Raw genomic sequence first — 57,671 nt, 5'->3', positions numbered from 1 at the left:
GAGCGGCTGCACCGCCAGCTCGCCGAGCCCGACCGGTCGGTCCTGATCGCGGTGTCGCCCAACCAGCGGCAGCTGGAGATCGTCACCGGCCGGCACGCCCGCAAGCGCATCCCCGACACCTACGCCCGGCTCGCCGCGCTGTCGATGGTGGCGGCGTTCGGCGGCGGCGACCTGGCCGGCGGCATCATCAACGGCCTCGACCAGCTCGCCAGCCACGCCGGCAAGGGCTGACCGACCCGAGCCCACCCGACGTCCAACGGTGAAGCCCGGTCCGCACCGCGGACCGGGCTTCACCGTGTCGGGCGTACGTCAGGCGCTGCGGGCGTCCCGCTCGCGGGCCCGCAGGGCGCGGACGACGCCGTCGCGGCCCTCGCCCACCAGCCGGCGCAGCGGGGCCGAGTGGCCGTCGCCGGCCAGCCACGCGTCGGTGGCCGCCACGGTCTCGTCGTCCACCAGGTACGCCGGGTACGCCAGCTGCGCGAACTCCTGCGCCGGCTCGCTGTCCCGGCTGCCCCAGACCTGGTCCACCGTGGCGAAGTACGCGTCGCGGTAGGGCACCGTCAGCTCGACCTGCGCCGGGTGGATGAGGCCCTGCAACAGCGCCCGGTTGCGCCAGTTCGGCAGCGACTCCGGGCCGGTCAGCTGAGCCCAGACGGCGGCCTTGTTCTCCGCCGTCGGCACCAGCGCGTGCGCGTACGCGGCCTCGCGCTCGCCACTGGCCGTGCGGTCCCCGGCCAGCTCGGCCTCGATCTCGGCGGGACCGGCCGCGCCGTTGGCGACCAGCGCGTCCAGCACGGCCCAGCGCAGCTCGGTGTCGATGGACAGGCCCGCCGGGACGTCGGTGCCGGCCAGCCAGCCCCGCAGGGTGGCCAGGTCCTCGGCCGAGCGGGCCGCCGTGGCGTACGCGCGGGCCCAGGTCAGCTGGAAGCCGCTGCCCGGTTCCGCCGCCGCCAGCGTCGTCCGCGCGGTGCGGGCCAGCTCCGCCCAGCCGGTCGGCGCCCAGGCCGGGTCGGCGTAGAAGGTGAGCGCCGTCTTGGCCTGGCGCAGGGCGGCGTTGACCAGGTTGATGTCGGTCTCGGCGGGCAGCCCCGCCAGCACCAGCGCCACATAGTCGCGGGCGGCCAACTCGGCGTCGCGGGTCATGTCCCAGGCGGCGGTCCAGCACAGCGCGCGGGCCAGCGACGACTCGAAGCCGGCGATGTGCTGCACCACGGTGGCCATCGACCGCTCGTCGAGGCGCAGCTTGGTGTAGGTGAGGTCGTCGTCGTTGAGCAGCAGCACGTCGGCGGCGGGCACGCCGCGCAGCGCGGTCAGCTCGGTCCGCTCGCCGGCGACGTCGATCTCTTGCCGCTCGCGGCGGACCAGCCGGCCGTCGGTCAGGTCGTAGAGGCCCACGCCGATCCGGTGGGTACGCAGCGTCGGGTGCGCGGTGGGCGCCTCCTGGAGCACGACGACCTGCTCGTAGGTGCCGTCCGCGCCGATCGTCAGCTCCGGCCGCAGGGTGTTGACCTGCGCCGTCTCCAGCCACTGGGCGGCGAACTTGCGCAGCTCCCGGCCGGAGGCCGTCTCCAGCTCGGAGAGCAGGTCGTCGAAGGTGGCGTTGCCCCAGGCGTGCTTGGCGAAGTAGGCCCGCAGGCCGGCCAGGAACGGCTCCTCACCGACGTACGCGACGAGCTGCTTGAGCACGCTCGCGCCCTTGGCGTAGGTGATGCCGTCGAAGTTGACCTCGACCGCCTCCAGGTCCGGCATCTCGCAGTAGACCGGGTGGGTGGAGGAGAGCTGGTCCTGCCGGTAGCCCCAGTTCTTCCGGATGGACAGGAACGTCGTCCATGCCTCGGTGAAGCGGGTGGCGTGGGTGTTGCACCAGTGGCTGGCCCACTCGGCGAACGACTCGTTGAGCCACAGGTCGTTCCACCAGCGCATGGTGACCAGGTCACCGAACCACATGTGCGCCAGCTCGTGCAGGATCGTGTTGGCCCGCTGCTCGTACTCGTAGTCGGTCACCTGCGAGCGGAAGAGGTAGTGCGACTCGGCGTGCGTGACGCAGCCGAAGTTCTCCATGGCGCCGGCGTTGAAGTCGGGCACCCACAGCTGGTCGTACTTGGGCAGCGGGTAGCGCACGCCGAACTGCTCGTGGAAGAAGTCGAAGCCCTGCTTGGTGACCAGGAAGAGGTCGTCCGAGTCGAGGTGCGGCGCCATCGAGGCCCGGCAGAACGCGCCCAGGTCGATGCCGTCGTGGCTGTCCCGCACCTCGTGGTACGGCCCGGCGCAGAGGGCGGTGATGTAGGTGCTCATCCGCACCGAGGTGGTGAGGTGGACCGTCTTCAGCCCCTCGCCCGCGGCCTCCTCCCGCTCCACCGGCATGTTCGAGACCACCTTCCAGTGGTCCGGGACGGTGGCGTGCCAGGTGTAGACGCTCTTCAGGTCGGGCTGGTCGAAGCAGGCGAAGACCCGCTGGGCGTCGGCCGTCTCGAACTGGCTGTAGAGGTAGGTCTCGCCGTCGACCGGGTCGACGGTGCGGTGCAGGCCCTGCCCGCTGTTCGAGTACGCGAAGTCCGCCTCGACGACGAGCGTGTTCTCGCTGTCCAGTCCCGACAGGGTCAGGCCCTTCTCGGCCGACCAGTCGCCCAGGTCCACCGGGGTCCCGTTCAGCGTCGCGGAGCGCACCGAGTCGGCGGCCAGCTCGATGAAGGTGCTCGCGCCGGGTTCCGCGCACCGGAACCGCACCTCGGTCCTCGAACGGAAGGTGCGAGCCTCGGCCGCCGCCCGTACGGCGGACGAGAGGTCCAGACTGATGTCGTATCCGGTCACGTCGAGCAGGCGGGCCCGCTCGGTGGCCTCGACCTGCGTCAGGTTGCGCACTCCCGGCACTTTTCGTCTCCATCCCGTTTCGCCGCACGCCTTGGTGGCGCCGTCATCGACCGCTCGTGACGGCCGGATTCGAGTCTTCCATGCACGAACACCCTGTGGTGGGCGAGGTCACGCTCTCATTCCGCTGTCGGTCGATACCCGCTGGGGTGAAGATCGCAGGAGGCGCCGGGAGGCCGGCGCACCCCGTTTTCGAAGGGACCAGCCGTGAGCGAGCGTGCCGCCGTAGACATGTTCTTCGACCCCCTCTGCCCGTGGGCGTGGATCACCTCCCGTTGGCTGCTGGAGGTGGAGCAGGTCCGGGACGTGGACGTCCGGTTCCGTGTGATGAGCCTCTCGGTGCTCAACGAGGGCCGGGACCTGCCGGAGCAGTACCAGGAGCTGATGCGGACCGGCTGGGGCCCGGTGCGGGTCTGCATCGCCGTCGAGCAGCGGTACGGCCAGGACGCCGTCCGGAAGCTCTACACCGCCCTCGGCACCCGGATCCACCTCGGGCAGGAGAAGCTCACGCGGGAGCTGTTCGTCGCCGCGCTGACCGACGTCGGGCTCGACCCGGCGCTGGCCGACGTCGCCGAGGGCACCGCCCACGACGAGGCGCTGCGGGCCAGCCACGAGGCCGGCATGCGTCCGGTCGGCACCGACGTCGGCACCCCGGTGATCCACGCGCCCGGCCCGGACGGCGGCACGGTCGCCTTCTTCGGCCCGGTGGTCACCCCGGCGCCGAAGGGGGAGGCCGCCGGCCGGCTCTGGGACGGCGTCCTGCTGGTCGCCGGCACCCCCGGCTTCTACGAGCTGAAGCGCTCCCGCGACCTCGACCCCATCTTCGACTGACTCCGCTCCTTCGCTTCGGCCCCACCGTGGGCACCTCCCGGACCGATCAGGGGGTTCGCGTCGTGAACCCCCTGATCGGCGGCGGGCGACGCGGGGCCCGGGGGAGGGCGGGGGCGTCACCGGGGTGGCGGCGGGATCGTTGGCCCGGGTGTCCGCCGCAGCGACCCGCAGGGCCGCACCCGCAGCTCGTGGAGGCAGTTCCGATGGCCAAGCACCGTGTGCCCGGTGACGACCCGTCGACCCGGGAGGGGGTGACCGAGCGCCCGGACGCGGCGTACTGGTCGGTCGACGACTCCCGCTGGCCGGCGGTCCGTCCCGACCTTCCCGCCCACATGGTGGACCTGCTCGCTCCGCCGATCGTGGTCGGCGTCGCCCGCGTGCCGGCCACCTCCCGGCTCACCCCGCCGACCGAGCACCGGCCGGTGCCGGCCGCGCCGGGCGGGACCCGGCGGATCGTGCCCGCCGGACCGGGCGTGCCGGGCCGGCGACCGGCGGGCGGCCCCACGCCGGGCGGCCGGCACCGCAGGACTGCGGGACAGTCCGACCGCACCGCCTGAATCCGGCGCCCCGCCCCGGTAGCTCTTTCATCTGGTGGACCCCGCGCGGGTCCCGCGCCGGCGGGACTCGCGTCGCCGGTAGCGTCTCCGCACATGACGGTCGTGCATCCGATCGCCCGGGCCTGGATCACCACTGGCGGCACCGGCGCGCAGAACTACGACGAGTTCGCCGACGACGCGGAGATCACCGCGATCATCGAGGCGAACCCGCACAGTGCCCTCGGCATCGAGATGCCGCACCGGGCCCCGGAGAGCCTGGGCAGGTCCTTCCTCGACGCCCTGCCGGACGCGGTGACCCGGCTCGCCGAGGCCAAGGCCGACGGCAGCTACACGCCGGCCGAGCAGGTCGTGGTTCTCTACCGGATCAGCGCGCCGGGGGAGGAGAACGCGTACGGGCTCTTCGCCATGGTGGACACCGACCAGATCTCCACCCGCGCCGACGAGCCCGGGCTGGTCATCCGCAACGAGGACGTCTTCATCGCGAAGGTGCGGGAGCGGGTGGCGCTCGCCGAGGCGCTGGGGCACCTGCTGTCGCCCGTACTCCTGCTCCAGACCGGGCGCGGCGACGAGCTGCACGCCGCCCTCGCGGCGGCGACCGACGCGGCCGGCGCGCCGGCGGCGACCGACACCGACCAGGCCGGGCGCACCCACGCCATCTGGCTGCTCGGGCCGGGCCCGCGCCAGGACGAGCTGACCGCCCTGGCAGGCGGCGGCGAGCTGGTCGTGGCCGACGGCAACCACCGCAGCCTGGCCGCGCAGACCGGCGGGCTGCCGCGCTTCCTGTCCGTGATCACGACGCCGGCCTCGGTGGCGATCCAGCCCTACAACCGGCTGGTCAGCGAGCTGACCACCAGCGCCGACGACCTGCTCGACCGGCTCCGCGCCGCCGGCGCGGAGGTCACCCCGATCGACGGCCCGGTCGAGGTCCCGGCGACCGGCGGCACCGTGCACCTCCGCCTCGCCGGCCAGGGGTACGCGGTCACCCTGCCGCACGTCGGCGAGAACCGGCTGGAGAACCTGGACCACGCCCTGGTCGAGCGGCTGCTCCTGCGCGACGCGCTCGGGCTCGACCCGGGCGACAAGCGGATCACCTACGTCGGCGGCGACTACCCGGCGAGCTGGCTGACCGGCGAGGTCGACGCGGGCCGGGCCGAGCTGGCGGTGCTGGTCGCCCCGGTGACGGTGGACGACTTCGTCGCGGTCAACCTGGCCCGGGAGAAGATGCCGCGCAAGAGCACCTGGTTCACCCCGAAGGCCCGCGGCGGCCTGGTGGTCGCCGAGCTGTCCCGCTGACCCTGTGACGAATCCGCCTCCGGGACGCCGCCCGCGCGTCGTCCCGGAGGCGCGCCTGACAGACTGCGCGGTATGCGCGTCTACCTGGGATCCGACCACGCCGGTTTCGAGTTGAAGGTGCACCTGGTCAACCACCTGACCAAGGAGGGGCACGACGTGGTCGACGTCGGCCCGCACGCCTTCGACCCGGACGACGACTACCCGGCCTTCTGCCTGCACACCGGTGACCGGGTGGTGGCTGACGAGGGCAGCCTCGGGGTGGTCATCGGCGGCTCGGGCAACGGCGAGCAGATCGCCGCGAACAAGGTGGCCGGCGTCCGGGCGGCCCTCGCCTGGAGCATCGACACCGCCCAGCTGGCCCGCGAGCACAACGACGCGAACATCGTCGCGGTCGGCGCCCGCCAGCACACGCTGGACGAGGCCACCGCCATCGTCGAGGCGTTCCTGACGACCCCGTTCTCGGGCAACGAGCGGCACGCCCGCCGGATTGCCCAGGTGGCCGACTACGAGAGCACCCGCCAGCTCCCCACGCTGCCCTGACCGCGTGACCGCGTGACCGCCTTCCCGCCAGGGCCGGGGGTCAGCGGCGGGGGAGGTCCTCGCGGGGCGTCCAGTTGCGGCGGATGATCACCACGCGTTCCTCGGCCGCGGCCAGGTCCTCGTCCGTGGGGCGGGAGGCGTCGCGGGCCCGCATCGCGGCGGTCACGCTCACCTGGGAGGAGCCGGGGCCGACGAGACCCCGCAGGCCGCGGTCGCCCTCGTCACCCGGGCCGCCCCGGCGGGCACGCGGCGGCTCGGGGCCGTCGTGCACCCCGGCGGTCGTCGCGTTGGGGCCCCCGGTCGCGCCCGCGTCACCGCTCGGGTGCCGTACCCGGCGCCGGCGTCGCTCCGTGTCACCCATCAGCCGACCGTACCGCCCCGACCCGATCGGCGCTGGCTCGCGGACCCGGCGCTGGCTCGCGGGTTCGGTGCCGATTTGCGGGTCCGTGTCGGCTCGCGGGTCCGGCGCGTGGTGCGGGGAGTGGTCGGTGACCTCGGTCACGACGACCCGGCCGTCTGCGCACGTCGGGTCGGCCGGCCCCGCTGTGGCCAGCGGATCGGGGCCCGCGCCCGGGTGCGGCCTCGGCGACCGGTTTGCGGGCTGGCTACCCTCGGAACGGACGGCGGCCGGTGGTCGCCGTCGTCCAGGGGAGGGACGAGATGGTCGACCAGACGCAGCCGTGGGCCGAGCGGACCGTCGAGGTGCCGCCGCAGCCCGGTGCCGGGGTGCCGCCGCAGCGCGACGCGTACCAGCGGGGGGTGGCCTCGGTCGGGCAGTCCCGTACGACGCGTACCGAGCCGTTCCCCGTCGTCGAGCACGAGCCGACGGGCACCGGGTGGCCCGACGCGCCGGCCCCGCGCCGCCCGCTGAGCTGGCACGTCGAGCAGTTGAAGCGCGGCGGCGAGTGGAGTGCGGCCGGCGCGCTCTTCGCCTTCGTCTGCTGGGGGATCTGGGCCATCTCGGGCGGCGGGAACCTGGGCGGCCCGTTCCTGATCTTCCTGCTGAGCCTGCTGGTGGCCGTCGGCCTCTTCGCGTTGGCCCGGCTGCTCGGCCGGGTGGTGCTGGAGCGGCAGCTGGGTCGGGTGCGGCGCAGCGCGCGCGGGGCGCACCTGGTGACGGCGGTCTTCCTGGCCGGTCTCGGGATCGCCTACCTCCAGCAGACCGAGTGGGTCGTGTCGGCCTGGAACTGGATCAGCAACAACTGACCGTACGCCCGGGCGGGCCGGCCTGCGCCGCCCGCCCGCGCGCCCGGTCGCGGCGTCTCGCGACCTCCGGTCGTTCCACCAGGTCGCCGGCCGCTTACCCGGCCGGCCGCGGTTCATCCGCGCCCGGCCGGAGCTGATCCGCAGCTCAGTGCTTCCCGCCGTGACCCTCCGCGTCGGCCTTCGGCGAGGCCACCCGGGCCGCCGGGTCCTCGACGCCGGGCTCCCCGCCGTCCGGCGCCACCATTCCATCGTAGTTGTAGACCGTGCCGTCCTCGCCGTGCTGCTTCGTGGTCCGGATGTAGCGGTGCATCATGCCGTCGATCTCCACCTCGAGCAGGGCGTCGCCGCCCGTGTCGATGGTGCTGCCGTCCCGGGGTCCGCCAACGAGGTGTGCCTTCGTGTTCGTGTCCATGTCCAGGCCGTACCCGGGCGGTCCCGGCGCAAAACGGGCGATGCGCGTCCCGCGCGCCGAATCCTGGTCGGCTGCGGTATGACCGACGCGGGATGTGTCAGGGCATTGCTATCCATCGATAGATATCCATAGGCTCCCGCCATCGGTTTCCGGCGCGCCGCCTCGGCCCGCCGCGAGGGTTCGGGAGGCTCCCATGGTCCGTTGGCGCACACTCGTCGGTCGGTTGGCCGCCGCGTTGGTGGCGGTCACCGCCGGCTCGTTCGTCCTGGCTGTTCCGGCCTCCGCCAAGCCCGGGCCCGAGGTGACCCCGTACGTCGTGGGCGGCACGCTGGCCGCGCAGGGCGAGTTCCCCTTCATGGTCCGGCTCTCCATGGGCTGCGGCGGTTCCCTCTACAGCCCGCGCCTGGTGCTGACGGCCGCGCACTGCGTCGGCGGGACCGGTACGAACACCAGCATCACCGCCACCCTCGGCGTCGTGGACCTCCAGTCGTCGAGCCGGATCCAGGTGCGCTCGAACTACGTCTACCGGGCGCCTGGCTACAACGGCAACGGCAAGGACTGGGCCCTGATCCGGCTGGCCACGCCGGTCACCACGCTCCCGACGCTGAAGATCGCCACCAGCACCGCGTACGACAACGGCACCTTCACGGTCGCCGGCTGGGGCGCCACCCGCGAGGGCGGCGCGCAGCAGCGCTACCTGCGCAAGGCCAGCGTGCCGTTCGTCAGCGACGCGACCTGCAACTCCTACTACGGCGGGCAGATCATCGCGAACGAGGAGATCTGCGCCGGCTACGCCAGCGGCGGCATCGACACCTGCCAGGGGGACTCGGGCGGCCCGATGTTCCGGCGCGACGCGAGCAACGCCTGGATCCAGGTCGGCATCGTGAGCTGGGGCAACGGCTGCGCCCGGCCCTCCTACCCCGGCGTCTACACCCAGGTGAGCACCTTCGCCCCGGCGATCGCCTCGGCGGCGGCGAGCCTCGGCGGCTGACCCGGAACCAACCCTGGGGGCCCGGCCGGCTCGTCCGGCCGGGCCCCCGCGCGTGCTCCGGCTGGCCTTGCCTGGCGTCGGCCCCGCGCGTGCTCCGGCTGGCCCTGACCGTGCGCCCGCCCGACGGTTCCGCGCGGCGGGCCGCTCGGGTCGCGGCCTCGACTTCGAGCGACAGAAAGTGAGGTGGCGGAAAGGTGCCTGCTCCCCATCTCCGATCGGTCCTCTGATGTTCGCGGCCGGCGATGGGGGCATGGATGGGCGCCGATAGGCGTAGGTCGCTTTGTCGTATGTCGATCCCGCCTGTCGATCGCCGTCTTGCGGGTGGTGAGGGGTGCGGGTAGGGGTTACCGCCCTCAGCCCCTGTTCGTAATGATCGGACTGTCGTGTTTCGGGGCGTACGGGGAGGTAGTTCGTGGCACGCATGGGCGGGAATGGTCACTGCCGTTCGTTCAATGGGAACGGGAGGCTGGACATCATGGCCCGTGACGACGACACGGGTGAACTGCTGGTCTTTCCGCACAGCGGCAGCTTCCGTGGCGGCGAGACATTCGACGAGCCCGTGCTGATCAGCACCGGCTTCCACCCGTATCGCCACCACGGGATGGTCCGTCCCATCGACGTCAACGGCAACGGCTACGCCGACGTGATCGGCGTGAGCATGACGCACATGAACGAAACGCACGGGATCTTCCTCTATCCGAACAGGGGCGGGCTGAACGGTCTCGACACCCTCGGCGAGCCGATCCGGATCTCCGGCGCGCGCGACGACAAGAAGTGGGAGACCCTCGGCATCGCCGACGTGGACCTGGACGGCTGTGACGACATGTTCGGCCGCGAGCAGGACGCGGGCCACGTCGACGCGTTCTTCAACAAGCGCCAGGTCACGCAGAACGAGACGTACGACCGCACCGCGCACCGCCTGGTGACGGTCGACGTCGAGGACTTTCCGCTCGCGATGGCAGACGTCACCGGCACCGGCCGCCCCGACCTGCTGGTCCGCCGCGCCAACGGCGACCTCGACCTGTACGAGTTCGCGCACGACACCTCCGGCGAGGGCCCCTGGTGGCGGGGCGAGGGCCAGTGGTTCACGCTCGGCAAGGGCTGGCAGGAGTTCGCGCACATCACGGTGACCGACATCGACCTCGACGGCCGGCCGGACCTGCTGGCCGTACGCGCCGACGGCACGCTCGTCGTGCACCTGCACAACGGCAAGTTCGATGCGGAGCGGCCCTCGGCCACGTTCTCCGCGCCCGAGGTGCTCGCGACGGGTTGGCAGAAGTACTCGGTGGTGAGCTGACGTAGGCCGGCCGCTGGAGGCCGGACGGCCCGGTGACGCCGGCTTCTGCCCGGTGGAGGCCATCTCGGTGTCCGACGCGCGGACGGGGGCACAGGCCGCCCCGACGAGGTGACGGCGGCCGGGTCCCGCGCCCGGCTGCCGGCCACACGGCGACACCACCGTTCCGGCCCGGGCGACATCCCGCACGCGCGGACGACCGGCTGAAGCACCGGTGACCGCAGGACATCTCGAAACCGCTGCCGCGCCTTCGCATGAAAGCGCCCGACCGCCCCGCCGCTCGCGCGCGAGCGCCCCGGCCGCCGCGCTTTCGCGTGGAGAGCGCCCTGCCGCCGCGCCTTTGTGTGCGGCCGCCCCGCCGCTCGCGTGCGGCCGCCCAGGTGATCAGGACGGCGTCCTGATCGCCATTGGCTGGGGCGTCGTCAACACGGCGTTCCCGGAATGCGTCAGTCACCAGCCGCACAATTCGGGCGGGTGCCGCGGTGCCTCGTCAGCCGTGGGGCGCAGCGCCAACCAGCCCGCCGCGCGTAGTGCGTTGAGCGCCGAGCCACGTCCCGCCGGAAGCGGCTGCGTTCCGGTGGTGGTCACCCTCGTACTCGATCGGCCCGCCAGCCCCGGGTACCCCCGGGGCCGGTGGGCCTTTCCCGGTCCGGACGGGCTGCTTCTGGTCCGGGCGGATGCGGCCCCGGCGGGTGTCTCGTGCGTCCCGTGACGGACCAGCCCCCCACCCCGTCGTGCGTCGGGGTGGGGGGCGGTCGTGGCTCGCCCGGGGTCAGGCGTTGTCCAGCTCGCTGTCCAGGATGTCGAACAGGTCGTCCGCCGTGACCGAGGCGAGGTCCGTGGCCTCGGCGGGGCTGGACTTGTCGCGCCACCTGGTCAGCAGCCGTTGCAGGGCCGCGGCGATGTCCGTCTCCGCCGTCTGCGTCGCGTCCACCAACTCCAGCGTCGCCTCGACCCTGGCGATGCTGTCGACGAGGGTGCGCAGGTTGAGCTGCGCCTGGTTGCCGCCCAGCTCCCCGATCAGGTGCTCCACGAGCGCCGCGGGCGTGGGGTGGTCGAACGTCAGCGTCGCCGGCATCCGCAGGCCGGTGGCCTGGTTGAGCCGGTTGCGCAACTCCACCGCCGTCAGCGAGTCGAAGCCCAACTGCTTGAACGCCTGGTCCGCCGCGATGGTCTCCACCGAGTCGTGGGCCAGCACGGCGGCCACGTTCGTGCGTACCAGGGTCAGCAGCACCTCGCGCTGCTCCGGCTCGGCGAGGCCGGCCAGCCGGCTGGACAGCGACGCCGCGCTGCCGGCCGAGGAGGCGCGCCGGGGGCGGGTGAAGGAGCGCAGCGGTGCCGGCGCGGACGTGCTCGTGCGCAGGACACCCACGTCCAACCTGATCGGGACCAGGCACGGCTCGTCGGTCCGGCAGGCCGCGTCGAACAGCGCGAGCCCCTCCTCGACGGTGTGCGCCCGCACGCCGGTGCGTCCGATGCGGGCGAGGTCGGCCTCGGTGAGCCCACCGGTCATCGCGCCACCGCTGCGCCACAGGCCCCAGGCCAGCGACGTCGCCGTGCGGCCGGACGCCCGACGCCGCGCGGCGAGCGCGTCCAGGAAGGCGTTCGCCGCCGCGTAGTTCGCCTGGCCGGCCGTGCCCAGCACCCCGGTCGCCGAGGAGAACAGCACGAACATCTCGACGTCGCCGGCCAGCTCGTGCAGGTTCAACGCCGCGTCGACCTTTGCCCGCAGCACCGCGTCCACCCGTTCCGGCGTGAGCGACTCGACCGTACCGTCGTCCAGCACGCCCGCGGCGTGCACGACGCCGACCAGGTCGGGCAGGGACGCCAGGAGTTCCGCCAGCGCGGTCCGGTCGGCGGCGTCGCAGGCGGCGACCGTGATCCTGGCGCCCAGCGACTCCAGCTCGGCCGTCAGCTCCGCGGCGCCCGGCGCGGCCGGGCCACGGCGGGAGGTCAGCACGAGGTGCCGCGCACCGTGCGCGGTGACCAGGTGGTGGGCCAGTTCCGCGCCCAGGGCTCCGGTGCCGCCGGTGACGAGCACGGCGCCCGCCGGGTCGAACAGGCGGCGGTCCGAGGTGGCCGCGAAGGTTGCGAGGCGCGGCACGGTCGGCATCCCGTCGCGTACGGCGACCTGCGGCTCGCCGGTCGCGACGGCCGCGCCGACGAGAGCCGGGTCGTCGGTGTCGACGAGGACGAAACGATCGGGATGCTCGGTCTGCGCCGAGCGGACCAGGCCCCAGACCGCCGCGCCCGCCGGGTTCGTGCCGTCGGTCGCACCCTGCGACACGAACACCAGCGGGGAGCGGTCGCCGGGCAGCCACTCCTGGACCGCCGCGAGCGCGTCGTGCACGGCGGCCCGTACCGCCTCGGCGTCCGTGCCGGTCCCGACCTGGAACACGTCGAAGGCGCCGGCGGGGGCCACGGGCGTGGGGACGGGCTGCCACTCCAACCGGTGCAGCCCGTCCGGACCGGCGCTGGAGCGCAGCTGCTCGATGGTCACCGGGCGCGCGACCAGGGACTCGACCGTGGCCACCGGCATGCCGGTGGCGTCGGCGAGCGCCAGGGCGTACGCGTCGCCGGCGGTGGGCGTGATCCGCACCCGCAGGGCCGTCGCCCCGGTGTTCAGCACCCGTACGCCGTGCCAGCTGAACGGCAGGCGCAGCGGACCGTCGGCCCCGGTGGCCAGGGAGATCGGGTGCAGGGCCGCGTCCAGCAGCGCCGGATGCAGTCCGAAGCGGCTCGCCGGCGCGTCGACGGGGAGCGCGACCTCCGCGAGCAGTTCGTCGCCGCGCCGCCAGGCCGCCACCAGTCCCCGGAACGCGGGGCCGTAGTCGACGCCGAGGTCGGCGATGCGGTCGTACAGCTCCTCGACCGGGGCCGGCACGGCGTCGGCGGGGGGCCACTCACCGGCCCAGCCGGCCTCGGGCTCCGCGGCGGTGTCGAGCAGGCCGCTCGCGTGCTGCGTCCACGGCTCGTCGTCGAGGGCGTCCTCGCGCCGGGAGTGCACCCGCAGCGGCCGGCGCCCGGCCTCGTCGGGCTCCCCGACCTCCACCTGCACCCGTACCGCGCCGTCGGCCGGCAGCACCAGCGGCGCGTGCAGGGTCAGCTCCTCGACGCGGTCGAGGTCGACGTGCTCGGCGGCCCGCCGCGCGAGTTCGACGAACGCGGCACCCGGCAGCAGGACCGTGCCCAGGACGGCGTGGTCGGCGAGCCAGGGCTGTTCGCGCAGGGAGAGCCGGCCGGTGAGCACGCTCCGCTGGGAGTCGGCGAGCGCCAGCACCGCGCCGAGCAGCGGATGGTCCGCCGCCCCGAGCCCGAGCCCGGCGGCGTCCGCCGGCCCCTCGTCGGGGACCAGCCAGTACCGCTGGTGCTGGAACGGGTACGTCGGCAGCTCCACCTCGCGGGCGCCCGCCCGGTACGCGCCGGCGTCGGGGCCGGCCCCGGCGGTGAAGAGTCGCCCGACGGCCCTGCCGAGGGTCGCGGTCTCGGGTTGTCCCCGGCGGGTGGTGGCGATGGTGGTGGCGTCGCCGGTGGCGGCGGCCGTGGCGAGGACGGTGTCGGGGCCGATCTCGAGGAAGGTGCCGACGTGGTGCGTGCCGGCGAGAGCCTCGACGGCCTCGTGGAAGCGGACGGTGTGGCGCAGTTGGGTGACCCAGTGGTCGGGGGTGGAGCGCAGCGGTCGGCCGTCGACGGTGGAGATGACGGGAACGGTGGGCTCCCGGTGGGTGATGGAGTCGGCGACGGCGCGGTACTCGTCGAGGACGGGGTCCATCAGGTGGGAGTGGAAGGCGTGGGAGACGGTGAGCCGCTTCGTCCGGTGGCCCTGCGCGGCGAGTGCCTCGGCGGCCGCGAGGGTGGCGGCCTCGTCGCCGGAGAGGACGAGGTCGGTGCCGGTGTTGACGGCGGCGACGCCGACGGAGTCGGTGAGGTACGGGGTGACCTGTTCCTCGGTGGCCTGCACGGCGACCATGGCGCCCCCGGTGGGGAGGGCCTGCATGAGCGTGGCGCGGGCGGCGACGAGCTTCGCGGCGTCGGCGAGGTCCCAGACGCCGGCGACGTGGGCGGCGGCGAGTTCGCCGATGGAGTGTCCGGCGAGGTGGTCGGGGCGGACGCCCCAGGATTCGAGGAGCCGGTAGAGGGCGACCTCGAAGGCGAACAGGGCGGGTTGGGTGTAGCCGGTCTGGTGCACCTCGTCGGTGTCGATGACCTTGCGCAGCGGTTGGTCGAGGTGCGCGTCGAGGGCGGCGCAGACCTTGTCGAAGGCGGCGGCGAAGACGGGGTACGCGGCGGCGAGTTCGCTGCCCATGCCCAGCCGCTGGGCGCCCTGCCCGGTGAACAGGAACGCCAACCTGCCGGCCCCGGGGGTGCCGGTGACCAGGTTGGCGGCCTCCTGGCCGGCGGCCAGCGCGGCGAGGCCGTCGAGGAGTTCCCGCCTGTCGGTCCCGACGACGGCGGCCCGCTGCGTGAACCGGACCCGGGCGGCCAGGGAGCGCGCGACGTCGGCGTCCGGCAGTTCGGGGCGGGCCGCGAGGTGGTCGTGCAGGCGGCGGGCCTGCTCCCGCAGGGCCTGCTCCGAGCGGGCGGACAGCAGCCACGGCAGGGCCTGCGGTGGCGTGCCGGCGTCGGCGCTGTCGGCCTCGGCGGGGGGCTCCTCGATGATCACGTGCGCGTTCGTGCCGCTGACGCCGAACGAGGACACCCCGGCGCGGCGCGGGTGGCCGTTGCGCTGCCACTCGGCCGGCTCGGTCAGCAGCGCGACCGAGCCCGCCGACCAGTCGACCTTCGGCGACGGCTCGTCGACGTGCAGGGTGCGCGGCAGCAGCCCGTGCCGCAGGGCGAGGACCATCTTGATGACCCCGCCGACGCCGGCGGCGGCCTGGGCGTGGCCGATGTTGGACTTGAGCGAGCCCAGCCAGAGCGGGCGTTCGCGGTCCTGGCCGTAGGTGGCGAGGATGGCCTGGGCCTCGATGGGGTCGCCCAGGGACGTGCCGGTGCCGTGCGCCTCGATGGCGTCCACCTGGTCGGCCGACAGCCCGGCGTTGGCCAGCGCCGACCGGATGACCCGCTGCTGCGAGGGGCCGTTGGGGGCGGTGAGGCCGTTGGAGGCGCCGTCCTGGTTCACTGCCGAGCCGCGGACGACCGCCAGGACGCGGTGGCCGTTGCGGCGGGCGTCGGAGAGCCGCTCGACGACCAGTACGCCGACGCCCTCCGCCCAGCCGGTGCCGTCCGCGGCGGCCGCGAACGACTTGCACCGGCCGTCGCGGGCGAGACCCCGCTGCTTGGAGAACTCGACGTACAGGCTGGGCGTGGACATGACTGTCACGCCGCCGGTCAGCGCGAGGGAGCACTCGCCGGAGCGCAGCGCCTGCACGGCGAGGTGCAGGGCGACCAGCGACGACGAGCAGGCGGTGTCGACGGTGACCGCCGGCCCCTCCAGCCCGAACGTGTACGCCACCCGGCCCGAGGCGACGCTGCCCGCGGTTCCGGTGCCCAGGAACCCCTCGACACCGTCGGGTACGGCGCTCGCCCCGGCGGCGTAGTCGTGCGTCATGAGGCCGGTGAACACGCCGGTGGGTGAGCCGCGCAGCGCGTCCGGCCGGAGGCCGGCGTTCTCCAGCGCCGCCGAGCAGGTCTCCAGGAAGATCCGCTGCTGCGGGTCCATCGCCAGCGCCTCGCGGGGGCTGATGCCGAAGAACTCCGCGTCGAACCCGGCCGCGTCGAGGAGGAATCCGCCCCGGTCGACGTAGCTGGTGCCGGGGGTGTCCGGGTCGGGGTCGAACAGCGTGTCCAGCGACCAGCCGCGGTCGGTCGGGAAGCCGCTGATGCCTTCGCGGCCGTCGAGCAGCAGCTGCCACAGCTCGTCGGGTGAGCCGACGCCGCCGGGGTAGCGGCAGGCCATGCCGACGATCGCGATGGGCTCATCGGTGGGGCGGGCGGCGACCGCCGCCACGACGGGGCGCGGTTCGTCCTCCCGGTCGCCCAGCTCGCCCCGCAGGTACTCGACGAGGGCCTCCGGGGTGGGGTAGTCGAAGGTCAACGTCGCGGGCAGGCGCAGCCCCGTCGCGGTGTTGAGCCGGTTGCGCAGCTCGACGGCCATCAGCGAGTCGAAGCCGAGCTGGCGGAACGGTTCGGTCACGGAGACGGCGTCCGCGTCCGGCTGGGCGAGCACGGTCGCGACCTGCGTACGCACGATGTCGAGCAGCAGCCCGCGCTGCTCCTCCTCGCTGCGCCCGGCCAGCTCGCGGGCCAGCGCGGTGGCGCCCGGCCGGGTCGCGGCCTGCCGCCGGCGCGGCACCCTGGCCAGGCCGTGCAGCGGCGGCGCGGCGTTCGTGGCGGCGCGTACCGCGGCGACGTCGATGGTGACGGGCACCAGGTGCGCCAGGTCCGAGCGGCACGCGGCGTCGAACAGCGCGAGCCCTTCCTCGACGCTGTGCGGGAGGAGACCGCCGCGCGCGATGCGGGCCAGGTCGGTCTCGCCGAGCTGGCTGGTCATCGCGCTGGCCTCGGCCCACAGGCCCCAGGACAGCGAGGTGGCGGCCCGGCCCTCGGCCCGGCGCTGTGCGGCCAGGGCGTCGAGGAACGCGTTCGCCGCCGCGTAGTTCGCCTGTCCCGCAGTGCCGATGACGCTCGCGACGGAGGAGTAGAGCACGAACAGGTCGACGTCGCCGGCCAGCTCGTGCAGGTTGAGCGCGGCGTCGAGCTTGGGTCGCAGGACGGCGTCGAGGCGGTCGGGCGTGAGCGACTCCAGGATGCCGTCGTCGAGCACGCCCGCGGTGTGCACCACGCCCACCAGCGGCCGGGCGAGCCCGTCGAGCAGCGCCGACAGGGCCTCGCGGTCGGCGGTGTCGCACGCGACGACGTCGACCGTGGTGGCGCCGAGGGCGGTCAGCTCCTCGGCCAACGCGGCGGCGCCCGGCGCGTCCAGGCCCCGGCGGGAGGCGAGGACCAGGTGTTCCGCGCCGTGCCGGGTGACCAGGTGGCGGGCGAGCGCGGCGCCGAGCGTGCCGGTGCCACCGGTGATCAGGACGGACCCCGTCGCGTCGAACAGTGCGCCGTCCGGGGTGGCGGCGGAGTGCCGGGCGAGCCGCGGCACGGTCAGCGCCCCGTCGCGGACGGCGAGCTGCGGCTCCCCGGTGGCGAGCGCGGCGGCGAGGGCGCGCTCCGACTTGTCGGTGCCGTCGGTCTCGACGAGGACGAAGCGGTCCGGGTGCTCGGTCTGGGCGGAGCGGACCATGCCCCACGCAGCCGCGCCCGCGAGGTCGCCGCCGCGGGTGACCACGGCCAGCCGCGCGGTGCCGGCCGCGGCCCGCTGAAGCGTCGCCAGCGTCTCGTGGAGGGACTGTCGTACGGCGTCGGCGGTGTCGCCCGCCTCGACCCGGAACACCTCGACGTCGGGCGTGCCGGTGCCGGTCGGGGCGGCCACGGGCACCCAGTCCGTGCGGTACAGCGCGGCGGTGGGGCCGCTCGCGCCGGCCAGGCCGTCCGTCGTGACCGGCCGGACCGCTACCGCGTCGGCGCTCAGCACCGGGTTGCCGTCGTCGTCGGTGGTGCTCACCCGCAGGGTGTTCTCGCCGGCCGGGGTCAGCCGGACCCGCAGCGTCGAGGCCCCCCGGCGGTGCAGCCGCACCCCCCGCCAGGAGAAGGGCAGCCAGGCCCGGCCGCCCGGGTTCCCGCCGCCGTCGAGGTGCAGCACGAGCGGGTGCATGGCGGCGTCGAGCAGCGCCGGGTGTACGCCGTAGCGCACGGCGGCCGGCTCGTCCTCGGTGCGCAGGGTGGCCCGGGCGAACAGCTCGTCGCCGCGCCGCCACACCTCCTGGACGCCTTGGAAGGCGGGCCCGTAGCAGAATCCGCGCGCCAGCAGCCAGCCGTAGAAGTCGCCGACCTCGACGGGCTCCGCGCCGGGTGGCGGCCACTCCTCCAGCACCGGGGCCGGCGCGGGTGCGTCGGCCAGCGTGCCCGAGGCGTGGCACGTCCACTCCGCGCCCGGCGGCTGCCCGGCCGGCTGGGAGTACACGCCGAACTCGCGGCGGCCCTGCTCGTCGGGTCGGCCGACCCACACCTGGAGGTTGACCCGCTGCTCCTCGGTCAGGGTCAGCGGGGCCTGGAGGGTGAGTTCCTCGATCGTGCCGCTGCCGGTGTGCTCGGCGGCGTGCGCGGCCAGTTCGAGGAACGCGGTGCCGGGCAGCAGGACCGTGTCGAGGACGGCGTGGTCGACCAGCCACGGCTGCTCGCGCAGGGAGAGCCGCCCGGTGAGCACGAGCCGGTCGGTGTCGACGACGCCCAGCACCGCGCCGAGCAGCGGGTGGCGCGCCGCGGTGAGGCCGGCCGCGCCCACGTCGCTCCCGGTCGTGGGCCGCAGCCAGTACGACCTCCGCTGGAACGGGTACGTCGGCAGCGGCACCTCGCGGGCGCCGGGGAAGTAGGCGTCGGCGTCCGGGCTCGTCCCGACGGTGAAGAGGTGGCCGACGGCCCGGGCGAGGCTGTGCGTCTCCGGCTGCCCCCGGCGCATGGTGGCGATGCCGGTGGCGTCGCCGGTGGTGGTGGCCAGGACGGTGTCGGGGCCGATCTCGAGGAAGGTCTCGACGCGGCCGTCGGCGGTGAGGGCGGCGACGGCGTCGTGGAAGCGTACGGCCCGGCGGACCTGGGTGACCCAGTGCTCGGGCGTGGAGCGCAGCGGCTGCCCGTCGACCGTGGAGATCAGCCCGATGCGGGGTTCGTGGTGGGTGATGGACGCGGCGACGGCCCGGTAGTCGTCGAGCATCGGGTCCATCAGGTGGGAGTGGGCGCCGAGCGGGATCGGCAGCCGCTTGGTCTTGTGCCCGAGCGCGGCGAGCTGCTCGGCGGCGGCGAGGGTGGCGGCCTCGTCGCCGGAGATGACCAGGTCGGTGGGGGTGTTGATGGCGGCGATGCCGACCTGCTCGCTGAGGTACGGGCTGACCTGCTCCTCGGTGGCCTGCACGGCGACCATCACGCCGCCCAGGGGCAGGGCCGCCATGAGGGTGGCGCGGGCGGCGACGAGCTTCGCGGCGTCGGCGAGCGACCAGACCCCGGCCACGTACGCGGCGGAGAGCTCGCCGAGGGAGTGCCCCGCCACGAAGTCGGGGCGGATGCCCCACGACTCGACGAGCCGGTGGAGGGCGACCTCGAAGGCGAACAGGGCCGGCTGCGTGTACGCGAACCGGTGCAGGTCGTCGCTGCGGATGATCTCGCGTACCGGCTTGTCCAGGTGCCGGTCCAGCTCGGCGCAGGCCTCGTCGAAGGCGTCCGCGAAGACGGGGTACGCGGCGGCGAGTTCGGTGCCCATGCCGAGGTACTGGGCGCCCGTACCGGTGAACAGGAACGCCAGCCCGCCGGGGCGGGCGGTGCCGGTGAGCACGTCGGCGGTGCCCTGACCGGCGGCGAGGGCGGCGAGGCCGTCGAGCAGGTCCTGCCGGGTGGCGCCGGTGACCGCGGCTCGGTGGCCGAAGGCGACCCGGGTGGTGACGAGGGACCGGCCGACGTCGGCGACCGACAGCTCGGGCCGGTCGGCGAGGTGGTCGTGCAGCCGGCGGGCCTGCTCCCGTACCGCCTGCTCGGAGCGCGCCGACAGCAGCAACGGCAGCACCGGCGGCGCGGCGGGGGAGTCGGCGACCGGGGCGTCGGCGGCGGGCGGCTCCTCGATGATCACGTGCGCGTTCGTGCCGCTCATCCCGAACGACGAGACGGCGGCCCGGCGCGGCCGGTCGCCGGCGGGCCACGCGACCGGCTCGGTCAGCAGCGACACCGCGCCGGCCGACCAGTCCACCTTGCGGCTCGGCTCCGAGACGTGCAGGGTGCGCGGCAGCAGCCCGTTGCGCAGGGCGAGGACCATCTTGATCACGCCGCCGACGCCGGCGGCGGCCTGCGTGTGGCCGATGTTGGACTTGAGCGAGCCGAGCCGGAGCGGCTGTTCGCGGCCCTGGCCGTAGGTGGCGAGGATCGCCTGGGCCTCGATGGGGTCGCCCAGGGACGTGCCGGTGCCGTGTGCCTCCAGCGCGTCCACCTCGCCGGGTGCGAGGCCCGCGTTGGCGAGCGCGGCGCGGATGACCCGCTGCTGCGAGGGGCCGTTGGGGGCGGTGAGGCCGTTGGAGGCGCCGTCCTGGTTGACCGCCGAGCCGCGGACGACCGCCAGGACGCGGTGGCCGTTGCGGCGGGCGTCGGAGAGCCGCTCCACCACCAGTACGCCGACGCCCTCGCCCCAGCCGGTGCCGTCGGCGTCGTCGGAGAACGCCTTGCACCGCCCGTCGGGGGAGAGGCCGTTCTGCCGGGAGAACTCGGTGAAGGTCTCCGTGCCGGCCATCACGGTCACGCCGCCCGCCAGGGCCATCGCGCACTCGCCGGAGCGCAGCGCGCGTACGGCCAGGTGCAGGGCGACCAGCGACGCCGAGCAGGCGGTGTCGACGGTCATCGCCTGGCCCTCCAGGCCCAGGGCGTACGCGACCCGGCCGGACGCCACGCTGCTCGCGGTGCCGGTGATGAGGTGGCCGTCGACCCCGTCCTCCTCGCTGTGCCCGAGCCGGCCGTAGTTCTGCACGTGCAGGCCCGTGAAGACGGCGGTGTCGCTGCCGCGCATCGAGGTCGGCGGGATGCCGGCGTGCTCCAGCGCCTCCCACGCGGTCTCCAGGAACACCCGCTGCTGCGGGTCCATCGCCAGCGCCTCGCGGGGGCTGATGCCGAAGAACTCCGCGTCGAACTCGTCCGCGTCGTGCAGGAAGCCGCCGGCGGTCGCGTTGCACGTGCCCGGGCCGTCGCCCGCGAACAGCGCCGCGAGGTCCCAGCCGCGGTTGGTGGGGAACTCGCCGATGACGTCGGTGCCGTCCGCGACCACCCGCCACAGGTCGTCCGGGGAGGTGATGCCGCCCGGGTAGCGGCAGGCCATGCCGACGATCGCGATCGGCTCGCTCTCGTCGTACGACTCGACCGTGGCCGGCGCCGCCTCGACCGTGCCCAGCCCCAGGGCGTCGAGCAGGTGGCTGGCGAGGATGTCCGGCGTCGGGTAGTCGAAGACCAGGCTCGCCGGCAGGCTGAGGCCGGTCGCGGCGCAGAGCCGGTTGCGCAGTTGCACGGCGATGAGCGAGTCGTAGCCGAGCTGGCGGAACGGCGTCTCGCCGTCGATCGTCGCGGGCGCCTGGTCGCCCAGGACCTCGCCGGTCGCGGCCCGTACGAGTTCGCGCAGCAGGCCGACCCGGTCGTCCGCCGGGGTCGCCAGCAGCCGCTCGGCCAGGGCGTTGCCGGCGCCGTCGGTGCCGGCGTCGGCGGCCAGCACGGGGCGCGCGGCGACCACGCAGGGCTCGCCCGAGGCCAGCGCGGCGTCGAGGAGGGCGCTACGTCGTGTCGCGGGGGGCCGGGCGAACCCCGGCGCGCTCCACGCCACGGAGACGCCGGGCAGGCCGAGCGCGCGCCGGTGCCGCACCAGCGCGTCGGCGGCGACCGTGGCGGCGACGTCGCGGCCGTCGGTGAGCAGCACGAGGTTGGCCGGGGCGCGCCCGAGCGGCGCGGTGTGCAGGGCCAGCGTCTCGGTGACCGTGAGGTCCACCGCCGCGACGGTGGTGACCGGCCGGTCGCCGAGCACGGCCGCCAGCGTCTCCGGGGCGAACGGCACGTCCGGGTGCACGCAGACCTCGGCGCCGAACGCCGCCAGCTCCGCCGGGGCGCCCGCCGGCACGTCGTCCGGCCCCACCAGGACCAGTTCGCGTACGTCGTGGGCCGCCACGAGGTGGCGGGTGAGCGCCGCGTCGTACGACCGGGCGACGAGCACGACCGTGCCCCGCAACGGTGCGCCGCCGGGCAGGGCGGGGACGTCCGCGTACCGGGGCACGAGCAGTTCGCCCTCGCGTACGGCCAGCACGTCCTCGCCGCAGGCCACGGCCGCGCGCAGCTCCTCGGCACCGACCCGGTCGGCGTCGACGAGCACGAGCCGGCCGGGGCGACGGAGCTGGTGGGCCCGCGCGAGCGCCCAGGCGGCGGCCTGCCCGGGGGCCGCCTCGTCGTCGCCGTGCAGGCCGCCCCGGGTCAGTACGACCAGGCGCGAGTCCGCCGGGTGGTCCCCGTCGAGCACCCGCGCCAGCAGCTCGGACAGCGCGGTGTGGTCGGGGTAGCTGTCGACGGTGAGGTCGTCGTCGGTGAGGTCGGCGGTCAGCTCGGGCGGGCCCACGACCGCCCAGGCGAGCCGACCGGGGTCCGACCCGGAGTCGGGCTCCGGTGCCGGCTCCCAGCGCAGCGCGTGCAGCCGGTCGGGCAGCGATCCGGCCGCGCCGATCAGGCGGGCGGGCAGCTCGGGGAGCCGGTGCCGGGCGGGGCTGCCGAGGGTGGTGCGGGGGATCTCCCGCACCAGGTACGTCTCGACCGGCACGGCCGCGGCGGGCAGTTCCGCGCGGCACCGCGCCAGCAGGCCGGCGGCGTCCACGTCGGACCCGACGACGAACGCGACGGGACCGTCGGGCCCGGCGAGGGCCGCCGCGTCGGCCACCCCCGCCGCGGCGCGCAGCACCGCGTCGATCCGGTCCAGCCGGACCCGCTCGCCGCCGACCTCGACCGCGTCGGCCAGCCGGCCGGTGACCGTGAGGTGCCCGGAGTCGTCGCGGCGGGCCAGGTCGCCGGTGCGGTACCAGCCGCCGCGCAGCGCCTCGGCCGTCTCGGCGGCGAGGTCGTGGTAGCCGCCGGCCATCACGTTCGGGCCGTTGACCCAGACCTCGCCCTCCTGCCCGGGGCCCAGGTCGGCGCCCGATGCGGGGTCGACCACCCGCACGCTCAGGCCCGGCAGGGGCAGACAGCGTCGTTCCGCGTCGCCGCCCGGCCAGCTCACCGCGATCAGGCCGGACGTCTCGGTGGTCACGTAGCCGGTGAGCAGCGGCGCGGCGAACGCGGCCTCGAAGGGCCCGCGCAGCGCCGGGTCCACGGGTCCGACGGCCAGCGCGATCCGTACCCCGCGTGGGTCGGGGCCCGGGGCGTCCAGCAGGGCGCGGTGCGTCGCGCCGGCGCCCACCAGCACGGTGCTGCCCTGCGCGGCGAGCGCGGCCCGCAGCTCGTCGGGGGAGAGGCCGCCGGCGAGGCGTACCGACGCCCCCGCCGCGGTGGCGGCGAGGAGTTGCCCGAAGCAGGCGTGCACGGGCAGCATCCACAGCACCCGGTCGTCCGCTGTCCACCCGAGTCCGGCCACGTACGTCGCCGCGGCGGCGGGCCACAGCGCGTTGCGCTGCGTGGACAGCACACCCTTGCGGCGGCCGGTCGTTCCCGCCGTCCAGGTGAGGAACGCCAGGTCGTCGAGGCCGGCGTCGTCCTGGGGCGGCGACGCCGGGTCGGTCGTCGCCAGCTTCTCGAACGAGTGCCCGTCGCCGTCGTGCCCGCCGTCGACGACGAGGACCGACACGGCCACCCGCGCCGCGTTCGCCGCGTCGGTGATGACCGCGTCGGCGCCGGCGTCCTCGACCAGCCGGGCCAGCTCGGCGTCGTCCAGGGCGGGGTCCAGCGGCACCGCGATGCCGCCGGCCCGGACGACGGCGAGGACGCTCTCCACCGCCGTGACCCCGTCGAGCAGGACGACGACGCGGTCCGCCGGCCACACGCCGAGGTCGGCGAGGTGGCCGGCGAGCCGCGCCGTCCGTATCTCCAGCTCCGCGTGGGTCACGTTCCGCCGCGAGTCGGCGTACGCGACCTGGTTGCCGGACCGGTCGGCGTTGGTCCGGAGCAGTTCGGGCAGGGGCCGGAGCAGATCGGTACGCGGCATGGTTCAACAACCTCTTGTCGGATAGCAGTGGTGATGCGGACCGTGGGTGGGGATGCGCTCAGGACCGTGACCGGAAGGGACACCAGGGCGGGCACCAGCGGCGTACGCCTGACCTTCAGCGACTCCCGGGAGGCGGCGGGGCCGATGTCCGGGAAGCGGGTGCACAGCTCCCGGAGGGCGGGTGGGGGAACCGCTTCGGGGCGTCGTACGCCGCGTACGGGCGCGCGAAGTGGTCGTCGTCCATCAGCTGCCGATGCCCGTGCACCGGGCACGTGTCCGCCATGTCGTCCTCGCTGTGATCGCTCGGAAGGAATCGCTGTCGGATGCGGTGCGCCGGGCGGGAGGGACCGCCCGCGCGCCCATGGTGCCCCCAGCCCGTCCACGCTCGGGTAACTGCCGGGACGACGGCCGTTGGTGCGGGTGACGCCTGCACCCACGGGTACGGGGGGTCCGAATCGGGCCCGTGGGCCAGTTCTTCCGCTGTTACCGGGTGATGGACGCGCGCTGATTACGTTCAGTTCGCACTCGTGCGCAAGGAGGAACGGCGATGACGACGTCGCGGGCCAGGCACAGCGCGGCCGATGGGCTGGCGAGTGCGGAGGGCGAGTCCGTCCAGATCGTCGACCTGCCCCCGCGTCTTCCGGACGACGACGGCGGCATCGCCGGGTGCGAGGTGCGGATGGCGCCGGTCAGCCCGCCCGGCATGCGTTCCCAGGCCGACGCGGCGTGAGCCGCCCCCCACCCGTACGTCCACTGAGGAGGACTTGGTGACCGTTCAGTTGCGCACGCTCGTCGACGTGGCACGCCGGCACGCCGCCCAGCAGCCGGAAGCCGTCGCGATCATCTGCGAGGGCCGGCGCGTCGACTACGCCACCCTGCACCGCGTCAGCAACCAGGTGGCACGCGGCCTCCAGGCGGCGGGCCTGCGCCCCGGGGACCGCGTCGCCTACCTCGGCAAGGAGTCCGAGCACTTCTACGACCTGCTCTTCGGCGCCGCGAAGATCGGCGTGGTGTTCGTGCCGATCAACTGGCGGTTGGCCGCCGGCGAGGTCGAGCACATCCTGCGCGACTCCGGCGCCGCCCTGCTCTTCGTCGACGCCGACTCGACCCCGGTCGCCGAGAAGCTGGCGCCGGAGCTGCCGATGCTGCGGCAGGTGGTCGCGCTGGACGCCGACGGCGTCGCCCGCGCCGGCTTCGCGGCCTGGGTGTCGGCGCAGCCGGACGCGAACGTGCTGGCCAAGGTCACGTCCGACACGCCGCTGGCGCAGATGTACACCAGCGGCACGACGGGGCTGCCGAAGGGCGTCGTCCTGGCGCACCGCAGCTTCTTCGCGGTACGCGACGGGCTCGCCTCGGAGAACCTGGACTGGCTCGACCTGCGCGAGAGCGACGTCAGCCTGCTCTGCAACGGCGGATTCCACATCGGCGGCCTGTCGTGGGCGGCGATGGGTTTCGCCGCGGGCGCCACGAACGTCCTGATGCGCGAGTTCAACACTGCGGGCGCGGTCGAGCTGATCAGATCGCTGCGCGTCACCACCATCCTCGCGGTGCCCTCGATGCTGCGACTGCTGCTCGCGGAGCCCGGGGTCACCAAGGCGGACTTCGCCTCGCTGCGGAAGATCGTCTACGGCAGCGCGCCCATCTCGACGGCGCTGCTGGCCCGCTGCATCGAGGGCTTCGGCTGCGAGTTCGCCCAGATCTACGGCCTGACCGAGACCGGCAACTCCGCCGTCTGCCTACCCCCGGCCGACCACACCCCGGACGGCGGCAAGATGCAGTCGGCGGGGCTACCGTACCCGGGCTTCGAGGTCAAGATCGTGGACGACAAGGGCGACCCGCTGCCGGCCGGCGAGGTCGGCGAGGTCTGGCTGCGTTCGCCGGGCGTGATGGTGGAGTACTGGAACCTGCCGGAGGCCACGGCGAAGACGCTCGTCGACGGCTGGGTCGTCACCGGGGACGCCGGCTTGCTGGACGAGGACGGTTACCTGTACATCCGGGACCGGATCAAGGACATGATCATCGTCTCGGGGGAGAACGTCTACCCGGTCGAGGTCGAGAACGTGATCAGCCGTCATCCGCTGGTCGCCGAGTCGGCGGTCGTGGGCGTGCCGGACGAGCGCTGGGGCGAGGCCGTCTACGCGTTCGTGGTGCCGGTGGAGGGGCAGCAGCTCACCGAGCGAGACCTGGCGCTGCACCTGCGCGGCCAGCTCGCCGGCTTCAAGCAGCCGCTGCACTACGAGTTCATCGACCGGGTGCCGCGCAACCCCAGCGGGAAGATCCTGCGCCGCGAGCTGCGGGAGCGTTTCTGGCAGGGGCACGACCGCCGGGTGAGCTGATCACGATGACGGCGGTGGTCGGCGAGCGGGGCACCCGCGACCCGCTGCACCGGCCCGAACGGACCGCGCGTCACTGGCTACCGTCCGTCATCGCGCCTGCTCGTCGCGTGGCGGGGGCGTCGGTCCGTCCCGCCGGTACGCCTCCGCGCGTGGCCGACGGTCCAGCGTGGAATCTCCGTGTACGCCGCCAGGCGGGCGAAGGATTCCCTGGTGGGGGGCCTGCCCGCCGGACGGGCGGCGCGCGGGGAGCACGGTCACCACTTTCAAGTGACGGGAATCGATGTAGCAGAAAGTTGCATATTCCCTCCCATCGATCGGCCCTCTAGTGTCCATGACCGGCAGCCAGGGCATCGACCGGCGCCGATAACTACCCTTGCTGCGCGTCGGGTCGGATTCGTCCCGTACGCAGCATGACGACAGGCCTTCGGGCACGGGGACAGGAGGCGTGATGAGGGCGGGCGACACCGGATCCGCGGCGGCGGTTCCCGTCTCCGACGGGCCCACCTGCCGGTGCACCGCCACCACTGCGGCGGCCGCCGGGAAGGCGTACGACGACCGGCCCTTCCTGGCCGTGCCCGGCATGGTCGAGGAGCGCGTCGACCGGCACCCGCACCGCCGGGCGGTGTCGTTCCGGGGCCGCTCGCTGACGTACCGCGAACTCGACGACCTGGCCAACGGCGTCGCCGCCGCCCTCGCGGGGCGGGGCGTCCGGCGGGGCGACGTGGTGCCCGTCCTGATCGCCGACGGGCTCGAACTGCCCGTCGTCGACCTGGCGCTGATGAAGCTCGGCGCGGCCTTCGTGCCCGTCGATCCCGGCTGGCCGGCGGACCGGCTGCACGCCGCGCTGCGGGAGGTGCGGCCCCGGCTCGCGGTGGTACGCGGCACCGGCCAGCGTCCCGACACCGGCAACATCCCCTGCCTGCCCGTCGACCTCGACGAGATCACCCCGACCCGCCGCCGGCCCGGCGTGCCGATCGGCCCGGCCGACCTGATCTACGGCATCTTCACCTCCGGCACCACCGGCACCCCGAAGTGCGCACTGAACCGGCACGACGGCATCGCCAACCGGCTGCGGTTCATGACGCGGCACTTCGCGGCGACCGGCGACGAGGTGGTGCTCCAGAACAGCCGGCACACCTTCGACTCGTCGGTGTGGCAGATGTTCTGGCCGCTGACCACAGGTGGCCGCACCGTGGTGCCGGTCGAGGGCGGGTTCCTCGACGTCGAGCGGACCATCCGCACCATCGCCGACGAGACCGTCACGATGACCGACTTCGTGCCGAGCGTGCTCGGCGCGCTGGTGTCGGTCCTGGACCGGGACCCGGCGGCCCGGCGCGCCGTCGCCTCGCTGCGCAACGTGATCGTCGGCGGCGAGGAGATCGACCCCTGGGCGGTGCACCGGCTGGTCGAGTTGGTGCCGGGCGTGGCGGTCACCAACGGCTACGGCCCGACCGAGGCGTCGATCGGCATGATCTTCCACACCGTCGCCCGCGGCGACGGTGACGTCATCCCCATCGGCCGCCCCATCGACAACTGCCACGCCGCCGTCGTGGACGACGAGCTGCGCCCCCTGCCGCCGGGCGAGACCGGCGAGATCGTCATCGGCGGTGTCTGCCTGGGCGAGGGCTACCTCGGCGATCCGGCCCGCACCGCCGAGGTGTTCGTGCCCAACCCGCTGCCCGACATCCCGGGGGCCCGGCTCTACCGCACCGGCGACCTCGGCCGGATCGCCCCCGACGGCCGGCTGCACTTCGCCGGCCGCCGCGACCACCAGCTCAAGGTCAACGGCGTCCGGATCGAGGCGGGCGAGATCGAGACCGCCGCCACCCGGCTGGCCGGCGTACGGCTGGCGAAGGTGCTGCTGGCCCGCGAGCACCGGGGGAAGTCGCTTGCCCTCTTCCTCGCCGCCGACCCCGAGGTGACCGAGCCGCTGGTGCGGGCGCACCTGCGCGGGCTGCTGCCCCGCACCCACGTGCCCCGGCACGTCGTCGTGCGCGACGCGCTGCCGCTGACCGGCAACGGCAAGGTCGACCGGCAGGCGCTGGAGGCATGGCTGGACCGCACGCTCGCCGACCGGACCCGCCCGTCGGCCGCGCCCGCCGAGGCGCGGACGCTGGCCGACCGGGTGCTGGGGGTGTTCCGGACGGTCCTCGGCCGGCCCGACCTCGACCCCGACACCGACTTCCTCGACGCCGGGGGCGACTCGCTCCAGGCCCTCGACGCGGTCACCGCCCTCGGCGCGGACCAGAGCCTGCGCGTCGGCGTGCAGGACCTGTTCACCCACCGCAGCGCCGCCCGGCTCGCCCGGGCGCTCGCCGTACGGCTGCGCACGGCCGATCCCACCGAGACCGAGGACGAGCTGGTGGAGCGGGACGCGAAGATCCCGGCCGACCTGCCCGTACGCCCCGTCGGCCGGCGCCGGGCGCCGCGTACTGTCCTGGTCACCGGGGCCACCGGCTTCGTCGGCGCGCGCCTGGTGCACGAGCTGCTCGCCACCACCGACGTCCGGGTGCTGTGCCTGGCCCGCGCGGCCGACGACGCCGAGGCCACCGCCCGCGTCGTGGGCGCGCTGGCCGAGCGGGGCCTGTGGCGGCCCGGCCACGACCCGCGCCTGCACGCGTACGCGGCCGACCTCGGCAGCCCGGCCCTCGGCCTGACCCCGCAGGCGTGGGACCGGCTGGCCCACGACTGCGACCTCGTGCTGCACGCCGGGGCGCTCGTCAACTTCCTGTTCGACTACCGGGCCCACCGCGCCGCGAACGTCCTCGGCACCGCCGAGCTGCTGCGGCTGTGCCTGACGGGACGGCCGAAGCCGCTGCACCACGTCTCCACCCTCGGCGTCCTCGACAGCGAGGCCGCCCGCCATCCGCAGCCGCTGCCCGAGACGTACGACCCGGCCCTCGCCGTCGCGCCGACGAGCGGCTACAGCCGGTCGAAGTGGGTGGCGGAGCGGTACCTCGACGACGCCCGGCGGCGCGGCGCGACCGTCACGGTGCTGCGCCTCGGCGAGGTGATGCCCGCGGCCGACGACGGCCACCCCAACCCCCGGGCCCTGACCCACCTGCTGCTGGCGGCCTGCCACCGGCTGGGGATGCGGCCCGACGCGTCCGTGCGCTCCGACTGGACGCCGGTGGACTGGGCCGCCCGGCGGATCGTCGCCACGGTCGTCGACCCGCGCCAGTGGGGCGGCACGCTGCACGTCCTGCACCCGGTGAGCGTCGACTTCACCGACCTGCCGCTGGGCGGCGCGGACGCCCTGCCCCGGGTGAGCTGCGCGCGGTTCCTGGCGGGGCTGCGCGAGGCGGCGGACGGGGGCGACCGCGACGCCGCCGTGCTGCTGGCCCTCTTCCCGCCCGGCGCGGGCGCCGACGAGGAGCGGCTGCGCGCGGTCTTCGCGACGCTGCTCACCGACAACCCCCGGCTCTTCCGGCGCGACGGCTGCGCCGAGCTGGAACGCCGCCGGGGCTTCACCGACCACCGGCTCGGCCCGTCCGTCGGCGCCTACCGCGCCTGGCTGGGCGCGCACGACGGGCGGGAGGCCGACCGGCTGCTGCTGCCGGCGGGACCAGGGTGACCGGTCGCGCGCGACGCGATTTCCGGCACGGATGAGGGAGTGGAATGCGATACCGCAGGATGGGTCGGCTCGGCTGGCAGGTCAGCGAGGTCGGGTACGGGATGTGGGGCATCGGGGGCGGACCCGGCGGCTTCACCGGCTGGGACTACGACACCGCGCCGGCCTGCCTGGACGAGGCGGTGGAACGGGGCTGCAACTTCTTCGACACCGCCTGGGTCTATGGGCGGGGCGTCAGTGAGCAGCTCCTCGGCGGCCTGGTGCGCCGGCACCCGGACCGCCGGCTGTACCTGGCCACGAAGATCCCGCCGAAGAACCGCGAGTGGCCGCCCGGCCCCCAGGACACCCTGGACGACGTCTTCCCGGCCGAGCACATCCGTGAGTTCACCCACCGCAGCCTCGAGAACCTCGGCGTGGACCGGATCGACCTGCTCCAGTTCCACGTCTGGGAGGACCGGTGGGCCGCCGACGGCCGCTGGCAGGAGGCCGTCGCGGACCTCAAGCGGGAGGGCGTGGTCGACGGCGTCGGGATCAGTGTCAACCGGTGGGAGCCGACGAACTGCCACGCCGCCCTCGACACCGGCCTGATCGACGTCGTGCAGGTCATCTACAACGTCTTCGACCAGGCGCCGGAGGACGAGCTGTTCCCGCGCGCCCAGCGCGACGACATCGCGATCATCGCCCGCGTCCCGTTCGACGAGGGGACGCTGACCGGCACGCTGACCGCCGACAGCACCTGGCCGGAGGAGGACTGGCGCAGCACGTACTTCGGGCCGGAGAACCTGCTGCCCAGCGTGGAGCGCGCCGAGCGGCTGGCCGCCGACGTGCCGGCGGGGATGACCATGCCGGAGCTGGCGTTGCGGTTCATCCTGCACCACCCGGCGGTGAGCACGGTGATCCCCGGCATGCGCCGTGCCGAGCACGTCCGCGCCAACCTGGCCGTCAGCGACGGCGTACCGCTGGACGCCGGGCTGCTGGACACGCTGCGCGGCCACCGGTGGGACCGCAAGCCGACGTCGTGGTCGCAGTGAGCGCGCCCCGCCGCGGCGCCGCCCCACGGCGGCGGGAGACGCGGTACGGGAGGCCGGCATGCCGGTGATCGCCATGTGGGCGCACCCCCGGGCGCTCTCCACCGCGTTCCTGCGCATGATGATCGCCCGCGGCGACGTCACGGTCGTCCACGAGCCCCTGGTCACCCTCGTCGACGAGGGGCACGTCGAGCTGCCCACCGCCGACGGCGGCACCGTCACGGTGACCGACGCGGCCGAGGTCGTCGCGCACCTGACGGAGCTGGGCCGGGACCGGACCGTCTTCGTCAAGGACACGCTCGAATACCGCTACCGGCACCTGTTCGCCGATCCCGGGGCGATCGCCGACGTCACGCACACCTTCATCGTCCGGGAACCGGCCCGCACGATCAGCTCGCACTACGCGATCAAGCCGACGGTGACCTGCCCGGAGATCGGCTACGAGCACCAGTGGGAGCTGTTCGACCTGGTCAGCCGGACCGCGCACCGGCCGCCGGTGGTGATCCGGGCCGAGGACCTGCTGCGGCACCCGGGGGAGACGGTGTCGGCCTGGTGCGAGGCCGTGGGGCTGCCGTTCCTGCCCGAGGCGCTGAACTGGGCGCCGGGGGAGCGCACCGAGTGGCGGCGTACGCGCAAGTGGCACCTCGACGTCGAACGCACCTCGGGCTTCTCGCCGGTCGAGAAGTCCTTCGAGACGACCGTCGCCAACAACGACACCCTGCGGTCGTACCACGACTACCACCAGCCCTTCTACGAGCGGCTGATCCGGCACGCCATCTCCATCGGGGAGGACTCATGACCATCACCACCGCGCCGCCCGTGACCGCGCCGTCGACGCTGTCGCCCGGTGAGCTGTTCGCCCGCGCGTACGCCGACGATCCCGCCGGCGCCGAGGTGCGCTTCGACTACACCATCACGGACGCCTTCCAGCCGACCAAGGAACGCCCCCGGGTGACCGTGCGCAACCTGTTCCGCAAGCGGCCGGTCGGCATGGAGCCGGTCCGGTTCTGGTCCGAGGGCCGGCCCGACGCGGGCGAGGCCGCCGCCGTGCACGAGTCGGGCCTACGCCGGGAGGCCGCCTTCCGGTTCGGCACCGCCTCCGCCGGGGTGCACCCGATCCGCGCCTGGGTGCGCATCCCCGAGGAGCTCGCCGACGACCCGGAGGCGCTTGCCTCCTTCATCGACTACCGGCTGCTGGTCCGCCTCGCCACGGCCGAGAACCAGGCGCTGACCATCGGCGAGGGCGGCCTGCTGCGGCACCCGGAGATCGGGCGGCTGCCGTACCGGCACGACTGGCTCAGCGGCCTGCTCGCGGCCTGCGACGAGATCGAGCAGACCGGGGCCACCCCGCACGCGATGATCGTCAACCCGCGGGACTACTACACCCACCTGCTCGGGAAGGGCTCCCTCCTGACGGACCTGACCCGCAACGGCGTCCAGATCAGCCGTACGCGGATGGTGGCGCCGGGCGAGGCGGTGGTGGGCGACTTCGCGATGGCGGCCCGTCTGCTGGACGCGGGGCGGTCCGCGATCCGCGTCGACACCCCGCCGCCCGGCACCCTGTCGACCGACGGCCCGGCCGTCTGTGCCGAGATCCACGAGGGACTGGCCGTGCACCTGCCGACTCACTTCTTCCACGTCGTACCGGCCTAGCGCCTCGTCATACCGCCTTGGGCGGTTGATCCGTGCTGCGTGGCCGGTGGTGGCCGCCGAGCCGGTCCGGGGCGGGAGGGTGTGTGACGCTGTCGAGCTGAGTCGTCTGTGACATCAGGCGCCGTCCGGGCCATTGTGGCCAGACGGCGGTGAACCGTCTGCGACATCAGCTCGACAGCGTCCCACGTGCGGACACTTCCGCCGACGGTCTCAGTTCGCCGATTGGATCGTTCCGCTTCGATGCCGCTATCCTGTGCGCGAGGTGCCCGGTCGGCTTTCGGTCTGCCTGGTCGCTGGTCGATCCACTGGGGACTCGACCTGCGTCGGCAACCGCGACTCCGGAGCACCTCACCGCCCAGCAAGGCCTCACGGAGCACGGGCTAGGAGCGTCACCGCATGACCACGACCGGCGGGAAACTATCGTTCTACCGGCCCATCGTCCCGCTCTTCGCCGCGATCTTCCTGTGCCTGCTCGGCGTGGGCGCGTCCCTGGCGGTGCTGCCGTTCTACGTCCTCGACGAGCTGGGCGGCAACCGGGTCCAGGTGGGGGTGGTGATCGCCGCGATCGCGGTCTCCGCCGTGATCGCCCGGCCCATCGCCGGCCGGGTCGGCGACCGGCACGGGTACCGGACGGTGATGCTGGGCGGGGCGGTGGTGTGCGCCGCCGCCGGGGCGGCCTACCTGGTGGCCGGCAACGTCGGCGTGCTGGTCGGCGTCCGGGTCCTGCACGGGATCGGTGAGGCGGCCGTCTACACCGCCGGCGCGGCCTGGCTGGTGGCGCTGGCGCCGGCCGACCGGCGGGGCCGCGTCGTCGGCCTGTACGGCATCTACATGTGGCTGGGCATCACGCTGGGCGCCCTGCTCGGCGCGGTGCTGCTGCGTACCTCCGGTTATCCGGCGGTGTGGCTGTTCGCGGTCCTGGCGGCGGCCGTCGGGGCCGCGCTCGTCGCCACCCGGCCGCGGCCGCAGCAGGCGAGCCCGGCGGGCCGGGCCGGCATCCTGCCGCGCAGCGCGGTGGCGCCCGGCGTCGCGCTCTCCCTGGCCGGGTTCGGCTACGCCGCGCTGGCCGCGTTCGTGGCCCTGCACATGGCCGAGCGGGGCATCGAGAACGGCATCGTCGCGTTCAACGCGTTCGGCTTCACCTACGTGGGGGTCCGGCTCGTCGTGGGCGGGCTGCCCGACAAGCTCGGCGCCGGCCGGGTGGCCGTCGGGTCGGCCCTGGTGGAAGCGGTGGGGCTGCTCCTGGTCGCGGTCGCGCCGAACCTGCTGGTCGCGGTCCTCGGCGGGCTGGTGATCGGCGCCGGGCTCTCGCTGCTCTTCCCGGCACTGGCCCTGTTGGTGATCAACCGTACGGACCCGGCCCACCAGGGGACGGCGCTCGGCGCGTTCACCTCGTTCTGGGACATCGGCCTGGTGGCCGGGGCGCCGCTGGCCGGCCTGGTCGCCAGCATGGCCGGCTATCCGGCGGTCTTCCAGGTGATGCTGCTGGCGGCGCTGCTGTCGGCGGCCCTCTCGGCGTGGACGATGCTGCCCCGCCGCTCCTGAGGTTGGCGGCGGAGTCGATCTTCAGGGGAGGCGGGACGGGGACAGCGGGGTGGGATCGACCGGGGGCGGGGCGTCGACCGCCAACGCGGCGAGCAGGGCGCCCGCCGCCGGCGAGGTCTGGACGCCGTAGCCGCCGAGCCCGGCCATCCAGAGGAAATCCGGCGCGTCGGGCGCCGGGCCGATCACGGGCACGTCGTCCGGGGCGGAGGTCCGCAGCCCGGCCCAGGGCTGGTGGACGCGGCGGATGTCCAGTGTGGTCGCCGCCTGCACCCGGTCGGCGCCGATCGCCACGTCGAGGTCGTCGGGGCGGGCGTCGCCCGGCGGCACGGGAGTGGTGTCGCACGGGGAGACCAGCAGGCGCCCCGACTCCGGCTTGAAGTAGAAGGTGCCGTCGACGTCGTTGACCATCGGCCAGTCCCCCGCAGGGACGCCGGCCGGCGCGTCCACCAGGAAAGCGGTGCGCCGCAGGGGCGTCAACCCCACCGGTCGTACGCCGGCCGCCGTCGCGACCTCGTCGGCCCAGGCGCCCGCCGCGTTGACGACGACCCGGGCGCTGAACTCGCCGGCGTCCGTGTCCACCTGCCAACCGTCGCCGCCGCCCCGCAGCCGGCGGACCCGCGCGCCGCACACGACCCGGCCGCCGGCCGCCCGGATGCCGCGCAGGTAGCCCTGGTGCAGCGCGGCGACGTCGAGGTCCCGTACGGCCGGCTTCACCATCGCCCGCCGGCACCACTGCGGCCGCACGACGGGGCAGTGCCGGGGCAGGTCGGCGACGTCGATCTCGCGGGCCGGCGGGTCCACCTCGGCCCCGTCGCGCAGCGCGGCCTCGAAGGCGTCCTCGCTGCCCGGTGGGCAGAGGCTGAGCGTGCCGCGCGGAGTGAGCAGCGGGTGCTCGGCGAACCCCGGCGGCGGTGCGGTGAGGAAGCCCCGGCTGGCCCGGGTCAGCGCGCGCACCGCCGGCCCGCCGTAGTACTCGGAGAACACGGCGGCCGAGCGGCCGGTGGAGTGCTGGCCGGGGACCTGCTCCATCTCCAGCAGCACCACGGTCCCGTACGCGGCGAGGTGGTGTCCGGCGCTGGCGCCCGCGATTCCGCCGCCGATGACCAGATAGTCGATCATCGATTGAACGGTAGTCGGCGGGCCCTGTGCGGACAAGGCCCGCCGAACATCGATCTCCCGCCGCAGCCGCAGCCGGAGTTCACGGCCACGGCCACGGCCGCAGCCCTGGCCCCGGCAGCAGCCGGAGTCCACGGCCGCGGCTGCGGGCGAGCCGCCCGGCCCGCCGGTGCGGCGGGCCGCGTGGGTCAGGGGCCGCAGTAGAGCAGGCGGTTCGGCGTACCGCTGACCACGCCCGTCACCACTCCGGTCGTCGCCCTGCCGACCAGGTACGCGGCCACCTGCGCCGGGCTCCAGGTCGGATTGGCCGAGAGGGCGAGCGCGGCGCAGCCGGTGACGTGCGCGGCGGCCATCGAGCTGCCGCTGATGGTGGTCACCGCCGCGTCGCCGGTGTGCCAGGTGGAGGTGATGTTGGCGCCGGGGGCGAACAGGTCGATGCAGCTGCCGTGGTTGCCGCTCGGCATCCGGGCGTCGGTGCTGGTGGTGCCCGCCACGGTGAGCGCCGCCGCGACCCGCGCCGGGGAGTAGTTGCAGGCGTTGGCGTTCGAGCTGCCCGCCGTGACGGCGTAGGTCACCCCGGACGAGATCGACCGGTTCACCGCGGCGTCCAGCGCCGTGCTGGCGCCGCCGCCGAGCGCCAGGAGCGCCACTGCCGGCCGCACGGCGTTCGCGGTGACCCAGTCCACCCCGGCGATCACCTGGGAGAAGGTGCCGCTGCCGGCGCAGTTGAGCACCCGTACCGGCCGCAGCTGGATCTCCTTCGCCACCCCGTGCCGGGTGCCGCCGATGGTGCCGGCGAGGTGGGTGCCGTGGCCGTTGCAGTCGTCCGCCGGGCCGCCGTCGACGAGGTCGACGCCGCCGCTGGCCCGGACGCCGAAGTCGCCGTGCGTGCTCCGGATGCCGGTGTCGATGACGTACGCGTGCACGTTGTGCGCGGTGTTCGGGTAGGCGTACCGGCCGTCGAGCGGGAGGAGGCGCTGGTCGATGCGGTCCAGGCCCCACGACGGCGGGTTGAGCTGCACGCCCGGCCCGACGAGGGTCACCACCCGGTCCCGCTCCACGTACGCCACGGCCGGGTCGGCGGCGAGCCGCCGGGCGGCCCGCTCCGGCAGGTGCGCCACGAATCCGTTGAGCGCGTGCCCGTAGACGCGGTCGACGGTGGCCCCGTAGCGGTCGGCCAGGCGGCCGGCGGTGTCCGCGACGGTGGCCCGCCGGTCGTCGGCGCGTCCGATCGCGTCGTCCCTGAGCACGACGACGTATCCGTCGGTCACCGCGTTCGGGGCGTCGGCGTGCAGGATCTCGCCGGTGGCCGGGGCGGCCGCCGCGGGGGTGCCCATCGCGGCGACGACCGCGGCGGCGGCGAGTACGCCCACCGCGCGGGCCCGCCATCGCCGGGTACGGGGAAGTGTCATCTGCCGGTCCTCCTCCTGTCGGCCCCGCGCCGGCTCGTGACCGGACGCGGAGCAGCCTGGCCGTTGAGAGGAGGCTATCGGCTATATAGATCCATCTGAATGCCTGTCGGGGTGTCGGCTACCCGGCGAAGCGGTAGAGCACGAATCCGTACAGGGACTCCGCCCCGGCGTCCCCGCTCTGCCTGCCGGCACCGCAGGCGATCACGCTGGTGTTCCACGAGCACGTGTCGCTGCGTACGTCCGCCAGTTGGCCCAGCTCGGCCACCTCACCCGATCCCACCGAGAGCCCGGCGACGCTGCGGTCGTCCTCGACCGAGCTGGGCGGGTCGGCGAGGAGCAGCAGGTTGCCCGCGTCCAGCCGGACCGCCACCCCGCCACGGTCGGCGAGCACGGCGCGACCGTCGGGGCCGAACAGTGTGCCGGCCGACTCCGGGGAGGTCCGCCGGGCGAGCAGGTGCTCGCCGAGCGGCACGAGCCGGGTCGCCCGGGGCGCCTTCCACCGGCTCACCTTCTCCTCGGTGGCCGCCACGACCTCGGTGGTCTCGTCGTCGCCGCCGGTCACCTCCAGCAGGCACGCCCGCCGCTCGCCGCAGGGCACCAGGGCCTCCGGGCGGCGCTTGTCGTCCTCGGCCGTGTACAGCACCTTCGGCTGGGCGTCGCTCGTCAGGTCGTACGCGAGCAACTGGTAACCGGCGTCGTCGCGGGCCACGTAGAGGCGGTCCTCATGCGCCACCACCAGGTCGTCGTGGTCGGCCACCCCGGCGCGGGTGCGGACCACCTGGCCGCTGCCCATGTCGACCAGTCGGACCGACCGGTCCGCGCCCACCTGCACGATGCGGTTGACCTCGCCGCGCCAGGGATCGCGCGGGGAGCCGTCGAGGAAGGCCGGGCCGCCCAGGGCCTTGTCGGTGGTGACCGGGTGGACGCTGGTGCGGGTGTTGTCGTACTCGTCGCGCGGGCTGGGCAGCGACCAGACCTCCCCGCCGTCGCCGAGACGCAGCCCGACGAGCCGCTTCCCGGCGCGGTCCACCTGCACCGCGACGCCGTCGCCGAAGATCACGTCGTCGTTGCCCAGGATCGACCGGCGCCACCGCTGGTCGCCGGAGGCGCCGTCGAGCAGCACGAGGTCCCGGGGGGTGTCGTCGCCGATCGCGTCGGCGAAGACCGCGACCGCGCCGGGCAGGGCGACGATCCCCTTCCACCGGTCGGAGGACACCGCGGTCTGCTTGCGCCACTTCACCGCGCCGGTGCCGGCGTCGACCGCCACCACCTCCAGCCGCCCGTCGCCGAGCGGATACCCGAGATAGGCCCGCTGCCCGAGGACCGCGGTGAACATGTCCGCCGGTCGTTCCGTGCCGGCGGGCACCCGGGTCAGCTGGTCGACGGTCCGGAACTCCAGGGCGGGATAGCGGTCCCGGGTCAGGTACAGCACCGCCGCCGTCGCCACGCCGGCGAGCGCGAGCACGGCGGCGAGCGAGATCCACAGCGCCCGGCGTCGGGGGAGCGCCGGCCCACTCCGGCCGCCGCCGGGCGACGCCGACACCGGCGTGCCGGAGACGGGTACGCCCAGCCACGCCCCCGCGGGACCACCTTGCGGTACGCCCGGCGGTGCGAACGGGTCGGGCGGTGCCGGTGCGGCGGGCACGGTCGGGGCGGTCGGCGGCCCGGCGACCATGGTCGGCGTCAGCCCGGCGGGCAGGGCCGGGGTCACGCCCTCCGGTCCGGCGACGGCGGTCGGTGTGGGGGCCGGGCCGGCGGGCACGGTCGGCGCACTGCCGTCCTGGCCGCCGACGCCGTCCCCCGGCGCGGCGGGCGCGTGCGGCGAGCTGCCGGCGGATGCGGGCTGCGCCGGCACGGCGGGCGGTGCCGGTGCGGAGGCCTGCGGTGCCGGCGCGGCGGGATCGGGCGGTGGTGCTCCGGCCGGCTGCGCCGCAGCGGGCGCGGGTGCGGCGAAGGCGTCGGCGGCCCGGGCACGCCGGGGCAGGGGCAGGTCGGTCAGCGCCCCCTCGGCCACCGGCAGCTCCGGCTGCTCCAGCACGGTCGGGGCGATGCCCAACTCGGCGTGCAGCAGCCGGGCCACCATCGGCATCCGGGTGGCGCCACCGACCAGGAACAGGCCGGAGAGCTGCTGCGGGTCGAGGCCGGCCGCGCCGATCACGTCGCGGGTCACCGCCACCGCCCGGCCCAGCAGGGGCCCGGCCACCCGCTCCAGGTCGGCCCGGGTGAGCGTGACCGCAGCCTCCACCCCCGGCACGGCCACCGGCGCCGCCGGCACCCGCGACAGCATCTCCTTCGCGCCCCGGACGTTCTCCCAGAGCTCGTGCCGTTCCCGCCACCGGGTCGCGGACTCCGGGCGGGTCAGCCGCTCCCACCGCGCCGGATGCGCCTCGGCGACCAGTTCGCCGAGGCGACCCAGCAGGGCGGCGTCCACGTCCAGGCCACCGAGGTCGTCCGCGCCGCCCGCGGTGACGACCGTGAACCCGGAGTCGCCCCACGGGTCGGCGCCCTCGTTGCGCAGCACCGCGACGTCCAGCGTTCCGGCGCCGAAGTCGAAGACCGCGATCGTCCCGCCCACCGGCACCGGGCGGCGCAGCACCTGCGTGTAGTAGCGGGCGGCGGCCACCGGTTCCCGCAGCAGCCGGGTGCCCGGCGGCGTGGGACCGGAGAGCGTGTGCTCGGCCGCCGACGGCCAACCGGCCGTCGCCAGGGCGTCGGCCAGCACCTGGCGGCGGGCGGCGTCCCAGGTCGCCGGGCACGTCAGCACCGCCGGGGGCAGGAACCCGACCGCCTCGACGGCCGCCCGGGCCACCGCGTGCAGCGTCGCGGCCAGCAGTTCGGCCGGCGGGTACCGGCGGTCACCCAACACGACGGCGGGCTCGTCGATGCGCCGCTTCGGGTTGGGCTCGTACCGGCCCGGATCGGTGCGGGCCAGCCGCTGGGCGTCCCGGCCGGCGTGCAGCAGCCCGTCCGCGTCGGCGTACACGCCGGAGGGGATGATCGGCTGCCCGTCCACGAGCAGTGGCCGGGTGTGCCCGTCGGGCCGGCGCAGCACGGCGACGGTGTGGGACGTGCCGAGGTCGACGCCGAGGGCGTACCCCTCGTGCTGGCCTGCCATCTGCCGTTACCTCCGCGGGACGAGGGGATGCCCGGCCCCGAATCGTACGCAGCAGCCGCACCAGCGCCGTTCGCGCCCTGACGTGCGGCTCAGGCGGCGCGGACCGTCACCCGACGACCAGGTCCAGGCCGGCGATCTGCTCGGGGTCGGCGACCACCTCGATGCCGAGGATCCGGTCGGTGACCACGAAGCTGAGCACCAGGCGGGTACGGCCGTCGACGAGCACCACCGCCCCCGGTGTGCCGTCCACGAACGCCGGGACCGCCCCCTGCGCCTTGCCGGAGAAGAAGCTGGCGACCGTGGCTGAGCCGTGGGCCTCGCCGGCCCCGCCCATCCGCACGGCCGCCGCGTCGGAGCGCAGGACGACGTGCGGGTCGAGCAGGGTGAGCAGGTCGTCGAAGCGCCCCTCGCGGGACGCGGCGAGGAACGCCTCGACGGTCCCACGCTGCCGGGCCCGGTCGGCCTCCGGCGCCGGCGATCCGCCCTGCACGCGCCGGCGGGCCCGGCTGGCGATCTGCCGTACGGCGGCCGGGCTGCGGTCGACCACGGGCGCGAGCTCGTCGAAGGAGACCGCGAACATGTCGTGCAGCACGAACACGAGCCGCTCGGTGGGGCCGAGGGTCCGGAGCACCACGTCCAGCGCGCGCCCGACCGACTCCGTGAGCATCGCCTCCCGCTCGGGGTCGGCCTCGCCAGCGTCGGGCGTGGTCGACTCGTCGGCGGCCACGTCGGCGGGCCGCTCGTGCCGCGCGGTGCTGGAGCCCAGCCGGTCGAGGCAGACCCGCCCCACGGTGGTGGTGAGCCAGCCCGGCAGGTTCTCGATGCCGTCGACGTCGGCGCGGCTGAGCCGCAGCCAGGTGTCCTGGACCGCGTCGTCGGCCTCGGCCCGGGAGCCGAGCATCCGCTGGGCCACGGAGCGCAGCCGTTGGCGCTGCTCCTCGAAGCGCTCGGCGAGCAGGTCGGTGTCAGTCACGGCCTCGCCATCCCGGTCGGCCTCCGGCCTTCGTGTGGCCCGGGTCACATCTGTCACGTCGCCCCTCCGGCTGTCGACAGCAGGGTGACGAAGAGGAAAGCGCTGCGGCGGGGGCGTCGGCAGCGTAACAGGAAGGACGGCACACGATGTCCGTACAGGCCCGTATGCAGAACCCCGCGACCCTGCTTCCCGACGCGGTGAAGGCGATCAATCTGCTCTACAAGGCGGCCCACTCGGCCGGGGTCCCGGGGAGCACCCTGGAGCTGGTCCACCTGCGGGCCAGCCAGATCAACGGGTGCAGCGCCTGCCTCGATTCCGGCGCCCGCAACGCCCGGAAGGCGGGGGAGACCGAGGAGCGGCTGTTCGCGCTGGCCGCCTGGCGGGAGACGCCGTACTTCACCGACGCCGAGCGGGCCGCACTCGCGCTCGCCGAGTCCGCGACCCGACTGGCCGACCGGGCCGACCCCGTGCCCGACGAGGTGTGGGACGAGGCCGCCCGGCACTTCGAGGAGAAGGAACTGGCCGCGTTGGTGCTCTGGCTCGCCACGACCAACTTCTTCAACCGGTTGAACGCCACCACCCGCCAGCCCGCCCCCCAGAACTGGGGCTGAGCGGGCGACCGACCCGGGCGTACGGCGCGTGCCGCCGCACGCCCGGGTCGCCGCGTACGGCAAGGGGCGCTCAGACGGTGTGTACCAGCCGGAAGCGCTCGAGCAGCACCGCAGTGTCGTCGTCGACGGTGAAGCCCGGGTCACCCAGCTCCGCGCGCACCTCCGCGCTGTGCCAGAACGTCTCGTGCCCGGCCCGCCACTGCGCCACCGACTCGTACCCCTCGCCCTCGTCGAGGGCGTGCGGCAGGTCGACGTCGCCGAGCCGGACCACGCGTACCTCGGTCACCTCGATCACCGCGACCCGCCGGCCCGCCGAGTCGACCACCGCCGAGCGCTCACCCACCTCGGGCATCGGCTCGTCCGTCCGCTCGTAGCCGAGCACGAGGCTGGACGTCGACGTCTTCGCGCCGGACAGGATCGCGGCCACCAGCTGGTCCCGCAGCGGCCCGGGGAAGGCGAACTCCGCGGTGGGAAGATCATCAAGTTCCACGTCCGAAGGGTACGCGTCAGCGCTGCCCGGGGCGGTCGGGTTTTCGCCGACGCTGAAGTTTCCGGCATTCGTTTCCTCAGGGAGCTGTGGGCCCGTCGACAGCCGGCTGGAGGTTTGCCACCATCGGCGGATGCTCGGAGGCGAGAGGCCGGTGGTGGTTGCCGTCTGCGGATCTCCCGGAGCCGGAAAAACCACGGTCGCCATCGCATCGGCGCGCCGCCTCGGGCTACCGCTGTTGACCCGGGACGAGTTGAAGACCGGCCTCGGGCTGTCCTCCGCTTCCGTCACCCAGGGTGGCGACGTCCAGCTCGATTCCGATTTCCACATCGCCGGTGGTCCCTTCAGCCTCCGCGCCGAGGCCGTGATGGCCGACGCAGCCCGGCTGTTCGCGACCGCACGGGTGAGTTTCGTCGTGGAGTCCTCGGTGTTGTCGCACATGCTGCTCGATGCGCTGACCACGTGTGGCGCACGAGTGCTCGCGGTGCACGTCGTGGCCGACGAGGCAGTGATCCGCGATCGCCTCCGTGCCAGAGCGGTCAGCGGCGCGGCTGTCGACCAACAGCTCGAATCCCAGTTCCAGCGGGGCGAAATGAAGCGGTCGATCTTCGAGCCGCCGGACGGAGTCGACGCCGTCGTCGAAGTAGACACCTCAGACCAGGGGGATCCGGTCATCGAACCCATCGAGGAAGCGGTCCTCACCCTGCTTCGGTCAACGCCCTGACGGTTCCGGTCCAGCGGTAAGTGCGTAGCGTGTCGTTGCGCGTGTTGGGACACTGCGCCGGTGACCGGATCTGCACTGCCTCAGCTGCTTCGGCCTCGTGCCCTGAGGCCCGGAGATCTCGTCGTCATCGCATCGCTGTCCGGGCCGCTCCATGCCGCTTACGAGCCCGACCTCGAGCAGGCGATGGTCGTGCTCGAGCGGATGGGATTTCGCGTGCGTCGGGCTCCGCTACTCGAAGCAGGGCGTCACCATTGGTGGAGCGCGGCTACGCCGGCGGAGATCGCCAGGGAACTCAATGCTCTGCTGCGTGATCCTGAGGTGCGCGCCATCATCGCGCACGACGGTGGCCAGACGGCGCTGGGCTACCTCGACCTGATCGACGTTGCGGCGATCGCTGCCGACCCCAAGCCGATCCTCGGCTACAGCGACATCTCGCTGCTGCATCTGGTGCTCTACGCACGCACGGGACTCGTCGGGTTCCATGCCGACTTGGCCACGCCTGGACTCGGCGGGGCATGGCAGGTTGCGCCCGCAGCGCGCCGAGCGCAACTTGAAAGGCTCTACTCGACGTTGCTGACCAGTACGGAGGCCATCGGTGCGCTGCCTACCACCCCCTCGTGGGAGTGCTGGCGTGCCGGTCGTGCCGAAGGCCGGCTGATCGGCGGGGTGATCAATCGGATTGTGCTGGCGCAGGCGACGCCTTACGCGCTGCCGCTCGAGTGGTTCGACGGCGCGGTGCTGTTCTGGGAGGAAATGGGCGGCCACGCGTCGTACGTGTGGAGCTACCTGCAGGTGTTGCGGCACTGCGGCATCCTCGATCGGATCTCCGGCATGGTCGTGGGCGTCCCGTACGCGATCGACGGGCTCGGGGCGCCCGACGCGTCCCCGGCCCTGCCCGAGATAGTCCTCGACGTCCTCGGTGAACGTGACATCCCGGTCCTGGGTAACGTCGAGTTCGGACACGCCGGCCCGAATCTGCCGATGCCGGTCGGCATCCACGTCGGCCTCGATGCCCAGCAGCGGACGTTGTCACTGCTCGAACCGGCGGTACGGCCGCATGTGACCACGGGACCGTTCGGCTGAGCTATGCGGATCGGTCAGGGGCCACCCGCGAGTCGGCAAAGGTAACGGACGGCCGGGGGAACGAACTATCGCCCACCGGCACGAGGACCCGCCTCGGGCGGCTCGGCCGCTGCTACTGGCCCGCCAATGGCACGCAAGATCAGAGAGAGCTGAAACGAGAACGGCCCAGGCTCGGCGAGAACGCCGCTGACCTGGGCCGGTACTGCTGGAGCGGGCGACGAGAATCGAACTCGCACCGTCAGTTTGGAAGATCGTTTCCGCCTGACCCGATCTGTCCGGAGCGCCTGGTCAGCGGCGGTGCCGTGGTGCCCGATCACGACCGCTGCTGACCGCCCGTGACACCGGCTACTGGCACGTGGCTGGCACGGCTGCGCGGTGGGCGCGCGGCTGTCCGGCGGCGTACGGCTTACCGCCCCCGGCCTTCGGGCCGGGGGCGGCCTGCCGTGTCGCGAGCTTTCCGCGCGCCTGGACCCCGGTGTCCGGTGGCAAGCCGCGGAGCGGCGCGGCAGCGATCGCCCTTGCCTCGGCGAAGGTGACCGCCCCCGCGATCGTCAAGAGCGCAAGTAGCTAGCCAGTCGCCATGCGGACAGCTCCGATGTCCGGTCTCCGGTACGGTCCCGCAGTGGACCTTCAATCTAGGCGAGCGGCCACCAAACGAGTAGTAGGCACTTCCGTGCTGCTCGCTGGCTTGCTGATCTCTGTGCTTACGATGGCGAGCGACTCAGGACAGGCCGAGGCGCACATCCTTGCCGGCCTTCTTGTCCTAGCCGGCGTCGGGTTGCGTCTAGAAGCCGCGATGCTCGCTTCGCCGAGGTAACACGGCCCCTGGTTGGCTGCGCGCGGCCGATGCCGGCCGGAGGCCGCCAGCAGGCCAGTGCGCAGCCAACGCGCCGCGCTTGCGCGGCGCCTTGATCCTATTGAGAGTGTTTCGGCAGCGCTTCGGTCTCGTAGCTTATCCTCCGTCGACTGATGTGCGAGACACGTCCGCCAGGTGGTCTGCGACAGTGGTCGGTTTCGGCACTCTAGGCCCGACATCTCCGCGCGCGCCACCGTAGAGAACAGTGAGTTCGCCCCTATGACATCCCAACGTGATCCCAAACGAGCGATTGGCCGAATTCGCCACGTTGACGCGAAAAACAAAGACTTCATCGTAGAACTGCAAAACGGGTTGGTGGTTCCGTACGAACTACACGACGATGACGACTTCACCAAGGGAGATGTCGTCTTACTCGGCATGGACCTGGATGACATAACCCCGGGGCCGCAGGAATTGTGGCCCGAGGATCGGTGGATCGGCGTCGTTCGCCTCGTCTTGGATGAGGAAGTCGTCATCGACGCTGCTGGGAGGATTCGGACTCTACCCCTACCAGACCGCCTTACCCTCGAAAAGGGCAACACCGTTGAGGGCGTCGATGCGGAGATTCGGAGAGTCATTTCCCCGGATCCCATCAGGTATATCGAACTTCGAGAAGATGCCGTTACAGCCGAACACTTCAAGACCCGACCAAGCGACTCGCCCTCATTCGAGGACTTCGGCGGATTCTCGGACATCGTCGACCGAGCGCAAGAACTGATTGAGCTTCCACTTAAGCACCATGAAGAGCTTACTAGGATTGGTGCAAGACCAATCAAGGGCGTGCTGTTTACCGGCCCGCCTGGAACCGGCAAGACGATGCTGGCCCGCATCATCGCCAATCGCGCGAATGCGGTATTTTACGAGATTAGCGGCCCTGAGGTGTTGAGTAAGTGGTACGGCCAGAGCGAGGAAGTCATTCGCACCATCTTCGAGGACGCCGCTAAGCAAGATCGGGCAATCGTGTTCTTCGACGAGATGGACAGCTTGGCATCCCAGCGCAGCGACAGTTCGCACGAGGCGACGCGCCGGATCGTTGGTCAGTTACTTGCTTCTATGGATGGCTTCACGATCGATACGAACGTTGTCGTGATTGCTACAACCAATCGCCCACAGGATATTGATGTCGCCTTACGAAGGCCCGGCAGATTTGACTGGGAAATTAACTTCTCGCTGCCGTCATTGGAAGATCGTGAAGTAATCCTGCGGACCTCTGCGCGAAAACTCAACATCCAAGGCGACATGCCCCACTCCCTTGTCGCGCAGAAGACTGAGTCGTGGTCACCGGCCGAACTAACAGCAATCTGGAGCGAGGCTGCTCTATTAGCTGTGAGGGACCGACGCGATGTCATTCTTGAGGAAGATTACTTCGGCGGTTTTGAACGAGTTGCCGCCCAGCGTGCGCGGGTCATTGCCAGCATCCGCGAGGAGCCTACGGAGGAAGCCAAATGATCGGCTGGTGGAAGCGGCGGAAGCAACGGCGACGTGAAGCCGCTGCCTTGCAGCGTGAAATGGAATTACGCGAATTCGTTTACCTCGATGAGGTCAGCGTAACAAGCCTTTTGTCGTCGCGCCTCGGGAAGCTTCCAAGCGAGTTTACCGACACGTTGACCAGGGCCACCAAACACCAGACTCATGGCCGCCTAGAGGGCACTTGGTCCGCCTTCAAAGCTCGCGCTGGTTCGCAAAGAGAAACGAGCTTAACCGAGGATGCCAAGGTAGTAAGCAAGGCAACCGTTCAGGCCACATTTAAACGGCTCTACAAGGAAGAACAGCGTTCCTTAGCTCTAAGGCCGACCCTACTGGATGCGCCTCCTAAGAGCGAAGAGCATGCCAAGAAGATCCTCTCGAAGGCCACGCAGGAGCCGAGTGAGAGCATGTGGGTCGTTCCCTCTGAGAGGCTGCGGCGTGGACGCTTAGCGGATCTAGAGGTGGAGGTGCAAGCGGACCCAGCATTCCGGGTAAGCGTAATTATTTCCACTTTTACTGAAATCATGAAAGAGGGCAAGGAGCTCTTTTCCGGCACAGACCAAAGCAGCCTCGATAGGGCGATTGAAGTCAACGGAATTCTTGGCAAGTTAATGGCAGGGCTCGTGCCGCTGCGATGTCGGGTTGTTGACTACGAGATAGCGTCGATGAACGGCCTTGACTATCTCGTTCATCGGAAAGTCCTCGACCAGCTTTCTCCTGCCGATCGCCCCTCAACAAGCGAACTCACCCTTGTCGGGGTAGCCGAACAGTCGTTGTTCTGGAAGGACATAAGGCGAGTACTCTTCTCGAAGGCTAGATTTCGGATCCTTTGCAGGTGCGCTCAAAACGGCTTACGGCCCGAATGGACTGCCGTGAAGCTAGCCGATGTGCTCGGCGATGTTGTGCCTGAGCTAAGGAATGAGGTGAACCTTTTTAGCGCTGGCATGCTGCAGTCAATGACCGCAGGCGCGAAGCGGCAGCAACGATTCCTGGAGCCAAGAATTCGGGCGGTATGTGCATTTGGAGATGCGCTCGCGAGCCAGGCAGGCATAGAACTGACGGAAGAAAACCGGCGAGAGATAGAGACGATTGCGAGTGAGACCGCCGACCTAGTAGTGAGCGTTGCAGAAAGCCGCAAGGCTTTCTCCAGCGTAGCCGCCTATGTAGCCACCTTGGGCGGACGAGAGATGGATCCTGCACTAGTGGCTGAGCTTCGCGTGCGGGCATGTAAGGAGCAAGGGCTACTACCCGGAGGTTCCTCCGCCGGGGTCGAGACCGCAGCACCGCTGGAAATGTCTCTACCTTCAGGAGAGAAGTTCCTAGAAACCGAGATTATCGCCATATATTGGTAATTGGCATACCAGAATCTTGGAATCATCCGGCTCGAAGGATATGTCCAGGATTCTGGTATATCTCACACGCAGTACTCTTGTCTGGCAGCGGCGCATGCGGTCGGCTCAGCGGCCGGCTCGAAGGTGTGTCGAAAGTGCGAGCTATACGGCGTTGCCGTGCTCGGCGTAGGCAGGGGCGCCGTTGTTGCGTGCCATGATCGCGGTGCGGAGTCGACGAGCGAGCCGGGACGGTCCGTGCTGTTCGAAGGCGTCCGCGGGGACGTAACGCCATTCGGTGATTTCCCCATCTACGAAACGAATCGCACGTTCCTGCTCGGCGGTAAGAGTTCCCGCGTCAAAGACGAAGAGGAGTTTGTCGCCCTCGTGTTCAGCGGGCGCCCAGTCGACGACCAGCATCGGGCCGAGCGCGGTGGTGAGGCCCAGTTCCTCTTCGATCTCGCGCAAGCAGGCCGCGCGGGGTGACTCGCCTGGTTCGACGTAGCCGCCGGGGATGTCCCAGTGCTTTTTGTAGCTGGGGCGTACGAGGAGCACGCGGCCTTCGTTGTCGAAGAAGAGGGCGCCGGCGGCGACGCGTGGGGTTGCCATGGGTGGCATCTCGTTGGCCGTCACCAAGGCAGCGTAGATGGGCTGGGTTCAGTCGAGCACTTTGAGCCGGCGAGCCAGGCCGACCAGCTCGCCGGATGGCTTGCCGCGCTGCCGGCGGATCCAGGTCAGGGCTAGTTGACGGCTGAGGAAGTGGTGACGGACCTGCTCGGGTGCCGTCTGTTCGGCGTCGAGCAGCATGGCTTGGGCATCGTCGACCCGGTTCCACGAGCTGTAGGCACGGGCGACTTCGAGGGCGTGCCGTACGCGGCGTTCCATCGGTAGGCCGGCGGTGTCGATACGGGGGCCGAGGTCGATGGCGACTTGTAGGTCTCCCAGCTCAGCGGCGGTGGCGACGCGGTGGATAGCGACGTTGGTCGGGCCGAACGCCGTCCAGAGATGGTTGGCGTCGGCTCCGAGTTGACCGGCGGCGTGGTCTGCGGCGGCGAGGAAGGTGCGGGTGGTGGCGGCGTCGCTGGAGCGGGCGGCGGCCATCGAGCCGGACAGAAACAGGGTTCCGTAGACGGAGATCAGCGCTGGCGTGGCGTGCTTGAGGTGGGGCTCAAGGTAGCCGGCGGCGTCTTCGGTCAGGCGTACGGCTTCGGCGTAGCGGCCAGTGGCGTGCAGGGCGTGACCGACCGAACGGAACAGGGAGCCGGTGACGAGCGGATCACCAGTGGGGCGCACGGCAGCCAAGCCGCGGTCGGCGGCAATCCAAGCGAGGTCGCTTTCTCCGAGCTTGGTGAGTTGGGTGGCGGCGAGTTGGTACGTCAGGCCGAGTAGCCGGCGGGCCTGGTCCTGGTCGTCGCCGTCGTGGTGGTCGGCGGCGGCCTGGGCGCGGTGGAGCAGGTCGGGTAGGCGGCCGGTGACGTATCCGAATCGTGAGTCCTGGTAGGCGTCCCAGAGAGCGCCCACCTCCTTCTTGAGTACGGCGACGCTCGGCGGCTCCGCGTCCGTGCCGCCGCCGAACGGACCGAGGGCGCGGTAGTTCATCAGGGCGGCGCGCAGCGTGGGGACGGTTTCGGTGCCGCTGTCGCCGGTCCAGTCGAGCAGCGAGGGTTCGCCGAGTAGATCGCCGAGAGAGACGTCCAGGACTTCGGCCAAGGACTTGATGACGGAGAGTCGGTCCAGCTCGATCCGGTTGTTCTCGATCTTGCCCAGCCAGTCGGCGGTACGGCCGATCAGCCCGGCCAGAACTTCCTGAGATAGGCCGCGCCGTCGCCGGTACCAGGCGACGCGTTCGCCGATGGTCAGGGTGTTGGTTGTCCCGCGCACCGGTTCACTGTCTCCCCTCGGTCGGCTGCGACCCCGGAAGGATTTTCCGGGTCGCTGGGCGGTATGTGCCACAACCTGTCTGCATGACGGGGCTGAACGTATCGAGCAACTGCCAATCCTGCTCGGGCGCGGGCTGGAAGTACACCCTCGCCCGCACTGCCACTCGGGGGATGGGGCGTGGGTCGGAGAGGACCCGTTCCCTGGCCCGGCGGTCCTGCCTGGACTGCGCGGGCTCCGGTCGCTCGGCGACCTGCTGAGGCTGGCCCGGGATGGGTGCTGGCGTGGGACCGCGACCCGAACGACGGCCCCTGAATGGCCCGCCCGCCTCGGCGCTTCGCACACCAGCGCCGCGACGTCCGGGCGTGCCGGCGCCAGGCGACTTGGTGCTGATCGACGGCCGGGCGTCGGTGCAGTTCGGCGGCGACCGGGCGTTGTGGCTGCGGGTTACCTCGGTCTGCGACAAGCCGACGTACCACGGGTGGGTGTGGCTTACCGGCTACTCCATCAACCCGGCCACCGGTAAGGCGCTGGCGCGGCGGGAGGTCTTCGCACAGATCGCCGGCCTTCAGATCCAGCGACGCACTACCGACAACGCGCCGCCTCGCAACGTGGCGCCGGTGATGAGGAGACGCGGTGTTTGACGTTCGGGTACGACTCGGCGCGGTACTGACGATCGATGCAGCCGATCGTCTCCTGCCCTCGGATGGGCCGGTGACGTTGTGGGTGACCGGCGTTCGGCTGGTGGCCAACCGTCCGCCGCAGGACGAGTGGATCTGGGTCGAGGGATTCAGGCTCGGTCCGTCCGGCCGCCACGGTCGGCAGGCGCAGATCCTGGTACGCGCCAGCAAGCTCCCGCCGGATGGGGCGGCCCGGTGAGCACCTACCTGTCCAAGGCGGTACGCGACCAGCTCCGGGCGGCACAGACGCAGCTTGACCAGCACACCCCGTCGAGCGCTGACGGGCGCTGCGCCACCTGCCGCGAGGAGGGGCCGTGCCCACAGCGTCAGGCGGCGTTGCGGGTGTTCGGCCGTTACCGCCGCCTGCCACATCGCTGGCCGGGTGCGACTCGGCCGGAGTCGGTGGGAGCACCGTCGTCGTGGTCGGGGTGGCTGGCTGCAGCGGTCGGGCGTGTGGCGCCGGGCGGCTGAGCTGACTTGTTCATGAGCGTCGTCATCACCGTCCACCAGGCACCCGGCGACCCGATCATGACGTCGGTGCTGGTGATGCCTGGTAGCCGCCACGACATCGAGGACAGTACGCCCTGTCCTAGCTGGAGCTGATCTGAGAGGTCGGGCAGTCGTAGATGCCTTGGGAGACCGGTTGCCAGGCGCCTTGGTCCTCGCGCGCGCTCTGTCGGTCCGCCTCACGGGCGGCGCGTACCAGTTGTTCGGTTGTGCGGGGGACGGCGGCCAGGAACACCGCGCCAACGTGGTGACAGAACATTGGACCGTAGTCGAGGGGCTGCAGCGGTTCGCCCGCGAGCGTGGCCAGGTCCTCCTTGCTCCAGCCCAGCGGCCCGGCCATCGCCTGGAGCTGCGAGAGTCGGTGCCATGCCCCGCCCAGCATGCCCCTGATGGTGCTCATCGACAGACCGACAAATGGGAACTCCCGTACCCCGAAGCCGCGGTTACGCATAAGACCGTGCAGGACGGCCGGGAACGGGTCCGGGTCCGCTGGATCGCGAGCCGGCCGAGGCTCGGGCGCCGCGCCCTCATCCTGCATAGCGAGCAGAAACTCACGGAGGGCCGCTAGCTGTGGGTGGTTGCAGTACGTCACGCGGTAGACAAACGCGCGCATGATGTCCTTGTCGCGGTCCGGCGGCAGCAGGTGCCCCGGCACCGGATGGCCCGCGACCACGAGCGCGTCGGCCACGGGCAGGCCGAGTTCGGCGGCGAGCGACTCTAGCTGCGGCGTGTCGTAGCCCCGGCCGTTGTGCAGGAGGTCGCGCAGAACCTCGGTCCGTTTCATGACGGTCACCGTATGGCGGCGCTACTGGCACGCCAGTGGTACGCAAGATCAGAGAGGGCTGAAACGAGAACGGCCCAGGTTCGGCGAGAACGCCGCTGACCTGGGCCGGTACTGCTGGAGCGGGCGACGAGAATCGAACTCGCACCGTCAGTTTGGAAGACTGAAGCTCTGCCATTGAGCTACGCCCGCGTGCGCCCCGCCATCGCAGGGCGCGCCGACAGCGTACCGAATGACCCGCGTGCTCCGCGCGGCCGTATCCCCGGCGGGGTGGTCTCGGAGCGTCAGATGTCCGGTTGGTCCCCCTTCGGCGCGTTGAGGGACGCCCCGGGACTTCCGGCGGGTCGCGACGGCATAGACTGCTCGTCGCCACGGGGTGTGGCGCAGCTTGGTAGCGCACTCGCTTTGGGAGCGAGGGGCCGTGGGTTCAAATCCCGCCACCCCGACTGTCGTCCGCGGCCGGTCGCCGGGGTCGCCCTCTGTGCGGTCCCCGGCCGCTGCCGGTGCGTCCGGCCGGCTCGCCTACACTCGATGGGCTGATCACGCCCAGACTAAAACCGAGATCCGTCAAGGAGTACGCCTGTGAAGAGCACCGTCGAGACTCTGAGCCCGACGCGCGTGCGGCTCGCCATCGAGGTGCCGTTCGTCGAGCTCGAGCCGAGCCTCAGGAAGGCGTACCGGGAGATCGGGCAGCAGGTCCAGGTGCCCGGCTTCCGCAAGGGCAAGATTCCTGCGGCCGTGATCGACCAGCGGGTCGGCCGGGGCACCGTCCTCAACGAGGCGGTGCAGGAGGCCATCCCGCAGAACATCCTCGCCGCCGTCCGCGAGCACGACCTGAAGACGCTCGGCCGCCCCGAGGTCGAGATCACCGAGTTCAACGACGGTGACTCGCTGAACTTCACCGCCGAGGTCGACGTCCGCCCGGAGATCACCCTGCCGGACCCGGCCACCATCGAGGTGACCGTCGACGAGCTGCAGATCGACGACAGCGAGATCGACGAGCAGGTGAAGAACCTGCGCGAGCGGTTCGCCACCCTGAAGACCGTCGAGCGGGCCGCCCAGGAGGGCGACTACGTCCAGATCGACCTGAACGCGACCGTCGACGGCGAGGACGTGCCGGGCGGCTCCGCCAGCAACATCTCCCACGAGGTCGGCAGCAAGCAGCTCCTCCCGGGCCTGGACGAGGCCGTCGTCGGCCTGGCCGCCGGCGAGGACACCAGCTTCACCACCCAGCTCGTCGGCGGCGACTTCGCCGGCCGCGACGCCGAGGTGGCGGTGACCGTCCGCACGGTCAAGGAGAAGGAGCTGCCGGAGCTCAACGACGAGTTCGCCCAGATGGCGAGCGAGTTCGACACCATCGAGGAGCTGCGCGGCGACCTGCGGGAGCGGGTCACCCGGGGCAAGCGGGTCGAGCAGATCTACGCCGCCCGCGACAAGGCGCTGGAGCAGATGGTGGCCGCCGCCGAGGTGCCGGCGCCGGAGGGCATCGTCCGCGAGGAGGTCGAGAGCCGCAAGCAGGCGATGGTCGACCAGCTCGAGCGGATCGGCGCCTCGCTGGAGGAATACCTCGCGGCCGAGGAGAAGACCGAGGAGCAGATCGACGCCGAGCTGACCGAGGCGGCGACCGAGGGCGTCAAGGTCCAGCTGCTGCTGGACACCCTGGCCGACGCCGAGGACGTGCAGGTCTCCGACGACGAGTTCGGCCACGAGATCGTGCACCGGGCCCAGCGCGCCGGGATGGCTCCGCAGCAGTACTACGACCAGCTGGTCCGCTCGGGCGCGGCCGGTGCCGTCTTCGGTGACGTGCGGCGGGGCAAGGCCCTGGCCTCGGTCATGGAGCGCATCAAGATCAAGGACTCGGCGGGCAACGAGGTCACCCTCGACGCGCTGCGCGCCGAGAACGAGGCCGAGCACAACCACGAGCACTGACCGTGCGGGGAGGCCGCCGTCCGCCGCCTGCGGTGGACGGCGGCCGATTCCCTTTTCGGGTACGCCTCGGCGGTACTGCGCTGATAGCGAACACTGCCCGGACCGGCGCTCTGCCATCCGGCTGAGCGGTTAGTGTCGGGTAGGACGGTACGGAGAGCGAAGGGCTGCCATGACCGACATGCACATCCAAGCGAAGCCGCTCCGGGCGATCGATGCCCGCGGTGGCGACACCATTGGCAACCTCGACGACTCGGTCTACAACCGGTTGCTCAAGGAACGCATCATCTTCCTGGGCAGCGAGGTGACCGACCAGGTCGCCAACCGCATCTGCGCGCAGCTCCTGCTGCTCGCCGCGGAGGACCCGGACCGCGACATCAACCTCTGGATCAACTCGCCGGGCGGTTCGGTCTACTCCGGCATGGCGATCTACGACACCATGCAGTTCATCGACAACGACGTTTCGACCGTGGCGATGGGCATGGCGGCGTCCATGGGTCAGCTGCTGCTCTGCGCCGGCACCAAGGGCAAGCGCTACGCCCTGCCGCACGCGCGGATCATGATGCACCAGCCCTCCGGCGGTCTGGGCGGCACCGCGTCCGACATCGCCATCCAGGCGGAGCAGATGCTCTACACCAAGCGGATGTTCCAGGAGCGGGTCGCGCACCACACCGGCCAGAGCCAGGCGCAGATCGAGGCGGACTCCGACCGCGACCGCTGGTTCACCGCCCAGGAGGCCCTGGACTACGGCTTCATCGACAAGGTGATCATCGGGGCCGCCCAGGTTCCGGATGGCGCCGGGACCCTGAGCTGAGGAGCTGACGATGACCGACCTGAGCCTGCCGCCCCAGTTCGCGGCCGTGCACAACCGCTACGTCCTGCCGTCGTTCGTCGAGCGCACGTCGTACGGGGTCAAGGAGTCCAACCCCTACAACAAGCTCTTCGAGGACCGGATCATCTTCCTCGGCGTCCAGGTCGACGACGCGTCGGCCAACGACGTGATGGCGCAGCTGCTGACGCTCGAGGGCACCGACCCGGACCGCGACATCATCATGTACATCAACTCGCCCGGCGGTTCGTTCACCGCCATGACGGCGATCTACGACACCATGCAGTACGTCCGGCCGGACATCTCGACGGTCTGCCTCGGTCAGGCCGCCAGCGCGGCGGCCGTGCTGCTGGCCGCCGGCACCCCGGGCAAGCGGATGGCGCTGCCGAACTCGCGGATCATCATCCACCAGCCGGCCACCGAGGGCGGCTACGGGCAGGGCTCGGACATCGAGATCCAGGCCCGGGAGATCCTGCGGATGCGCACGCAGCTCGAGGACATGCTCTCGCGGCACTGCAACCAGCCGATCGAGAAGGTCCGCAAGGACATCGACCGTGACAAGATCATGACGGCCGAGGAGTCCAAGGAGTACGGGCTGGTGGACACCATCCTCACCAGCCGCAAGAAGGGCCTGTTGGCGGCCAACGCCGCCAGCTGAACAGCTCGGGTCGCGGTCGGCCGGGAGTCCGCTCCCGGCCGACCGTCTGACACACCCGTTTTGGGGGTCGGAGAAACCCCCGCCAGCGGGTAACGTCGGGTCTGTGCCGCTCCACCGGTGCGCCGGCGGGGTGGACGAGCGGAGTGAAACGAGGCGGACGCTTCCACGTCCGCAGGCGAGGGCCGGGTCTCCGGCCGACGAGTGCAGGGAGAACGTAGGTGGCACGGATCGGTGACGGCGGCGACCTACTGAAATGCTCGTTCTGCGGTAAGTCGCAGAAGCAGGTCAAGAAGCTCATCGCGGGCCCCGGGGTCTACATCTGCGACGAGTGCATCGATCTCTGCAACGAGATCATCGAGGAGGAGCTGGCCGAGTCCGGCGAGGTGAAGTGGGAAGAGCTTCCCAAGCCGATGGAGATCTGCCAGTTCCTCGACACCTATGTCGTCGGGCAGGACCAGGCCAAGAAGGCGCTCGCCGTCGCGGTCTACAACCACTACAAGCGGATCCAGGCCGAGGCGGCCGGCGCGCCGGGCTCCGGCAGTGACGCCGTCGAGCTGGCCAAGTCCAACATCCTGCTGCTCGGCCCGACGGGGTGCGGCAAGACCCACCTGGCGCAGACCCTGGCGCGGATGCTGAACGTGCCGTTCGCCATCGCCGACGCCACCGCGCTGACGGAGGCCGGCTACGTCGGCGAGGACGTGGAGAACATCCTCCTCAAGCTGATCCAGGCCGCCGACTACGACATCAAGCGCGCCGAGACCGGCATCATCTACATCGACGAGGTCGACAAGATCGCCCGCAAGTCGGAGAATCCGTCGATCACGCGGGACGTCTCCGGCGAGGGCGTCCAGCAGGCGCTGCTCAAGATGCTGGAAGGCACGGTGGCCAACGTGCCGCCGCAGGGCGGGCGCAAGCACCCCCACCAGGAGTTCATCCAGATCGACACCACGAACGTGCTGTTCATCTGCGGTGGTGCCTTCGCCGGGCTCGACCAGATCATCGAGGCCCGCACCGGCCACGGCGGCACAGGCTTCGGCGCCCGGCTCCGGTCGGTCTCCGAGCGGTCGACCGACGACATCTTCAGCCAGGTCATGCCGGAGGACATGCTGAAGTTCGGGCTGATCCCCGAGTTCATCGGCCGGCTCCCGGTGATCACCAACGTGCGCAGCCTCGACCGCACCGCCCTGGTGCGCATCCTCACCGAGCCGCGCAACGCCCTGGTCCGGCAATACCAACGCCTCTTCGAGCTCGACGGCGTCGAGCTGGAGTTCGAGCCGCCGGCCTTGGAGGCCATCGCCGACCAGGCGATGTTGCGCGGCACGGGCGCCCGCGGCCTGCGCGCGATCATGGAAGAGGTCCTGCTCTCCGTGATGTACGAGGTGCCGAGCAACCCCGACGCCGCCCGGGTGCTGATCACCCGCGAGGTGGTGCTCGAGAACGTCAACCCGACGATCGTTCCCCGCGAGTTCACCGGCCGGCGTGCCCGGCGGGACCGCGAGGAGAAGTCGGCCTGATCCACCGCTGCCGCGCCCGACCGCTCCGGTCGGGCGCGGTGTCGTGTCCGGCCCGGCCGACGCGAGAGGCTCGATCCACCCGTGGCCCGGGAGCCCCGCCACCTCTTCGACGCTGTCGCCGCGCCCCCTCCGGTCGTACGCTGATCCCCATGCGCGTCGCCGTCTGTCAGCTGAACTCCCGGGACGACCGTAAGGCGAACCTCGCGGCCGCGGAGGCCCTGCTGGAACGTGCGGCGGCGGCCGGCGCGGACCTGGCGCTCCTGCCGGAGTTCGTCGACTATCTCGGGCCCGCTGCGGGGCTCCCCGAGCCGGAGCCGGTCGACGGCGAGGTGGGCCAGTTCTTCGCCGGCGTCGCCCGGCGGCTGGGCATGTGGCTGATCGCAGGGTCGATCCACGAGCGCGGGCCGGATCCGGCCCGCACCTGGAACACCTCCCTGGTCTTCGACCGCTCGGGCACGCTCGCCGCCAGCTACCGGAAGATCCACCTGTACGACGTGGAGATCCCCGGCCGGGTCTCCTACCTGGAGTCGGCCACCGTCGCCCCGGGCGACCAGCCGGTGGTCGTCGACGTCGAGGGCCTTCGCGTCGGCCTGTCGATCTGCTACGACCTCCGGTTCCCGGAGCTGTACCGGCAGCTCGTGGTCGAGGGCGGCGCCCAGTTGCTCGTGGTGCCGGCGGCCTTCATGGTCCACACCGGGCGGGACCACTGGGAGGTGCTGCTGCGCGCGCGGGCGATCGAGAACCAGTGCTTCGTCGCCGCGGCGGGGCAGGTCGGCGACCACGAGCCGAGCCGGAGCTGTTACGGACGCAGCATGGTGGTCGACCCGTGGGGGACGGTGCTCACCCAGGTGCCCGACGGCCCGGGCCTGGCCGTCGCCGACCTCGATCTCGACCGGCTGCGGACGATCCGCGCCGAGCTGCCGAGCCTCGCGAACCGCCGGCTCTGACGCTCACCCCTGAAGCAGTACGCCCAGCACGGCGAAGCCGGCGATCGCGGCGGCCGTGACCAGGAGCGCCGTCGTCATGCGGGACCGACCACGGCGGGCCAGCCGAGCCACCGAGACCAGGACGACGAAGACCACGAAGGCGCCGATGACCAGCTGCCAGAACGGCAGCAGCAGTCCCGTCAGCGCGTCCTCGGCGAGCACGGTCACCCGGGTGCGCGGGAGGTCAGCCATGACAGACACTCTGGCACGCCGGGACCGCCTTCGGACCCATGCGGTCATCACGAATGCGCGTCCGCCGGCGGCGGCTCCGGACTCACAGTGACGAACGCCGATTTGCCTTCTCCGAGCGGGCGGCGTAACTTTCTCTCTGCACGCGGGAGGCCGGACAAACCGGCCGACAACGGCACCAGGCTCGTGGCGGAGACGCCGGGCGAGGCTGAGGATCCGGGCGGTGCGAGGACACTCCAAGATGGGGTTGCGATCGCGAGGCCGGCCGGGTAGAGTTCGGAAGCCGGCAGGAGCCGGGCGGATGGCCACGAAGTGGCGATCGGCCGGTCTGCGGCTCTCCACGACAGCAACGACCGCCGTGATACGGCGAGCGTCATCGTGGAATTCGGATCACTCCCTTGATCACCTCGAACACGAGGTTGACACCGGGAAGTGAGCCGAGTAAGGTAGAGGAGTTGCCCCAAGCGGGTTCCCACCATGTGGGACACCGAGTGGTGTGTGGTTGTTCTTTGAGAACTCAACAGGGTGCTTGATAAGCCAGTGCCAATTATGATTTATACCCCGGACTGGTCAGGCTTCGGTTTGGCTGGTCTTGGATTCCTTTGGCAACACTTTTTGTTGTCGGGACAGTTTTTCAACAAGTTTTTGTTGGAGAGTTTGATCCTGGCTCAGGACGAACGCT

40 protein-coding genes and 2 tRNA genes (1 of these 42 running past the window's edge) are annotated in these 57,671 nt (G+C 72.3%); 28 read left to right on the top strand and 14 right to left on the bottom strand.

The features are described 5' to 3' along the window. Positions 1-231: the 3' portion of a DUF5130 family protein gene (locus ACGFNF_RS29195; RefSeq protein ID WP_357578342.1), read on the top strand. 177 nt of this gene lie to the left of the window's left edge; 231 of the gene's 408 nt are visible here — the last part of the coding sequence; the start codon falls outside the window, past its left edge; its stop codon occupies positions 229-231. Positions 232-309: 78 nt separating this feature from the next. On the opposite strand, the gene pepN is transcribed toward ACGFNF_RS29195, so the two are convergent. Continuing rightward, complete coding sequence (pepN, locus tag ACGFNF_RS29190; RefSeq protein ID WP_393172073.1) at positions 310-2,862, bottom strand: aminopeptidase N; 2,553 nt, start codon at positions 2,860-2,862, stop codon at positions 310-312. Between the two features lie 213 nt (positions 2,863-3,075). On the opposite strand from pepN, the gene ACGFNF_RS29185 reads away from it, so the two are divergent. The 4 genes from ACGFNF_RS29185 to ACGFNF_RS29170 all read left to right on the top strand — a co-directional run bounded on the left by ACGFNF_RS29185 (position 3,076) and on the right by ACGFNF_RS29170 (position 6,089). Continuing rightward, on the top strand, positions 3,076-3,699 hold the full coding sequence (locus tag ACGFNF_RS29185) for a disulfide bond formation protein DsbA (RefSeq protein WP_393172071.1): 624 nt from the start codon (positions 3,076-3,078) through the stop codon (positions 3,697-3,699). 203 nt (positions 3,700-3,902) lie between these two features. Then, entirely contained in the window at positions 3,903-4,256 is a 354-nt protein-coding gene (locus tag ACGFNF_RS29180) for a hypothetical protein (protein ID WP_393172069.1), read from the top strand. A gap of 93 nt (positions 4,257-4,349) precedes the next feature. Then, positions 4,350-5,549, top strand: coding sequence for a DUF1015 family protein (locus tag ACGFNF_RS29175; protein WP_393172068.1), 1,200 nt, complete (start codon positions 4,350-4,352; stop codon positions 5,547-5,549). A gap of 72 nt (positions 5,550-5,621) precedes the next feature. Then, a complete protein-coding gene (locus ACGFNF_RS29170) occupies positions 5,622-6,089 on the top strand; it encodes a ribose-5-phosphate isomerase (RefSeq protein WP_151457188.1) in 468 nt (155 codons plus the stop codon). Positions 6,090-6,129: 40 nt separating this feature from the next. Here ACGFNF_RS29170 and ACGFNF_RS29165 read toward each other — a convergent pair whose 3' ends face one another. Beyond that, a complete protein-coding gene (locus ACGFNF_RS29165) occupies positions 6,130-6,450 on the bottom strand; it encodes a hypothetical protein (RefSeq protein ID WP_393172066.1) in 321 nt (106 codons plus the stop codon). A 299-nt stretch (positions 6,451-6,749) separates the two neighbouring features. Between ACGFNF_RS29165 and ACGFNF_RS29160 the strand changes: the two genes are divergently transcribed. Next, positions 6,750-7,295 carry a hypothetical protein gene (locus ACGFNF_RS29160; protein ID WP_151457190.1) on the top strand — a complete coding sequence of 182 codons (546 nt, stop codon included), beginning with the start codon at positions 6,750-6,752 and terminating at the stop codon, positions 7,293-7,295. A gap of 145 nt (positions 7,296-7,440) precedes the next feature. Here the strand turns inward: ACGFNF_RS29160 and ACGFNF_RS29155 are convergent, their stop codons facing one another. Next, complete coding sequence (locus tag ACGFNF_RS29155) at positions 7,441-7,707, bottom strand: hypothetical protein (RefSeq protein ID WP_393172064.1); 267 nt, start codon at positions 7,705-7,707, stop codon at positions 7,441-7,443. A gap of 193 nt (positions 7,708-7,900) precedes the next feature. Here ACGFNF_RS29155 and ACGFNF_RS29150 point away from each other — a divergent pair, with 193 nt between their 5' ends. Next, complete coding sequence (locus tag ACGFNF_RS29150) at positions 7,901-8,698, top strand: trypsin-like serine protease (protein WP_132239275.1); 798 nt, start codon at positions 7,901-7,903, stop codon at positions 8,696-8,698. A 421-nt stretch (positions 8,699-9,119) separates the two neighbouring features. After that, entirely contained in the window at positions 9,120-9,995 is an 876-nt protein-coding gene (locus tag ACGFNF_RS29145; protein ID WP_393172082.1) for an FG-GAP-like repeat-containing protein, read from the top strand. Positions 9,996-10,764: 769 nt separating this feature from the next. Here the strand turns inward: ACGFNF_RS29145 and ACGFNF_RS29140 are convergent. Continuing rightward, positions 10,765-23,736: an SDR family NAD(P)-dependent oxidoreductase gene (locus tag ACGFNF_RS29140; protein ID WP_393172061.1), complete on the bottom strand. Its 12,972-nt coding sequence runs from the start codon at positions 23,734-23,736 to the stop codon at positions 10,765-10,767. Between the two features lie 547 nt (positions 23,737-24,283). On the opposite strand from ACGFNF_RS29140, the gene ACGFNF_RS29135 reads away from it, so the two are divergent. From ACGFNF_RS29135 to ACGFNF_RS29105, 7 genes are all read left to right on the top strand, one after another. Continuing rightward, the gene (locus tag ACGFNF_RS29135) at positions 24,284-24,466 is read left to right on the top strand and encodes a hypothetical protein (RefSeq protein ID WP_393172059.1); all 183 of its coding nucleotides are present in this window, start codon (positions 24,284-24,286) and stop codon (positions 24,464-24,466) included. Positions 24,467-24,503: 37 nt separating this feature from the next. Beyond that, positions 24,504-26,072: a fatty acid--CoA ligase gene (locus ACGFNF_RS29130; protein WP_393172057.1), complete on the top strand. Its 1,569-nt coding sequence runs from the start codon at positions 24,504-24,506 to the stop codon at positions 26,070-26,072. A 448-nt stretch (positions 26,073-26,520) separates the two neighbouring features. Then, positions 26,521-29,646, top strand: a complete 3,126-nt coding sequence (locus ACGFNF_RS29125; protein WP_393172055.1) for an amino acid adenylation domain-containing protein — start codon at positions 26,521-26,523, stop codon at positions 29,644-29,646. Positions 29,647-29,690: 44 nt separating this feature from the next. Further along, the gene (locus ACGFNF_RS29120; RefSeq protein ID WP_357578329.1) at positions 29,691-30,674 is read left to right on the top strand and encodes an aldo/keto reductase; all 984 of its coding nucleotides are present in this window, start codon (positions 29,691-29,693) and stop codon (positions 30,672-30,674) included. Between the two features lie 58 nt (positions 30,675-30,732). Further along, entirely contained in the window at positions 30,733-31,470 is a 738-nt protein-coding gene (locus tag ACGFNF_RS29115) for a hypothetical protein (RefSeq protein WP_393172052.1), read from the top strand. Then, positions 31,467-32,324, top strand: a complete 858-nt coding sequence (locus tag ACGFNF_RS29110; RefSeq protein ID WP_132239261.1) for a family 3 encapsulin nanocompartment shell protein — start codon at positions 31,467-31,469, stop codon at positions 32,322-32,324. Before ACGFNF_RS29115 ends, ACGFNF_RS29110 begins: the two co-directional genes overlap by 4 nt. Before the next feature lie 396 nt (positions 32,325-32,720). Beyond that, entirely contained in the window at positions 32,721-33,869 is a 1,149-nt protein-coding gene (locus tag ACGFNF_RS29105; protein WP_393172050.1) for an MFS transporter, read from the top strand. Between the two features lie 21 nt (positions 33,870-33,890). Here the strand turns inward: ACGFNF_RS29105 and ACGFNF_RS29100 are convergent, their stop codons facing one another. From ACGFNF_RS29100 to ACGFNF_RS29085, 4 genes are all read right to left on the bottom strand, one after another. Beyond that, positions 33,891-34,988 carry an NAD(P)/FAD-dependent oxidoreductase gene (locus ACGFNF_RS29100; protein WP_393172048.1) on the bottom strand — a complete coding sequence of 366 codons (1,098 nt, stop codon included), beginning with the start codon at positions 34,986-34,988 and terminating at the stop codon, positions 33,891-33,893. Between the two features lie 185 nt (positions 34,989-35,173). After that, positions 35,174-36,397, bottom strand: a complete 1,224-nt coding sequence (locus tag ACGFNF_RS29095) for a S8 family peptidase (protein ID WP_393172046.1) — start codon at positions 36,395-36,397, stop codon at positions 35,174-35,176. A gap of 118 nt (positions 36,398-36,515) precedes the next feature. Then, a complete protein-coding gene (locus ACGFNF_RS29090) occupies positions 36,516-39,512 on the bottom strand; it encodes an Hsp70 family protein (protein ID WP_393172044.1) in 2,997 nt (998 codons plus the stop codon). A gap of 106 nt (positions 39,513-39,618) precedes the next feature. Continuing rightward, positions 39,619-40,485 carry a sigma-70 family RNA polymerase sigma factor gene (locus ACGFNF_RS29085; protein WP_393172042.1) on the bottom strand — a complete coding sequence of 289 codons (867 nt, stop codon included), beginning with the start codon at positions 40,483-40,485 and terminating at the stop codon, positions 39,619-39,621. A 146-nt stretch (positions 40,486-40,631) separates the two neighbouring features. Here ACGFNF_RS29085 and ACGFNF_RS29080 point away from each other — a divergent pair, with 146 nt between their 5' ends. Next, on the top strand, positions 40,632-41,096 hold the full coding sequence (locus ACGFNF_RS29080; protein WP_393172040.1) for a carboxymuconolactone decarboxylase family protein: 465 nt from the start codon (positions 40,632-40,634) through the stop codon (positions 41,094-41,096). 70 nt (positions 41,097-41,166) lie between these two features. On the opposite strand, the gene ACGFNF_RS29075 is transcribed toward ACGFNF_RS29080, so the two are convergent. Continuing rightward, positions 41,167-41,586 carry an ASCH domain-containing protein gene (locus tag ACGFNF_RS29075; protein ID WP_393172038.1) on the bottom strand — a complete coding sequence of 140 codons (420 nt, stop codon included), beginning with the start codon at positions 41,584-41,586 and terminating at the stop codon, positions 41,167-41,169. Between the two features lie 130 nt (positions 41,587-41,716). Here ACGFNF_RS29075 and ACGFNF_RS29070 point away from each other — a divergent pair, with 130 nt between their 5' ends. The 4 genes from ACGFNF_RS29070 (at position 41,717) to ACGFNF_RS29055 (ending at position 47,065) form a co-directional block, all read left to right on the top strand. Next, on the top strand, positions 41,717-42,307 hold the full coding sequence (locus ACGFNF_RS29070; protein WP_393172036.1) for an AAA family ATPase: 591 nt from the start codon (positions 41,717-41,719) through the stop codon (positions 42,305-42,307). A gap of 60 nt (positions 42,308-42,367) precedes the next feature. Further along, positions 42,368-43,390 carry an LD-carboxypeptidase gene (locus ACGFNF_RS29065; protein WP_393172034.1) on the top strand — a complete coding sequence of 341 codons (1,023 nt, stop codon included), beginning with the start codon at positions 42,368-42,370 and terminating at the stop codon, positions 43,388-43,390. Positions 43,391-44,465: 1,075 nt separating this feature from the next. Continuing rightward, complete coding sequence (locus tag ACGFNF_RS29060) at positions 44,466-45,695, top strand: ATP-binding protein (RefSeq protein ID WP_393172032.1); 1,230 nt, start codon at positions 44,466-44,468, stop codon at positions 45,693-45,695. After that, positions 45,692-47,065, top strand: a complete 1,374-nt coding sequence (locus tag ACGFNF_RS29055) for a hypothetical protein (RefSeq protein WP_393172030.1) — start codon at positions 45,692-45,694, stop codon at positions 47,063-47,065. The genes ACGFNF_RS29060 and ACGFNF_RS29055 overlap by 4 nt, the downstream gene beginning before the upstream one ends. Positions 47,066-47,206: 141 nt before the next feature. Here ACGFNF_RS29055 and ACGFNF_RS29050 read toward each other — a convergent pair whose 3' ends face one another. Both ACGFNF_RS29050 and ACGFNF_RS29045 read right to left on the bottom strand, forming a co-directional pair. Further along, entirely contained in the window at positions 47,207-47,674 is a 468-nt protein-coding gene (locus ACGFNF_RS29050; RefSeq protein ID WP_393172028.1) for an NUDIX domain-containing protein, read from the bottom strand. A gap of 24 nt (positions 47,675-47,698) precedes the next feature. After that, complete coding sequence (locus tag ACGFNF_RS29045) at positions 47,699-48,922, bottom strand: helix-turn-helix domain-containing protein (protein WP_393172026.1); 1,224 nt, start codon at positions 48,920-48,922, stop codon at positions 47,699-47,701. Positions 48,923-49,305: 383 nt separating this feature from the next. On the opposite strand from ACGFNF_RS29045, the gene ACGFNF_RS29040 reads away from it, so the two are divergent. Continuing rightward, the gene (locus ACGFNF_RS29040) at positions 49,306-49,563 is read left to right on the top strand and encodes a hypothetical protein (RefSeq protein ID WP_393172024.1); all 258 of its coding nucleotides are present in this window, start codon (positions 49,306-49,308) and stop codon (positions 49,561-49,563) included. Next, positions 49,556-49,798, top strand: coding sequence for a hypothetical protein (locus ACGFNF_RS29035; RefSeq protein WP_101413796.1), 243 nt, complete (start codon positions 49,556-49,558; stop codon positions 49,796-49,798). Before ACGFNF_RS29040 ends, ACGFNF_RS29035 begins: the two co-directional genes overlap by 8 nt. A 390-nt stretch (positions 49,799-50,188) precedes the next feature. On the opposite strand, the gene ACGFNF_RS29030 is transcribed toward ACGFNF_RS29035, so the two are convergent. Then, complete coding sequence (locus ACGFNF_RS29030; protein WP_393172022.1) at positions 50,189-50,890, bottom strand: hypothetical protein; 702 nt, start codon at positions 50,888-50,890, stop codon at positions 50,189-50,191. A gap of 115 nt (positions 50,891-51,005) precedes the next feature. Then, a tRNA-Gly gene (locus ACGFNF_RS29025) sits at positions 51,006-51,079 on the bottom strand. 180 nt (positions 51,080-51,259) lie between these two features. On the opposite strand from ACGFNF_RS29025, the gene ACGFNF_RS29020 reads away from it, so the two are divergent. The 6 genes from ACGFNF_RS29020 (at position 51,260) to ACGFNF_RS28995 (ending at position 56,761) form a co-directional block, all read left to right on the top strand. Next, positions 51,260-51,333 (top strand) — tRNA-Pro (locus ACGFNF_RS29020). 136 nt (positions 51,334-51,469) lie between these two features. Further along, positions 51,470-52,816: a trigger factor gene (gene tig, locus ACGFNF_RS29015; RefSeq protein WP_132239241.1), complete on the top strand. Its 1,347-nt coding sequence runs from the start codon at positions 51,470-51,472 to the stop codon at positions 52,814-52,816. 169 nt (positions 52,817-52,985) lie between these two features. Then, positions 52,986-53,627, top strand: a complete 642-nt coding sequence (locus ACGFNF_RS29010) for an ATP-dependent Clp protease proteolytic subunit (RefSeq protein WP_091628855.1) — start codon at positions 52,986-52,988, stop codon at positions 53,625-53,627. Between the two features lie 10 nt (positions 53,628-53,637). Next, entirely contained in the window at positions 53,638-54,300 is a 663-nt protein-coding gene (locus ACGFNF_RS29005) for an ATP-dependent Clp protease proteolytic subunit (RefSeq protein ID WP_132239239.1), read from the top strand. Between the two features lie 218 nt (positions 54,301-54,518). After that, positions 54,519-55,814 (top strand): ATP-dependent Clp protease ATP-binding subunit ClpX, encoded by a 1,296-nt coding sequence (clpX, locus tag ACGFNF_RS29000; RefSeq protein ID WP_132239237.1) that lies wholly within the window; start codon positions 54,519-54,521, stop codon positions 55,812-55,814. Positions 55,815-55,963: 149 nt separating this feature from the next. Then, a complete protein-coding gene (locus tag ACGFNF_RS28995; protein WP_393172019.1) occupies positions 55,964-56,761 on the top strand; it encodes a carbon-nitrogen hydrolase family protein in 798 nt (265 codons plus the stop codon). A gap of 3 nt (positions 56,762-56,764) precedes the next feature. Here ACGFNF_RS28995 and ACGFNF_RS28990 read toward each other — a convergent pair whose 3' ends face one another. Beyond that, positions 56,765-56,992, bottom strand: coding sequence for a hypothetical protein (locus ACGFNF_RS28990; RefSeq protein ID WP_121399376.1), 228 nt, complete (start codon positions 56,990-56,992; stop codon positions 56,765-56,767). Between the last annotated feature and the right edge of the window lie 679 nt (positions 56,993-57,671).

The organism is Micromonospora sp. NPDC048868 (genome assembly GCF_043198195.1).
Lineage (GTDB): Bacteria > Actinomycetota > Actinomycetes > Mycobacteriales > Micromonosporaceae > Micromonospora > Micromonospora reichwaldensis.
Note: the sequence above shows the minus strand (reverse complement) of the source record. Positions and strands in the feature narration are given on the sequence as shown.

What these genes read in the sequence shown, in the direction of transcription:
- ACGFNF_RS29115 (WP_393172052.1), top strand. Translation starts at nt 30,733, where the DNA reads ATGCCGGTGATCGCCATGTGGGCGCACCCCCGGGCGCTCTCCACCGCG.
- ACGFNF_RS29090 (WP_393172044.1), bottom strand. Translation starts at nt 39,512, where the DNA reads ATGGCAGGCCAGCACGAGGGGTACGCCCTCGGCGTCGACCTCGGCACG.
- ACGFNF_RS29060 (WP_393172032.1), top strand. Translation starts at nt 44,466, where the DNA reads ATGACATCCCAACGTGATCCCAAACGAGCGATTGGCCGAATTCGCCAC.
- ACGFNF_RS29030 (WP_393172022.1), bottom strand. Translation starts at nt 50,890, where the DNA reads ATGAAACGGACCGAGGTTCTGCGCGACCTCCTGCACAACGGCCGGGGC.
- ACGFNF_RS29145 (WP_393172082.1), top strand. Translation starts at nt 9,120, where the DNA reads ATGGGCGGGAATGGTCACTGCCGTTCGTTCAATGGGAACGGGAGGCTG.
- ACGFNF_RS28995 (WP_393172019.1), top strand. Translation starts at nt 55,964, where the DNA reads ATGCGCGTCGCCGTCTGTCAGCTGAACTCCCGGGACGACCGTAAGGCG.
- ACGFNF_RS29170 (WP_151457188.1), top strand. Translation starts at nt 5,622, where the DNA reads ATGCGCGTCTACCTGGGATCCGACCACGCCGGTTTCGAGTTGAAGGTG.
- ACGFNF_RS29135 (WP_393172059.1), top strand. Translation starts at nt 24,284, where the DNA reads ATGACGACGTCGCGGGCCAGGCACAGCGCGGCCGATGGGCTGGCGAGT.
- ACGFNF_RS29180 (WP_393172069.1), top strand. Translation starts at nt 3,903, where the DNA reads ATGGCCAAGCACCGTGTGCCCGGTGACGACCCGTCGACCCGGGAGGGG.
- ACGFNF_RS29005 (WP_132239239.1), top strand. Translation starts at nt 53,638, where the DNA reads ATGACCGACCTGAGCCTGCCGCCCCAGTTCGCGGCCGTGCACAACCGC.
- ACGFNF_RS29125 (WP_393172055.1), top strand. Translation starts at nt 26,521, where the DNA reads ATGAGGGCGGGCGACACCGGATCCGCGGCGGCGGTTCCCGTCTCCGAC.
- ACGFNF_RS29110 (WP_132239261.1), top strand. Translation starts at nt 31,467, where the DNA reads ATGACCATCACCACCGCGCCGCCCGTGACCGCGCCGTCGACGCTGTCG.
- ACGFNF_RS29080 (WP_393172040.1), top strand. Translation starts at nt 40,632, where the DNA reads ATGTCCGTACAGGCCCGTATGCAGAACCCCGCGACCCTGCTTCCCGAC.
- ACGFNF_RS29150 (WP_132239275.1), top strand. Translation starts at nt 7,901, where the DNA reads ATGGTCCGTTGGCGCACACTCGTCGGTCGGTTGGCCGCCGCGTTGGTG.
- ACGFNF_RS29175 (WP_393172068.1), top strand. Translation starts at nt 4,350, where the DNA reads ATGACGGTCGTGCATCCGATCGCCCGGGCCTGGATCACCACTGGCGGC.
- ACGFNF_RS29105 (WP_393172050.1), top strand. Translation starts at nt 32,721, where the DNA reads ATGACCACGACCGGCGGGAAACTATCGTTCTACCGGCCCATCGTCCCG.
- ACGFNF_RS29160 (WP_151457190.1), top strand. Translation starts at nt 6,750, where the DNA reads ATGGTCGACCAGACGCAGCCGTGGGCCGAGCGGACCGTCGAGGTGCCG.
- ACGFNF_RS29070 (WP_393172036.1), top strand. Translation starts at nt 41,717, where the DNA reads ATGCTCGGAGGCGAGAGGCCGGTGGTGGTTGCCGTCTGCGGATCTCCC.
- ACGFNF_RS29010 (WP_091628855.1), top strand. Translation starts at nt 52,986, where the DNA reads ATGACCGACATGCACATCCAAGCGAAGCCGCTCCGGGCGATCGATGCC.
- ACGFNF_RS28990 (WP_121399376.1), bottom strand. Translation starts at nt 56,992, where the DNA reads ATGGCTGACCTCCCGCGCACCCGGGTGACCGTGCTCGCCGAGGACGCG.
- ACGFNF_RS29095 (WP_393172046.1), bottom strand. Translation starts at nt 36,397, where the DNA reads ATGACACTTCCCCGTACCCGGCGATGGCGGGCCCGCGCGGTGGGCGTA.
- ACGFNF_RS29120 (WP_357578329.1), top strand. Translation starts at nt 29,691, where the DNA reads ATGCGATACCGCAGGATGGGTCGGCTCGGCTGGCAGGTCAGCGAGGTC.
- ACGFNF_RS29165 (WP_393172066.1), bottom strand. Translation starts at nt 6,450, where the DNA reads ATGGGTGACACGGAGCGACGCCGGCGCCGGGTACGGCACCCGAGCGGT.
- ACGFNF_RS29155 (WP_393172064.1), bottom strand. Translation starts at nt 7,707, where the DNA reads ATGGACACGAACACGAAGGCACACCTCGTTGGCGGACCCCGGGACGGC.
- ACGFNF_RS29140 (WP_393172061.1), bottom strand. Translation starts at nt 23,736, where the DNA reads ATGCCGCGTACCGATCTGCTCCGGCCCCTGCCCGAACTGCTCCGGACC.
- ACGFNF_RS29055 (WP_393172030.1), top strand. Translation starts at nt 45,692, where the DNA reads ATGATCGGCTGGTGGAAGCGGCGGAAGCAACGGCGACGTGAAGCCGCT.
- ACGFNF_RS29100 (WP_393172048.1), bottom strand. Translation starts at nt 34,988, where the DNA reads ATGATCGACTATCTGGTCATCGGCGGCGGAATCGCGGGCGCCAGCGCC.